At 42.5% G+C, this 53,368-nt stretch carries 44 protein-coding genes and 1 riboswitch; of the genes, 14 read left to right on the top strand and 30 right to left on the bottom strand.

What is annotated here, in order from left to right; translation table 11 throughout:
- Nucleotides 1–107 precede the first annotated feature (107 nt).
- Nucleotides 108–653 (bottom strand): oligoribonuclease, encoded by a 546-nt coding sequence (gene orn / locus CWB80_RS12450; RefSeq protein ID WP_054554138.1) that lies wholly within the window; start codon nt 651–653, stop codon nt 108–110.
- A gap of 122 nt (nt 654–775) precedes the next feature.
- On the opposite strand from orn, the gene rsgA reads away from it, so the two are divergent.
- A complete protein-coding gene (gene rsgA / locus CWB80_RS12445; RefSeq protein WP_058585944.1) occupies nt 776–1,834 on the top strand; it encodes a small ribosomal subunit biogenesis GTPase RsgA in 1,059 nt (352 codons plus the stop codon).
- Nucleotides 1,835–1,852: 18 nt separating this feature from the next.
- A complete protein-coding gene (gene asd, locus CWB80_RS12440) occupies nt 1,853–2,719 on the top strand; it encodes an archaetidylserine decarboxylase (RefSeq protein WP_171041526.1) in 867 nt (288 codons plus the stop codon).
- 64 nt (nt 2,720–2,783) lie between these two features.
- On the opposite strand, the gene CWB80_RS12435 is transcribed toward asd, so the two are convergent.
- The 8 genes from CWB80_RS12435 to CWB80_RS12400 form a co-directional block, all read right to left on the bottom strand.
- Nucleotides 2,784–3,539, bottom strand: coding sequence for a HesA/MoeB/ThiF family protein (locus CWB80_RS12435; protein ID WP_138601149.1), 756 nt, complete (start codon nt 3,537–3,539; stop codon nt 2,784–2,786).
- Nucleotide 3,540: 1 nt separating this feature from the next.
- The gene (gene thiE / locus CWB80_RS12430) at nt 3,541–5,064 is read right to left on the bottom strand and encodes a thiamine phosphate synthase (protein ID WP_138601152.1); all 1,524 of its coding nucleotides are present in this window, start codon (nt 5,062–5,064) and stop codon (nt 3,541–3,543) included.
- Between the two features lie 15 nt (nt 5,065–5,079).
- A complete protein-coding gene (locus CWB80_RS12425) occupies nt 5,080–5,862 on the bottom strand; it encodes a thiazole synthase (protein WP_138601155.1) in 783 nt (260 codons plus the stop codon).
- Nucleotide 5,863: 1 nt separating this feature from the next.
- Nucleotides 5,864–6,061: a sulfur carrier protein ThiS gene (gene thiS / locus CWB80_RS12420; protein ID WP_171041525.1), complete on the bottom strand. Its 198-nt coding sequence runs from the start codon at nt 6,059–6,061 to the stop codon at nt 5,864–5,866.
- Nucleotides 6,062–6,069: 8 nt separating this feature from the next.
- A complete protein-coding gene (locus tag CWB80_RS12415; RefSeq protein WP_138601158.1) occupies nt 6,070–7,074 on the bottom strand; it encodes an FAD-dependent oxidoreductase in 1,005 nt (334 codons plus the stop codon).
- 73 nt (nt 7,075–7,147) lie between these two features.
- Nucleotides 7,148–9,100 carry a phosphomethylpyrimidine synthase ThiC gene (thiC, locus tag CWB80_RS12410; RefSeq protein WP_054554131.1) on the bottom strand — a complete coding sequence of 651 codons (1,953 nt, stop codon included), beginning with the start codon at nt 9,098–9,100 and terminating at the stop codon, nt 7,148–7,150.
- A gap of 145 nt (nt 9,101–9,245) precedes the next feature.
- Nucleotides 9,246–9,347, bottom strand: a riboswitch (TPP riboswitch).
- Between the two features lie 63 nt (nt 9,348–9,410).
- Entirely contained in the window at nt 9,411–9,812 is a 402-nt protein-coding gene (locus tag CWB80_RS12405) for an META domain-containing protein (RefSeq protein WP_054554130.1), read from the bottom strand.
- Between the two features lie 124 nt (nt 9,813–9,936).
- Entirely contained in the window at nt 9,937–10,326 is a 390-nt protein-coding gene (locus CWB80_RS12400) for an acyl-CoA thioesterase (RefSeq protein WP_138601160.1), read from the bottom strand.
- Nucleotides 10,327–10,449: 123 nt separating this feature from the next.
- Here CWB80_RS12400 and CWB80_RS12395 point away from each other — a divergent pair, with 123 nt between their 5' ends.
- Nucleotides 10,450–12,549, top strand: a complete 2,100-nt coding sequence (locus CWB80_RS12395; protein ID WP_138601162.1) for a TonB-dependent receptor — start codon at nt 10,450–10,452, stop codon at nt 12,547–12,549.
- 95 nt (nt 12,550–12,644) lie between these two features.
- On the opposite strand, the gene epmA is transcribed toward CWB80_RS12395, so the two are convergent.
- Entirely contained in the window at nt 12,645–13,619 is a 975-nt protein-coding gene (gene epmA / locus CWB80_RS12390; RefSeq protein WP_138601165.1) for an elongation factor P--(R)-beta-lysine ligase, read from the bottom strand.
- A gap of 67 nt (nt 13,620–13,686) precedes the next feature.
- Nucleotides 13,687–14,253, bottom strand: coding sequence for an elongation factor P (efp, locus tag CWB80_RS12385; RefSeq protein WP_054554126.1), 567 nt, complete (start codon nt 14,251–14,253; stop codon nt 13,687–13,689).
- A 41-nt stretch (nt 14,254–14,294) separates the two neighbouring features.
- Between efp and epmB the strand changes: the two genes are divergently transcribed.
- Nucleotides 14,295–15,308: an EF-P beta-lysylation protein EpmB gene (epmB, locus tag CWB80_RS12380; protein WP_138601167.1), complete on the top strand. Its 1,014-nt coding sequence runs from the start codon at nt 14,295–14,297 to the stop codon at nt 15,306–15,308.
- Here epmB and CWB80_RS12375 read toward each other — a convergent pair whose 3' ends face one another.
- Nucleotides 15,309–15,521: a hypothetical protein gene (locus CWB80_RS12375; RefSeq protein ID WP_054554124.1), complete on the bottom strand. Its 213-nt coding sequence runs from the start codon at nt 15,519–15,521 to the stop codon at nt 15,309–15,311.
- A 72-nt stretch (nt 15,522–15,593) separates the two neighbouring features.
- On the opposite strand from CWB80_RS12375, the gene CWB80_RS12370 reads away from it, so the two are divergent.
- The 3 genes from CWB80_RS12370 (at nt 15,594) to CWB80_RS12360 (ending at nt 18,063) form a co-directional block, all read left to right on the top strand.
- A complete protein-coding gene (locus CWB80_RS12370) occupies nt 15,594–15,884 on the top strand; it encodes a hypothetical protein (protein WP_054554123.1) in 291 nt (96 codons plus the stop codon).
- A 177-nt stretch (nt 15,885–16,061) separates the two neighbouring features.
- Entirely contained in the window at nt 16,062–16,949 is an 888-nt protein-coding gene (locus CWB80_RS12365; protein WP_138601170.1) for an NTP transferase domain-containing protein, read from the top strand.
- 37 nt (nt 16,950–16,986) lie between these two features.
- Entirely contained in the window at nt 16,987–18,063 is a 1,077-nt protein-coding gene (locus CWB80_RS12360; protein WP_138601173.1) for a phosphotransferase enzyme family protein, read from the top strand.
- Nucleotides 18,064–18,205: 142 nt separating this feature from the next.
- Here the strand turns inward: CWB80_RS12360 and polA are convergent, their stop codons facing one another.
- Entirely contained in the window at nt 18,206–20,941 is a 2,736-nt protein-coding gene (gene polA, locus CWB80_RS12355; protein ID WP_138601175.1) for a DNA polymerase I, read from the bottom strand.
- A gap of 512 nt (nt 20,942–21,453) precedes the next feature.
- Between polA and elbB the strand changes: the two genes are divergently transcribed.
- The 3 genes from elbB (at nt 21,454) to CWB80_RS12340 (ending at nt 25,444) form a co-directional block, all read left to right on the top strand.
- Nucleotides 21,454–22,104: an isoprenoid biosynthesis glyoxalase ElbB gene (gene elbB, locus CWB80_RS12350; protein WP_054554119.1), complete on the top strand. Its 651-nt coding sequence runs from the start codon at nt 21,454–21,456 to the stop codon at nt 22,102–22,104.
- A gap of 184 nt (nt 22,105–22,288) precedes the next feature.
- Nucleotides 22,289–22,681, top strand: coding sequence for a c-type cytochrome (locus CWB80_RS12345; RefSeq protein WP_054554118.1), 393 nt, complete (start codon nt 22,289–22,291; stop codon nt 22,679–22,681).
- A 183-nt stretch (nt 22,682–22,864) separates the two neighbouring features.
- A complete protein-coding gene (locus CWB80_RS12340) occupies nt 22,865–25,444 on the top strand; it encodes a bifunctional diguanylate cyclase/phosphodiesterase (RefSeq protein ID WP_054554117.1) in 2,580 nt (859 codons plus the stop codon).
- On the opposite strand, the gene rep is transcribed toward CWB80_RS12340, so the two are convergent.
- The gene (gene rep, locus CWB80_RS12335) at nt 25,434–27,446 is read right to left on the bottom strand and encodes a DNA helicase Rep (RefSeq protein WP_054554116.1); all 2,013 of its coding nucleotides are present in this window, start codon (nt 27,444–27,446) and stop codon (nt 25,434–25,436) included. The genes CWB80_RS12340 and rep overlap by 11 nt on opposite strands.
- A gap of 111 nt (nt 27,447–27,557) precedes the next feature.
- Here rep and ubiK point away from each other — a divergent pair, with 111 nt between their 5' ends.
- Nucleotides 27,558–27,821: a ubiquinone biosynthesis accessory factor UbiK gene (gene ubiK / locus CWB80_RS12330; protein ID WP_138601178.1), complete on the top strand. Its 264-nt coding sequence runs from the start codon at nt 27,558–27,560 to the stop codon at nt 27,819–27,821.
- 50 nt (nt 27,822–27,871) lie between these two features.
- Here ubiK and can read toward each other — a convergent pair whose 3' ends face one another.
- The 7 genes from can to ilvG all read right to left on the bottom strand — a co-directional run bounded on the left by can (nt 27,872) and on the right by ilvG (nt 36,323).
- A complete protein-coding gene (gene can, locus CWB80_RS12325; RefSeq protein WP_054554114.1) occupies nt 27,872–28,534 on the bottom strand; it encodes a carbonate dehydratase in 663 nt (220 codons plus the stop codon).
- A gap of 18 nt (nt 28,535–28,552) precedes the next feature.
- Nucleotides 28,553–29,731: a methyltransferase gene (locus tag CWB80_RS12320; protein WP_138601181.1), complete on the bottom strand. Its 1,179-nt coding sequence runs from the start codon at nt 29,729–29,731 to the stop codon at nt 28,553–28,555.
- 50 nt (nt 29,732–29,781) lie between these two features.
- Complete coding sequence (locus tag CWB80_RS12315) at nt 29,782–30,777, bottom strand: ABC transporter substrate-binding protein (protein WP_228482690.1); 996 nt, start codon at nt 30,775–30,777, stop codon at nt 29,782–29,784.
- A 138-nt stretch (nt 30,778–30,915) separates the two neighbouring features.
- On the bottom strand, nt 30,916–32,469 hold the full coding sequence (gene ilvA / locus CWB80_RS12310; protein ID WP_138601184.1) for a threonine ammonia-lyase, biosynthetic: 1,554 nt from the start codon (nt 32,467–32,469) through the stop codon (nt 30,916–30,918).
- Between the two features lie 2 nt (nt 32,470–32,471).
- Nucleotides 32,472–34,328, bottom strand: a complete 1,857-nt coding sequence (gene ilvD, locus CWB80_RS12305; protein WP_054554111.1) for a dihydroxy-acid dehydratase — start codon at nt 34,326–34,328, stop codon at nt 32,472–32,474.
- Nucleotides 34,329–34,431: 103 nt separating this feature from the next.
- A complete protein-coding gene (gene ilvM / locus CWB80_RS12300) occupies nt 34,432–34,677 on the bottom strand; it encodes an acetolactate synthase 2 small subunit (RefSeq protein WP_054554110.1) in 246 nt (81 codons plus the stop codon).
- Nucleotides 34,674–36,323: an acetolactate synthase 2 catalytic subunit gene (ilvG, locus tag CWB80_RS12295; protein ID WP_138601186.1), complete on the bottom strand. Its 1,650-nt coding sequence runs from the start codon at nt 36,321–36,323 to the stop codon at nt 34,674–34,676. The genes ilvM and ilvG overlap by 4 nt, the downstream gene beginning before the upstream one ends.
- A gap of 537 nt (nt 36,324–36,860) precedes the next feature.
- Here ilvG and CWB80_RS12290 point away from each other — a divergent pair.
- Nucleotides 36,861–37,739, top strand: coding sequence for a TraB/GumN family protein (locus tag CWB80_RS12290; RefSeq protein ID WP_138601189.1), 879 nt, complete (start codon nt 36,861–36,863; stop codon nt 37,737–37,739).
- Between the two features lie 26 nt (nt 37,740–37,765).
- Here CWB80_RS12290 and modF read toward each other — a convergent pair whose 3' ends face one another.
- A complete protein-coding gene (gene modF, locus CWB80_RS12285; protein WP_138601192.1) occupies nt 37,766–39,223 on the bottom strand; it encodes a molybdate ABC transporter ATP-binding protein ModF in 1,458 nt (485 codons plus the stop codon).
- 129 nt (nt 39,224–39,352) lie between these two features.
- Between modF and CWB80_RS12280 the strand changes: the two genes are divergently transcribed.
- On the top strand, nt 39,353–39,976 hold the full coding sequence (locus CWB80_RS12280; protein ID WP_138601195.1) for a toast rack family protein: 624 nt from the start codon (nt 39,353–39,355) through the stop codon (nt 39,974–39,976).
- Nucleotides 39,977–39,989: 13 nt separating this feature from the next.
- Here CWB80_RS12280 and CWB80_RS12275 read toward each other — a convergent pair whose 3' ends face one another.
- The 5 genes from CWB80_RS12275 to CWB80_RS12255 all read right to left on the bottom strand — a co-directional run bounded on the left by CWB80_RS12275 (nt 39,990) and on the right by CWB80_RS12255 (nt 46,265).
- On the bottom strand, nt 39,990–41,741 hold the full coding sequence (locus tag CWB80_RS12275; RefSeq protein WP_054554105.1) for a hybrid sensor histidine kinase/response regulator: 1,752 nt from the start codon (nt 41,739–41,741) through the stop codon (nt 39,990–39,992).
- Nucleotides 41,742–41,839: 98 nt separating this feature from the next.
- A complete protein-coding gene (locus CWB80_RS12270) occupies nt 41,840–44,176 on the bottom strand; it encodes a fatty acid cis/trans isomerase (protein WP_138601197.1) in 2,337 nt (778 codons plus the stop codon).
- On the bottom strand, nt 44,173–44,553 hold the full coding sequence (locus tag CWB80_RS12265; protein WP_054554103.1) for a hypothetical protein: 381 nt from the start codon (nt 44,551–44,553) through the stop codon (nt 44,173–44,175). The genes CWB80_RS12270 and CWB80_RS12265 overlap by 4 nt, the downstream gene beginning before the upstream one ends.
- 138 nt (nt 44,554–44,691) lie before the next feature.
- Complete coding sequence (locus CWB80_RS12260) at nt 44,692–45,357, bottom strand: SDR family oxidoreductase (RefSeq protein ID WP_138601200.1); 666 nt, start codon at nt 45,355–45,357, stop codon at nt 44,692–44,694.
- A 113-nt stretch (nt 45,358–45,470) separates the two neighbouring features.
- Nucleotides 45,471–46,265 carry a VOC family protein gene (locus CWB80_RS12255; RefSeq protein ID WP_138601202.1) on the bottom strand — a complete coding sequence of 265 codons (795 nt, stop codon included), beginning with the start codon at nt 46,263–46,265 and terminating at the stop codon, nt 45,471–45,473.
- A 231-nt stretch (nt 46,266–46,496) separates the two neighbouring features.
- On the opposite strand from CWB80_RS12255, the gene CWB80_RS12250 reads away from it, so the two are divergent.
- Nucleotides 46,497–48,563: a TonB-dependent receptor gene (locus CWB80_RS12250; RefSeq protein ID WP_138601205.1), complete on the top strand. Its 2,067-nt coding sequence runs from the start codon at nt 46,497–46,499 to the stop codon at nt 48,561–48,563.
- A 53-nt stretch (nt 48,564–48,616) separates the two neighbouring features.
- Here CWB80_RS12250 and CWB80_RS12245 read toward each other — a convergent pair whose 3' ends face one another.
- The 3 genes from CWB80_RS12245 to CWB80_RS12235 all read right to left on the bottom strand — a co-directional run bounded on the left by CWB80_RS12245 (nt 48,617) and on the right by CWB80_RS12235 (nt 52,803).
- Nucleotides 48,617–49,333 carry a hypothetical protein gene (locus CWB80_RS12245; protein WP_138601207.1) on the bottom strand — a complete coding sequence of 239 codons (717 nt, stop codon included), beginning with the start codon at nt 49,331–49,333 and terminating at the stop codon, nt 48,617–48,619.
- Nucleotides 49,334–49,405: 72 nt separating this feature from the next.
- On the bottom strand, nt 49,406–51,202 hold the full coding sequence (locus tag CWB80_RS12240; protein ID WP_138601209.1) for an alkaline phosphatase family protein: 1,797 nt from the start codon (nt 51,200–51,202) through the stop codon (nt 49,406–49,408).
- 11 nt (nt 51,203–51,213) lie between these two features.
- Entirely contained in the window at nt 51,214–52,803 is a 1,590-nt protein-coding gene (locus tag CWB80_RS12235) for an alkaline phosphatase (RefSeq protein WP_054554097.1), read from the bottom strand.
- Nucleotides 52,804–53,368: the final 565 nt, after the last annotated feature.

The following is a 53,368-nucleotide window of genomic DNA, read 5'->3' as shown; positions in this document are numbered from 1 at the left end:
TGAGCTAGTGCCGCATTCAATTACTTAGAGACATGCCAACCCCGCGGGGGTTAACGTCTTAAGCGGGGCAGGATTCTACAATAATCCGATGTGTTTGCAAATGTTTTTTACAAATTAAAGAATTTTTCTTGGTAAACCTTTAATTCCATGATCGAATCTTTGATATCGTCGAGGGCTAGATGTGAACCTTTTTTGTTCACTTGCGCTAATACGTCAGGTTTCCAACGACGTGCAAGTTCTTTAACTGTACTCACATCAAGGTTACGGTAGTGAAAGTAGTCTTCCAATTCAGGCATGTACTTATTCATAAAACGGCGGTCTTGGCCGATAGAATTACCACACATAGGTGAAGCACCCGCAGGTACCCATTGCTTTAGAAATGCCAATGTTTGATCAATAGCATCTTGTTCAGTGAATGTGCTTGCTTTACAACGAGCTGTTAAACCAGATTGACCGTGCTGAGTTGTGCACCACTCGTCCATGCCATCAAGCAGTTCATCGCTTTGATGAATAGCAATAACAGGGCCTTCAGCCAAGATGTTTAAATCACTGTCGGTGACAACAGTGGCAATTTCGAGTATTTTATCTGTTGCTGGTTCGAGGCCTGTCATTTCTAGGTCGAGCCAGATAAGATTTGATTTATGAAAAGACATAGTTACCTTAGCGGTGCTTTCCTTTAGATCCAACGCATTTAGATATATCATATTAGTATCATCAGTCGACCTAAAGCTTTTTTTTCAAAAAGCCCGACATTTACTCAAGTTATAGGCCAAAAGTGGCAAAACAAAAGAAATTAAGTAAAGGCCAATCGCGTCGAATTAAGGCCAATCATCAAAAACGCCTCTCTAATGCAGACAAAAAGCAACAGAAAGGGGCAACTGTGCAATGGCAAAATGATAATTTAGGCCCTGCCGAAAATGCGGTTGTGATCAGTCGTTTTGGCCAACACGCCGATATCGAAACCGAATCAGGCGAAGTGCTACGCTGTAATATACGTAGAACAGTATCGAGCCTTGTATGTGGTGATGAAGTTATTTTTCGCCGTGCAAAAGTTAGCGAAGGCGACTTAGCAGGCGTTATTGAAGCAACCCATGAGCGTCGCTCACAATTAACGCGCCCTGATTTTTATGACGGGGTGAAAGTCGTCGCTGCCAATATCGACCAAATTTTAATGGTCTCTGCGGTATTGCCTGAGTTTACACCAAACATTATCGACCGCTATTTAGTTGCCTGTGAAGACATGGGGATTGAGCCTATTTTAGTGCTTAACAAAATAGATTTAATAGACGATGAAGGCCTTGCTTTTATTGATGAAATTCTCGATATCTATCGTGAGCTAGGTTATCAAGTACTGTTAGTCAGTAATAAAACCGGTCAAGGCATTGCTGAGCTTAAACAAAAACTAGTTGATAAAAACAGCATTTTTGTTGGTCAAAGCGGTGTGGGTAAATCAACCTTAGTGAACACTGTACTGCCAGATGCAGATATCTTAACCCAAGAAGTCTCTGAGAACAGCGGCCTTGGTCAACACACAACAACCGTATCGCGATTACACCATTTACCAAGTGGTGGTAACCTAATTGACTCACCGGGAATTCGTGAGTTTGGCTTATGGCATTTAGATGTTGAGCGCGTTACGTGGTGCTTTAAAGAGTTCCGTGACTTTATTGGTGGCTGTCGTTTTCGCGATTGTAAGCATTTAAACGATCCTGGCTGTATAATTCGCCAAGCTGTTGATGATGGTGAAATTTCAGAACTTCGTTTTGACAGTTACCACCGAATTTTAGAAACTATGGCCGACGGCCGTGCTGGTGCACGCGCTCCTCGCGTATAACTATTTAGGAAATAACAAGTGAGTTTAGATAAATTCAAAATTGCTATGCAATATGCCATGCCAAAACATTTCATTTCGCACATGGTTGGCAAGTTAGCAGCAGCAAAAGCGGGTGGCTTAACAACGGCCTTAATTAAATTGTTCATCAAACAATACAAAATTGATATGAGTGAGGCTAAATACCCAGATCCAGCTCATTACAAAACTTTTAATGAGTTTTTTACTCGCCCATTAAAAGAAGGTATTCGTCCACTTGCTGAAGATAGCGACATTATTGCTCACCCAGTTGATGGTGCAATTAGCCAATTAGGCGATGTAGTCGACGGTCAAATCATCCAAGCAAAAGGTCATGACTACAGCTTACAAGCACTCCTTGGTGGCAAAGAAGAAGACACAGCGCCGTTTTTAGGCGGTAAATTTGCGACTATTTATTTAGCGCCTAAAGATTACCACCGTATCCACATGCCAGTTGATGGCACGCTGAGCAAAATGATCTACGTACCGGGTGATTTATTTTCGGTAAACCCGTTAACAGCACAAAATGTACCTAACCTATTTGCTCGTAACGAGCGTGTTGTGGCTATCTTTGAAACTGAAATTGGCCCGCTAGCCATGGTACTTGTCGGTGCAACAATTGTTGCTAGCATCGAGACTATTTGGGCAGGCACAGTAACGCCACCAGCAGGTAAAGATGTATTTAGTTGGAATTACCCAACCACAGGTGACAACGCGATTACTCTGAAGAAAGGTGAAGAAATGGGTCGCTTTAAATTAGGCTCTACCGTTATTTTAGCTTGGGGTGCAAATCAAGCTGAGTTCTTATCAGATCAACACCCAGAAACAGTAACGCGCATGGGCACACCATTTGCGAAAATTAACGACTAATAAGTTCAATTTAGCAAACCACTTGAGCAAAAGTGGTTTGCTTAAAATTCTCTATAAATCGCGCCTATACCCCACGATTACACTCTGAGCACTCACTGTCTTTTTGAATATTAAAGCGCTGCTGTTTTAGTGTTAGCCCGTCAAATTGAATAAACTCGCTGCCCGTTTTATGGCCAAGCAATATATTGATAGCCAATAAACTTTGCATGCTGCCCATAACACCCAATAACGGGCTCAATACTCCAGCATTGTCACAATTAAGCGCTGTCTGCTCCTCCGTTTGCGGGAATATACAGCCATAGCAAGGGCTTTGTTCATCACGAAAATCAAAACTCATCACCTGCCCCTGTGTTGCAATAGCCGCAGCTGATACAAGTGGGATAGATTTAGCTAAACAATAGCGATTAACCAAATAACGGGTAGCAAAGTTATCACTGCAATCGAGGATGATGTCAGCGCCTTCAAGTAGCTCAGCACAGTTACTTTCATCAAGCTTTTGGCATAGAGGCTTAACCGTAATTTGATTATTTAAACTGCTTAACACCTTGGCAGCCGCCTGTGTTTTTGCCTGCCCCATGTGGTTTACTTTATAGAGTATTTGTCGCTGTAGATTTGAAAGCTCAACTTTATCGTCGTCAATCAAAGTGAGCGTTCCGACTCCTGCAGCCGCTAAATAAAACAGTGCTGGTGAGCCAAGCCCACCCGCTCCGACAACCACAATATGTGCAGACTTTAACTTATGCTGACCCGCATGCCCCACCTCTTTGAGTAGCAAATGGCGGCTATAACGAATTTGTTCTTTGTCGCTTAACGCGCTCATATTATGGCTGACCTTCGACCAGCTGTTTTAACGTGGCAATGGCTGCTTGGTAGTCTTCGGCTTCGGTAATCGCACGTACTACTGCAACACTGCCAACCCCCGTGCTCGCAACTTGCTCAGCACGAGATAAGTCAATCCCGCCAATCGCGACCGTTGGATAATCAGCCATTAACGGCACAAATTTTTCGAGCTTTTCTAAGCCTTGAATTTGCCCAGTCATGTCTTTGGTAGTGGTTGGATAAATAGCACCAAACGCCATATAACTTGGTCTGTAATTATGTGCACGCAGCATCTCATAAAAGCCATGAGTCGACACACCTAAGCGTAACCCCGCCTCTTTTATGGCAATTAAATTAGCGGTTTGTAAGTCTTCTTGCCCTAAATGCACACCATAAGCGCCGTGCTTAATCGCCAATTGCCAATAATCATTGATATACACCTGCGCATCGTACTTCTGCCCCAGCATAACCGCACTTGCAATCGACTCTTCAAGTGCTGCATCGTCTGCATTTTTCATTCTTAATTGAACGGTTTTAACTCCTTCGGCTAAACACTTCTCTAACCAATCAACCGTATCAACAACGGCATATAGCCCAAGATGTTTAGAGTCGCACTCGGCAAAACCTGCTGCCATGGTAAAATCAACCTGGCAATCAAAGTCGAGCTCATCACCCAGCCAACTTCCCGCTTCGATGACTTGTGGGTAATCAGCTAGATTTGTTGGAAAGCAAGTGTGTGCAACGGGGCCAATCCCTTCACCATATCGAATGGCTGCTTTTAATCCTTGGTTTATATAGGTTTTCGCTAAAATAAAGGCATCTTTGAGAGGATACTGTTTGGTTAAACACGCAGCAATCACAGAGGCCATACTGCATCCAGTACCGTGACTATGCGGAGTTTGAATTTTTTCGTTACCAAGCCAATATTCCTGCTCACCTTGCACGCAGTAATCAATGCAATAGCCACTTGGGTAATCCCAGTGACCCCCTTTGATGATCACCGCTTTTGCACCATAGCCTGTTAACTTCTTTGCGGCCTCTTTCACTGCGCTTGGGCCAATCAGGTAAACACCAGTTAATAGCTGTGTTTCGTGGGTGTTCGGTGTTACAACATCGACTAATGGCAATAAACACTCTTTGATAGCACTAACAGTATCTTCTTCTGTTAATAAATCACCACTTGAGGCAATGGCAACCGGATCATAAACAACCAAAGGCGGCTCTGCCCAAGTTGCTTTGTAATGTTTTAAATGCTCACTAATAAGCTGTATTTGCTGCACATTGGCAAGCATGCCAATTTTAATCACGCTGGCAGGCATATCACTGGCTAAGGCTAATAGTTGCGACTCAATCACTTCTGTTGAAATCGGGTTAAGTGCTTCTACACCTAAACTATTTTGTGCCGTTAAAGCAGTAATAACCGTACAGCCATGTACATTAAAACTTTGCATTGCTTTGATATCGGCTTGAATTCCTGCACCGCCGCCCGAATCTGAGCCAGCTATGGTCCATACAACCTGATTCATGTTATTCCTCACATTTTATTCTTGATGCCAAAATGGCATTCCAAGCGTCGGCGTTGATGGGCTTGCTACGTCTTTCTCTGGCATCGCTTTAGCCAAATAGCTATATCGCCCCGCTTCAACCGCACTCTTAAACGCTTTACTCATCGTTACTGGGCAACCTGCACCTGCAATTGCCGAGTTTAATAATACGGCATCATACCCTAATTCAAGCGCTTGGCAGGCATGAGATGGTAAACCTAAGCCCGCATCAACAATTAAAGTATGGTTTGGCAAGCGCTCACGGATCATTTTTAAGTTATAAGGATTCAGCAAGCCTTTACCCGTGCCAATCGGTGCGCCCCAAGGCATAAGTACTTCGCAGCCTAAATCAGCGAGGCGCTGGCACAGCACTAAATCATCTGTGCAATAAGGCAAAACTTTAAAGCCATCGGCCAATAAAATTTTAGTGGCTTCAAGCAATGCGATTGGATCGGGCTGTAAATTATATTCATCACCAATCAACTCTAACTTGATCCAATCAGTGGCAAACACTTCGCGGCACATTTGTGCCAAGGTCACCGCTTCTTTCACGCTATGACAACCCGCCGTATTTGGCAGCACCTTTAACCCGGTATTTTTTATCAATTGCCAAAAATCATCACCCGCAGCAGCGCTTTGCTGACGTCTTAATGAAACGGTGACAATTTCAGCCTGTGAGGCCACTATCGACTCTGTCATAACACTTGGCGAAGGGTACAGTGCTGAGCCAATCAGTAAACGACTCGTAAATTGCTCACCATAAACCGAAAAACTATCCATCTTAGCCCCCTTGAATTGGCGACAATAGCTCAATGCTGTCGCCTTCGTTGAGGGTTTTTGCATCGCATTGGCTGCGCGGTACAAAGTCACCATTAACGGCAACGGCAAATGGAGGTCTTGCGCCAAACTGGCTCAACGCCTGAGTGAGCGATGTATTGTCGTTCACTGTAACTGACTGACCATTAATTAAAATATTCATTTTTATCCTTAAGCAATTAAGCTCACTGCATCATCGACCACCTGAGGCGCAAGTAAATAGCCATGACGGTACAAGCCATTAATTTTGATCACTCGACCTTGTTTTGTGACTTTAGGGCGGTTGTCTGCAAACGCTGGACGAAGCCCTGATTGCAAGCTCTCGATACGCCCTTCAGCAAAGCCGCTATGCACGGTATAAGCAGCAGACAATAGCTCAAGCGCCGAGCGCACGGTGACTTTACCGCGGTCTTGCGATTCGATTTCAGTCGCACCAATCACAAATTGATGATTTGGCTTAGGAGCAATATAAATGGGGTAGCGCGGATGCATCAGCCGTATTGGTCTGGTTAGGTTCACCTCTGGTGCATATAAACGCGCCACCTCCCCTCTGACTCCGCGAAGTAAAGGTTCAGCCTGTTTTGCACCTAAGCCGCGGCAATCAAATACATAATCAAAGCTTTGGCCATTCACTTGATGGGCGTTCAATTCAACTTTACAGCCAAAGTTAAATTGCACTCCTTGCGAGGTAAGCTTTTTAAAACTAGCGCTATAAAATGCCTGATTATCGAGTTGCCCTTCACAAGGTAAATACACACCTTGATGGAAACGCCCAGCTAGTTCTGGTTCAAGATCAGCAATTTGAGTACCAACCAATGCCTGTGCCTGATAGCTTTCAAGCGGTTTTAAGCGGCTCACAAAACTTTGTAAATCGCCCTTATCTTGCTGATGAGCAACCACTAAACTGCCTGTTTGTTGAAAATACACAGCGTCATCGAGCTCACTTAAAATTTGCTGCCAACGAGTGATGCTATTAAGCCCTTGTAGAGCTAAATCCTGTTCACACAAGACTGATTCAGCAAGGGGGGCTAACATCGCTGCAGCAACGCTGCCAGCACTGTTGCTAGCATGTTCATCATCTTGCTCAAACACACTTAACTGATGCTCTTTAGCAAGTGCCAATGCAGTTAAACGGCCAGTTAAACCAAAGCCCAGTATCGCTATCTTTAAAGACATAAAATTTCTAGGCCCTAGGCTCTAGGCCCTAAGTAAAAACCCAGAGCCTATCGCTGATGCCTAGCTCCATCAATTAAACGGCTTTGTGGTAAATCTCAGAGCCTGTTTTTTTGAACTCGTCTGATTTCGCTTTCATTTCGGCTTCAACATCGACCATTTTGATTTCGATAGCATCGCCTACGTTATTTGGATCAATGCCTCTTGCTTCAAGATCTTTGGCGTAATCACGTACTTCTTGAGTGATCTTCATCGAGCAGAACTTAGGGCCACACATAGAGCAGAAGTGTGCAATCTTGCCTGATTCTTGTGGCAGTGTTTCATCGTGATATTCGCGGGCGCGTTCTGGGTCTAAACCTAGGTTAAATTGGTCGTGCCAACGGAACTCAAAGCGTGCTTTTGATAATGCATTGTCACGCTCTTGCGCACCCGGGTGACCTTTTGCCAAATCGGCAGCATGAGCAGCAATTTTGTAGGTGATTAAACCTTCTTTAACGTCTTCTTTGTTTGGTAAACCTAAATGCTCTTTAGGAGTTACATAACAAAGCATAGCGCAGCCGTACCAAGCAATTTGCGCAGCGCCAATACCTGATGTGAAATGATCGTACCCCGGTGCAATATCCGTGGTTAATGGACCAAGAGTATAAAACGGTGCTTCTTCACAGTGTTTTAGCTGCTCTTCCATGTTCTCTTTGATCATATGCATTGGCACATGACCTGGGCCTTCGATAAACACTTGCACATCATGTTTCCAAGCAAGTTTTGTCAGCTCACCTAAAGTACGTAATTCGCTGAACTGGGCTTCGTCATTAGCATCAGCAATAGAGCCCGGGCGCAAGCCATCACCTAATGAAAAACACACATCATACTGTTTTAAAATTTCACAGATTTCTTCAAAGTGCGTGTATAAGAAGTTTTCTTTATGGTGCGCTAAACACCATTTCGCCATGATTGAGCCACCACGGGAAACAATACCGGTAACACGCTTTGCCGTCATTGGCACGTAACGCAGCAATACCCCAGCATGAATAGTAAAGTAATCAACACCTTGTTCTGCTTGTTCAATCAAGGTATCGCGGAAAATCTCCCACGTTAGGTCTTCAGCCACACCGTTTACTTTTTCAAGCGCTTGATAGATTGGTACGGTACCAATTGGTACTGGCGAATTACGTACCACCCACTCACGGGTTTCGTGAATATAACGACCCGTTGATAAGTCCATTACCGTGTCGGCGCCCCAACGAGTCGACCACACCATTTTTTCTACTTCTTCTTCGATTGATGAAGTCACCGACGAATTACCAATATTCGCGTTCACCTTAACTAAGAAGTTTCGGCCAATGATCATCGGCTCAGTTTCCGGGTGGTTGATGTTGTTAGGAAGCACTGCGCGGCCACGGGCAATTTCATCACGCACAAATTCAGGGGTAATAAAATCAGGAATACTAGCGCCAAACGATTCGCCTTTGTGCTGGGCCGCAAGCAACTCTTCACGAATTTTAGCGCGTCCCATGTTTTCACGAATTGCCACATATTCCATTTCAGGCGTCACAATACCTTGTCGCGCATAATGCATTTGCGTTACGTTTTTGCCTGCTTTTGCACGGCGGATCTTTGGTAGATGCTCAAAGCGGATATGATCTAACCCTTCATCTGCCATTCGTTGTTGAGAAAATTGCGAAGTCACTGAGTCTAAAATTTCAGTGTCGCCGCGGCTTTCAATCCACTTTTCACGGTATTTCTCAAGGCCCTTGCGCACATCAAGTTTAAAATCTGGGTCAGTGTATGGGCCCGAGGTATCGTAAACACGAATTGGTGCGTTAGATTCAAATACAGGGTTCTCTTCAGTGCCTCCGATGAAGGTATCGCTGAGAGTGATTTCACGCATCCCTACTCGTACATTGTCTTGTGTACCTTCTACATAAACTTTATGAGAATTAGGAAAGGGTTGACCCGTTAAGTTATAAATATAATCTGATGCTGCCGCACGAACTTCGCGGCGAGATGGTTTAGTTGTTGTGTTTGACATGACTTACCTCATTGCTTTAAGGGTTGTCTTGTCAGATATTGCAAATGCAATAGAGAGTGGCAAACGCCATTGGATCGTTAATAAGCTAAATGCTTACTAGTGCAGCCTGCGCCGCTTATACCCCATAAATTTGGCGCACAAGCGCCCAGTGAGGCAGCTTGTTCCCTACGCAGGTGTTAGCCTGATCAGGTTCACGGATCCCGCTTTCGCGATCTCAGCCTTGTTAAAGGCACTCCGACAAGTATAAATTCGTTTCTTTAAAACGCCCTGAGTGTACGCCAGTTAAAAAATTGCTGCAAGCTAAGCCACTTTAGTTTTTTGCAATGAAGGTAAAGTGATGCTCGCCTTGCAGAGTTAGTTTCTCACCTGTTAGCGTAATTGCCGCACCTTCTTTTAGCGCTGACAATAATTGCTGCTCAAGCTCATTAACTTGCTCGCCACATGATTTACGAGTCATACCTAACTTATTTACCGTTAGCGTATCTTCGCTGAGCGCACCTTCACCAAAAAATTTATTACAGCCAGCAAAGCCGTTAACCTGCATCGCTTCGATAAAGCGTATAGAGGCTTTTTGAGATACAGGAATAGCTAAACCATTCACTTTTGATAATTGCCACTGTGTATATTTTAATTGCTCACTAGTGACTGTCCCTGTCGATGAGCAGCCCATGCAAAATAATACAAAAAGAAGAGGCAAGGCTACTAACTTCATATTTTTTAACTATTCAAATTTCAATGTAGTAATAATAACAACATTTAACGCAATTGATCGTTAAAAAAACATGTTTTATCTGTAAAAAATTGTTCTAAGTTAGCTTATCAAAGAACAACGCAGACTATTTGAATAAGTTATCGACTTCTTCTGGTAAAAAAGGACGACCTTTTTCATTTACTGACGTGCCAATCACCAAAGCTTGCAACATCACTTTATGATCATGTTTGCGATACACTGTTTGCCTAAAAGCAAACTTTAATCGGCTGATACGCTCAGGCTCAACGGCAACGTAAAATTCATCACCCGGCATAAGTGATGCCTTGTAATCCATTTCGCTACGCAGTACGACAAGGTTTACTTTTTCTCTTGCGAGCTTTGCAAAATCGATACCTTGGGCATGTAAAAACTCATGGCGTGCATGTTCTAAATAATTAAAATAAACACTGTTGTTTACAATTCCTTGTAAATCACACTCATAATCACGCACTTTAAAGTCTACTTTAAAGGTCATAGTCGTATTCCTAATCAATTTACGTATAATTGCCTGCGTTTATATCATAAAAATTGATTTTATAGCCATTTGGCTAGCTAGGTTGCTAGAATAGCAGTCCCGAAAATGGAGTTAAGAATCCGCATGAAACGACGTTTATCATTATTATCTGCTGCCATCCTGCCTTTATTCGCAGCATCTTCGATTGCTTACGCTGAAGACGGTGAGCTTGAAAAAATTGAAGTTACCGGTGATTTCAAAAGAGAAAGCATTCAAACCCTTAGTGCCAGCGCAAGCTTGTTTTCAGATCATGAAATCAATCAACGCGGTGCAAAGTTTTTAGATGAGATGCTTGCTAGTGCAGCGAATGTAAACTTTACCTCAGGGGCATCTCGTGGTCGTTTCGTGCAAATTCGTGGTGTCGGTTTACGCTCACAGTTTGTTGACCCTATTAATCCTTCGGTTGGCTTAGTGATCGACGGTATTAACTACTCTGGTTTAGGCGGCAGTTCACTGTTATTTGATATCGACCAAGTTGAAATTTATCGCGGCCCACAAGGAACTCGCTTTGGTGCTGATGCCTTAGCTGGCATGATTCAAATGGAATCTGCAACCCCCACTCTTGACCCAAGTGTGAAAATACAATTAGGTGCGGGCAACTACAACAGCTATGAAGCAGGTATTGCCGCAGGTACGGGTATTACCGACGACACAGCAGTACGCGCTAGTATTTATCAACGTGAGTCTGATGGGTATGTAGAAAACCGTTATTTAGGCAAAGATACCCAGCAACAAGACGAGCTTGTCTCTCGCTTTAAATTACACAGTCAATTGACCGAGCATTTACGTACTGAACTGAATGTACATTACATCGATATTAATAACGGCTATGACGCCTTCACATTGGATAATAGCCGTTATAGTGTTGCTGATGAACCAGGCCAAGACAACCAAGAAAGCATTGCGGTTGGCCTAGCAAATATTTATACCGGTTTTGACTTATTTGATATCAGCTTAAACCTATCTGGTATCGACAGCGAGCTGTTATACAGTTACGACGAAGACTGGGTGTGTAATGATGAAGCTCAACCTGAATTATGTGCAGCAGGTCTACATGAATGGGGCTATAGCTCAACAGATGCTTACTTTCGCGATCGCCAAGATCAAGCGGCTGAGCTGCAATTTAGTGGTAAATCTGGCGAGTGGGTCGCAGGCATTTACTATCAAGGCCGCGAAGTTGACTTAGAACGTCAATACACTTGGCTGGCACAACCATTTGCATCTAATTATGAAACCAGCAATATTGCTGCGTATGGCCAACTAGCAACAGCTATTGGTCCAAAAACAACCTTAATTACGGGTCTGCGTGTTGAGCAGTATCAAGGCGACTACATCGACAATAACGGTTTTATTGAAGAAACGGATGATGTCATGGTGGGCGGTAAGCTTGCACTTGAATACCAAGTGATTGATCGCACCATGATCTACACTAGCATTACTCGTGGCTATAAAGCTGGCGGTATTAACTCTGAAGCTTTAGCAAAAGCAAAAGACGAAGGCTTAAACCTAGATGCTGATTTCTTTGCTAATCACACATCATTTGCCCCTGAATACCTATGGAGCGGTGAGTTTGGTGTTAAAGGCAGCTCTTTGGACGATAAGTTTGTGTTACGTCTTGCCGCTTTCTACATGTACCGTGAAGATATGCAGCTAAAATCGTGGCAAGTTGAAGGCCAAAAATTCACAGGCTATATCGATAACGCCAGCTCTGGTGAAAACTACGGTTTAGAAATTGAAGGCAGCTTCCAAGCAACTGACAATTTACTACTAACAGGTAGTGCTGGTTATCTAAATACAGAAATCAATGACTTTGTTGCGCAATCAGGCCTAGATCAAGATGGTCGAGATCAAGCACAAGCACCTAAATACCAATACGCATTCACTGCGCGTTATAACTTTACGCCAGCACTTTATGCATCAATTGGAGTAGAAGGCAAAGACGATTACTACTTCTCTGATAGCCATAACTCAAAAGCACCTAGCAGCAACTTAGTGAATGCTTCATTTGGTTATGAAAGTGATAATTGGAGCATTAATGCGTGGGCACGTAACTTATTTGATGAAGACGTACCAACCCGTGGTTTTGAGTTTGGTAACGACCCATTAGATGGTTACACCACTCATACATACACACAACTTGGCGAACCTATGGTTGCCGGTGTGACATTTATTTACGAGCTATAAGCAATTAGGTGCTAGGTTTTCACCTAGCACCCAAACACCTAGAGCCTAGAGCCTAGAGCCTAGAGCCTAGAGCCTAGAGCCTAGAGCCAAATAAGTTAAGCCCTTTCAATATCAAAGGCGAGTACGTCTTTAATCTTTTGCTTATTCGTTGCCAGCATAATGAGTCGATCTATACCCAGTGCGACACCCGCACATTGTGGTAAGCCATGCTCTAGTGCAGCTATTAAACGCTCATCCATTGGCACTTGCTTTAAGCCATTTGCTTCACGGTACTGATTATCTTCACTAAAACGAGCTGCTTGCTCTTTGCCATTGGTCAGTTCATTAAAGCCGTTTGCCAGTTCCATATTTTTAAAATATAACTCAAAGCGACCAGCTACTCGCTCATCGTGCTGACAAATTTGGGCAAGCGCTGCTTGCGAAGCTGGAAAATGATAAACGAAACAAGGCTTTTCTTGGCCAATCGTTGGTTCAACCTTCATACAAAATAATAGCTGTAACAAGGTATCGCGATGCGTTTCATTCGCGGCAATATCGGCAAAGCCCTGCTCCTTTGCTAGTTGCTGTAATGTGCTGATATCAGCAGTTAAAGGGTCTACACCTAAGGCGTTCATAAAGGCTTGCTGATAAGTGAGTCGCTCAGCGCTTTCTACGCCAAGCACCAATTGCATAAGCTCATCCATTTCATCCATAAGCGCAAATTCATCAAAACCCGGACGATACCACTCAAGCATTGTAAATTCAGGATTATGATGACTACCCGCCTCTTCATTACGAAAAGCTTTGCATAGCTGGAAAATAGCCCCAGAGCCTGCAGCAAGTAAACGCTTCATGGCAAACTCAGGTGACGTTTGCAAATAAAGTGGTAAGCCACCAGCATGACCTGGGCCAACAAACTCGGTACTAAATGTCGCTAAATGCACATCGGTTACACTGGCCGCGCTTAAGCTTGGCGTTTCAACCTCCATAACATCACGTGCATAAAAGAACTCGCGAATACGACGGATGATAGCGGCACGCTCTCGTAAAGTTTCAATATCGGCGCTTGGTTGCCAAAGGCCATTAGACATAAAGTGTTTCCCAAAAAAAATCCCAGCAGAAGCTGGGATTTTATAATAAATTGCTTAACAATGCCTATTACTTAACACGGCTCACGTATTCACCGCTACGAGTATCAACTTTGATCACTTCGCCGATTTGTACGAATAGAGGAACACGAACAACAGCACCTGTGCTTAATGTTGCTGGTTTACCGCCAGTACCCGCTGTATCACCTTTTAGACCTGGATCTGTTTCAGTGATTTCTAATTCAACGAAGTTTGGTGGAGTCACGGCGATTGGGCTACCGTTCCAAAGCGTGATAGTACAAACGTCATTTTCAACTAACCATTTTGCATTGTCGCCAAGCGCTTTTTCGTCAGCAGCGATTTGCTCAAATGTTTCGTTGTTCATGAAGTGCCAGAACTCACCGTCAGTGTATAGATACGCTAAATCTGTATCCATTACGTCTGCACCTTCAACTGATTCACCTGACTTGAATGTTTTTTCTAGTACTTTACCTGTGATAAGTTTACGAATACGAACACGGTTAAACGCCTGGCCTTTACCTGGTTTTACCATTTCATTTTCTAAGATGCTGCAAGGTTCGCCGTCTAACATAATTTTTAGGCCGCCCTTGAACTCATTGGTGCTATAATTCGCCATCGTTTCCTCTGTCTAAATAATTTCGAGTAATCTACGTGTCAATGATACAAAGAAATGAAGTAAATTTGCATAAAAACTGGCAAAAAGAATTGGCAAATGTTGTCACTTGTCCTGAACGCTTGCTAGAAATGCTAGGATTATCAAGCAAAGTAGACGAAAAAGACCTCAAAGCACGCAGTCTTTTTCCTGTCCGCGTGCCGCTGCCTTTTATCAAAAAAATGCGTTATGGCGACATAAACGACCCTCTTTTGCTGCAAGTGATGCCCAGGCACCAAGAGTTTTTAGCAAAAACAGGTTACGACAAAGACCCTCTAAAAGAGCAAGATAACAACCAACCTGGCTTGTTACACAAGTATCGCTCTCGGGTTTTAGTGATGTTTAAAACTGGCTGTGCCGTAAATTGCCGTTATTGCTTTAGACGCCATTTTCCTTATCAAGAAAACCAATTAAACAAACGCAGTTTAATTGATGCACTGGCTTACATTAAAGCCGACAGCAACATCAACGAAGTCATTTTAAGTGGTGGCGATCCATTGATGGCCAAAGACGATGCTGTTAGTTGGTTTATGGATGAGTTAGAGCAGCTTCCGCAAATTAAACGCATGCGTATTCACAGCCGCTTACCTGTGGTGATCCCTGCAAGAATTACCGATGAGCTATGTGCACGCTTTGCTGCATCGCCCTTAAAGGTGGTGTTTATAAATCATATCAATCACGCTAACGAAATTGATGATGACTTTAAAACGGCCATGCAAAAGTTAAAAGCTGCAGGGGTGACGTTACTAAATCAGGCGGTGTTACTAAAAGATGTGAATGATTCTGTCGAGTCGCAAGTTGCACTTAGTGAGGCTCTGTTTGAGGCAGATATACTTCCTTACTACTTACATCTACTAGATAAAGTTGAGGGTGCTAGCCATTTTGATATAGCTGAGAGTCAGGCACGAGAAATCGTAACGGCTATGCTGGCAGCATTGCCGGGTTTTTTGGTTCCTAAGCTGGTGCGTGAGATCGGCGGCGAAAAAAGTAAAACGCCTATCGATCTCAATATACTGTAGTTAAACGTATACGTTTACGTTGTTACCTAGTGTCGCAGTTACCGACTTAGCAGGTGTTTGTGCAGCACTGGTATTCATTGCTGCGCCTTCGATAAGTGCAAGTGCCGCAGCACCATCAGCCTTTTGCTGTTTTTTAGCAAGTGATGCGCTGTAAACTTCTGCGCTTTCGCCACCGCCACTCATCGCTGGTAAGCTTGATCCTGATATATTCATAGTTCATTACCTGACTTTTTATGACAATCCACGTACTATATCGGCATTGCAGTCTAAAGCTTTAGGAAAAAAATGGATTCAATTATTGAACAACTCAATGCTAACCTAAAAATCGTTTATCGTCAGGCACTTGATGCTGATAAAAAATTAGATGATTTACAGCAGCAAGGCCATGGCAAATTCAAAGCCTTATTTGCAAAAGATGCTGGCTTTGATTTTGAAGCGAAACGCTTTAAACCTTACGTTCTCGATGTTGCAGCTGATGTAGAAAGCTTAAGCAACGACGGTATGGACGAAGAAAAGCTGAAAAAAACCGTTATTAAACTGCAACAGTTATTACAGTTGCTAGCAACCTTCAAATAAACACTTAATCACTACAACGTGCTGATGATTTTTGAGGAGCACTGAGCTCTACTTTGTGCCCTCTTAAATCTCTCTTAACATAGTGCTTTTTAACACTTACAATCCTTATTAACAGCCGTTGCTCGAATATCAAAGGTTCTGGTACACTTTTCCTTTGTTCATCTTATTACTCGCGCAATGACTCATCATTCTCTAACCTTAACCGTATTAGCTGGCGGACTCGGTAGTCGCTTTGGTGGAAACAAACAAATTGCTGATATTCAAGGTCTTAACAGTACTATTATGGAACTAAGTATTCGAGATGCTGTTCAAGTAGGTGTAACTCAAGCTGTTATCATCATAAATGCTAATATTCGAGCCGAATTTGAAGCAAGAATTTTACCCCGTTTGCCTAAATCACTTGAAGTTATCTTAGTTAATCAAGAAATCACTGCAATTCCAGAAAAGTATCTTTCTTTAGCTAAAGAGCGGCAAAAGCCTTGGGGAACAGGCCACGCTCTTTTATGTGCAAAACCCTATGTAAAGAACCCTGCAATTGTAATTACAGCCGATGATTATTATGGGGCCTCTTCGTTTAAAATTATCGCCGAACATTTTAAGCGTAGTAATGATTGGGCTATGGTTGGTTACCCTATAGTTGATACTTTATCGACTCAAGGAGGGGTCAATCGCGGAGTGTGTAGCATCGATGAGCAACAACATTTAATCGATGTTGTCGAATATCTTGATATCAAGCTAGAGCAAGGTATTTTGTTAGGTAATAACTCTCTAGGTGAGCGTCAGAGTATTGCTAAGGAAGCTCTTGGTTCAATGAGTTTTTGGGGGATTACAGATGATTTATTCATGGTTCTAGAAAAGGGCTTTGTACAGTTTTTAGAAAATACTGACAACGGTGTCACGAAAGAGTATTATTTACCAAATCAGATACAACTTGCGATTAAAGATTACAATCAAACTGTCGCCGTTTATACCGCACAAGAGCCATGGTACGGCGTAACCTACAAAGCTGAATTGGATGCAATAGCAAGTACATTACGTCAGTTACGCCTCGGGCTTAATGAATAAATCTACACCTCTTCTTACAAAAAGTAATGGAAAATTAATGAAGTCGAATCCTGTTGCAACTTATCTTTCTGAGCATTTTGGCTTAAGTTCAGATCACGTGACACTGAAACCTATTGGCAACGGCCATATAAACACAACGATGCTTCTTAAGTCACAAGATAATGCTGTCGTTGTGCAAAAACTAAATACTGATGTATTTCCTAACCCTGAGCAGCTTGTAGAGAATGCAAGGCTTATCGAAAAGCACCTAAACGACAAACATGTGAAAGGAGAATATAGTCTCGAGATTATTCGTCATGTACCGACAATAAAAAATGATTTTTTGGTGGAATATGACCAAGGCGTGTGGCGTGCACTCGAATTTATTGGCGGCAGTTACAGTGAGGATGTTGTAGCAAACATCTCTCAAGCACAAACTGCGGCCAATGCATTTGGTCAATTTGCGCTTGCTTTACAAGACTTTCAGGCTGAGCAACTACATCATGTTATCCCAGATTTTCATAATTTAGCAATGCGTTTTGATGCTTTCAGAAAAGCAATCGAAAATGACCCTGTAAATCGTATCGAGCTTTGCCAACCAGATATCGAGTTCTGTTTAAATCAGCAATCGCTAATTGATGAACTACAGAAACTGGAAGGTAAGATCCCATTAAGACCCTGTCATAATGATACAAAAATCAATAACATGCTTTTTTGTAAAGATTCTGATGATGCAAAAGCAGTTATCGATTTAGATACCTGTATGCCTGGCTATTGGTTATTTGATTTTGGTGACATGGTGCGCACTTTCTGTTCACCTGAGCAAGAGGATTCAACTAACCTGAAAAATGTAACAGTTCGCGAAGAAATTTTTGCAGCTATTGTTAAGGGCTATGTAGAACCATTAAAAAATGTAATCACTGATGCAGAAAAAGAGAGCTTTTGGCTTGGCACAAAAGTAATGACATTTATGATTGGCTTGCGCTTTCTTACTGATTTTATTGATGGTGACAATTACTTTGCGACTAAACATGCTCACCATAATCTCGAACGAGCCCGAAACCAGTTCGCACTGTATCGCGATATTCTTGAAAAAGAGAATACCCTAAAAGCTATTTTAGAAATAAATAAGTAACGAGCTTACAATTAAAGTTTGGGGTTAAACTTTTGGAGCAATTTCACATCAAGCTATGGGGATGATAGGAGCTACCGACCACTCCTTAACTAATCAGACCGAGCCACTCGAATTGTTATATCGGTGGCTCTTAGTTTAGATATTAGTGAGCTTGTTGCCAGTTGTCACCGCTGTCGGCTTCAACAATCAGAGGCACATCAAGAGTAGCGGCTTCTGACATTAACTTACAAATTTCAGCTTTATAGTCGTCCACAGATTCTTCTTTAATTTCGAACACTAATTCATCGTGCACTTGCATGAGCAGCTTAACTGAGCCTGCAGCTTGTGCGTTCACCCATTGATGAACTTTTAGCATCGCTTTTTTGATGATATCTGCAGCAGTCCCTTGCATTGGTGCGTTGATAGCAGCACGCTCAGCGGCTTTACGACGAGCACCGTTACGGGCATTGATTTCAGGTAAATGTAAGCGGCGGCCAAAAATTGTTTCTACATACCCTTTATCAGCTGCTTTTTCACGGGTTGTTTCCATGTACTCAAGTACGCCAGGGAAACGCTCGAAGTATTTATCAATATAATGCTGTGCTTCATGACGTGGTACATCTAATTGACGTGATAAACCAAACGCCGACATGCCATAAATTAAACCGAAGTTAACCGCTTTAGCTTTACGGCGCATATCGCTGGTAACCTCTTCAAGGCTAACCCCGAAGACTTCTGCCGCTGTTGCACTGTGAACATCTAAACCATTCGCAAAGGCAGTTAATAGGCCTTTATCTTGAGATAAATGCGCCATGATACGTAATTCAATTTGGCTGTAATCGGCAGCCACAATTTTATGGCCTGGTGCAGCAACAAAGGCTTCACGAATTCGACGGCCTTCTTCTGAACGAATTGGAATATTCTGTAAGTTAGGATCCGTTGAACTTAAACGTCCTGTTGCTGTTACAGCTTGATGGTAAGAGGTATGCACTCGCTTAGTGCGCTCATCAACCATTAGCGGAAGTTTATCTGTGTAGGTTGATTTAAGTTTAGATAAACCACGGTGCTCAATAATCACTTTTGGTAATGGATAATCATGAGCTAGTTCTTGTAACACCTCTTCTGCTGTCGAAGGTGCACCCTTAGGTGTTTTCTTGATAACAGGCAGCTCAAGTTTTTCAAACAAAATAGCTTGCAGTTGCTTAGGTGAGCCTAAGTTAAATTTTTCACCCGCAATATCATAAGCTTCTTGCTCAAGCTCTAACAGGCGTTCACCTAAACGTTGGCTATGAGCTGCTAGCATGTTGCTATCAATTGCAACACCAGTACGCTCAATATCAGAAAGCACTGTGACAAGTGGTAACTCAATCTCTTCGAATACCGATTTTAAGTGGCTATCAGCATCAATTTTTGGCCATAATACTTGATGAAGACGTAGCGTTATATCGGCATCTTCAGCAGCATAAGGCGCCGCTTTTTCTAGCTCAATTTGATTAAACGTTAACTGCTTCTTACCTTTACCGGCAATATCTTCAAAGCTGATATTTTTGTGACCAAGGTATTTCAGTGCCAACGAGTCCATATCATGGCGGCTGCCTACACTATTAAATACATACGACTCCAGCATGGTGTCGTATTTAATGCCTTTTAATTCAAAACCTGCGTTAGCTAACACGCTTTTATCGTACTTAAGGTTTTGCCCCACTTTCGCTTTGTTTTCGTCAGCTAAGATTGGGCCAATTTTTGCCATTACGGTTTCTAAGCTTAATTGCTCAGGCGCATCTGGGTAATCGTGACCAACCGGAAGGTAAGCCGCTTCACCGGCTTTAACCGCAAAGCTCATACCAACCAATTGCGCTTGCATATAATCAAGGCTGGTTGTTTCAGTATCAAAAGCAAACAATTCGGCGTCATTTAACTGCGCCACTAAGGTATCAAGTTGCTCTTCAGTTAAGATTGTTTCGTAGTGTGCATCAGCAACTTTTGGTAGTTCGTTAGCTTCAGTTGGCACATCTAAATGCGTGTCAGCGTCTTTAGGGTTATCAAGTAGCTCAGCTAACCAACGGCGGAACTCACACTCACCATAAAGTGCAATCAATTCGTCACGATTAGGCTCTTGCAGCTTAAAGCTTTCAAGATCTGACTCAACCTCAACATCACACTTAATTGTTGCTAACTCATAGCTAAGTGGCAAATGATCAAGTGCTGTAGCAAGCTTTTCACCAATCTTGCCTTTTATTTCACCTGCATGATCAATGACACCTTGTAATGATCCATATTTTTGCAGCCACTTCACCGCTGTTTTTGGACCACAGCCATCAACACCTGGGATGTTATCGACTTTGTCACCCATTAGGGCAAGGTAATCAATGATCAATTCAGGACCAACGCCAAACTTCTCAACCACGGTTTCTGGATCTGAAATGCTATCTGTCATGGTATTGATCAGCGTAACATGCTCATTAACAAGCTGAGCCATATCTTTATCGCCAGTCGAGATCAGCACATGACGCTGCTGCTCTGAGGCTATTCGCGCAAACGTACCGATAACATCGTCAGCTTCAACACCTTCAATACTAATCAGTGGAAAACCCATTGCTTTAATAATGTTATGCAGTGGTGCGATCTGTGTGCGTAAATCATCCGGCATTGGCGGACGATTCGCTTTATATTCGCTGTACATATCATTTCTGAAGGTTTTACCCTTGGCATCAAATACCACCACCATGTGCGATGGATCATATTGCTTGATCAAACTCTTAAGCATATTAACTACGCCATAGATTGCGCCTGTCGCTTCACCTTTTGAGTTAGTAAGGTGCGGTGGCGAATGGTATGCACGGAATAAATAAGAAGAACCATCTACAAGAATAAGTGGATTTTCAGGGATCTGAGCCATGGTGAAATTGGATCCTAATTGAATAACATTAAATTGTTTGTAAGCATGCCATAAGGTCATGAAGAAAACGACTGTGAATTATTAACCAATAAAGCTTTATGACAGAGCAAGCTGTGGATAACTTTGTAGATAACAGACACAGTTAATTCTCCCAAAATGAAAAAACATTTAGGAGAATTAGATAAGCTTATGTTTTTATTTAAAAAAGATATTACGGCGTTCTTTTTTTATTATTTTTGTCCGATGTGGAAAACGGTTTTAGTAGCGATAACCTTTTGCTTATTCGATACCGAATTAACATCCCTTTTCATAACCGGAGGAGTATTCTAGCATAATGGATCAAAGATCATAGCGATCCTTTATACTTTTTTTTTCGTTAGTAATTTATAAAAAGGCATAAACAGCTATTCATCATGCTTTGCGAGTTATCAAGCGACGAAAATTTTTTATTTTGTCGCCATGCTCGTATCCTTGTTAAACTTAAGCTAGTCGCATTAAGGAGAGTTCAAAAAATGAAAAAAGTTGCTGTAATTTTAGCTGGTTGCGGTGTTTACGACGGCGCAGAAATCAATGAAGCCGTGTTAACCTTATTACATATCGCTAAAGCAGGCGCGAGCTATGAATGCTTCGCACCCGATATCGAACAAATGCACACCGTTAATCACCTAACAGGTGAAGAAATGACACCTAATCGTAATGTGCTAGTTGAAGCTGCACGTATTGCCCGCGGTGAAATAAAAGCGCTCACTGAGCTAAATGTAGATGAGTTCGATGCCTTGATCGTACCGGGTGGTTTTGGTGCCGCGAAAAACCTATCCGACTTTGCTGTGAAAGGTGCTGATGCACAAGTTCAAGGTGATGTACTGACAACAGCGAAGGCTTTTGTCGATGCCAACAAAGCAGCTGGTTATATATGTATTGCGCCTGCCATGCTGCCGCTTATTTATGGTAAAGGTGTAAAAACAACCATTGGGAGCGATGCAGAGACCGCCGCAGCTATAGAACAACTTGGTGGAGCACACCAAAGCTGTGCTGTGAACGATATCGTTGTTGATCAACAACATAAAGTGGTCACTACCCCAGCCTATATGTTGGCCCAAAGTATTTTAGATGCAGATGCGGGTATCGAAAAATTAGTTAACAAAGTATTAGAGCTTGCTTAAGCATCAAGCTAAGAGCCAGTATTTTATGCTGGCTTTTCTTGCGCTAACGCAAAAAAATGACGGTTTTTCTCAAGAAAAAGCCTTTTAGATCATTTTATAAATTGTGGCTTAGCGTTATAATCGTTCTAATTTCCGTCATATATATCGTGATTGATCACGTTCAAATCGAAGTGAGCAAGGCAAAATGAAAAAACTATCAGCTGCATTATTACTGCTAGCAACAACGGCATATGCACAAGCGTATGACAACTCTTTGACTGAAGATGCTATCAAAAAGCGTCTAGCGCCAATTGGTTCTGTCTATCTAGAAGGTGATAAAGCTGCAGTCGCTGCTGAACCTACAGGCCCTCGTTCTGGTGAACAAGTTTACCAAGCAGCATGCTTTGCTTGTCACGGCACTGGTGCACTAGGCGCACCTAAATCAGCTGATGATTGGGCTCCTCGTATTGCTAAAGGCATGGACACTTTACTTGACCATGCAATCAATGGTTTCAACGCGATGCCTCCTAAAGGTACGTGTATGGACTGTTCTGATGAAGAGATCAGCGCTGCTATCGATTTCATGACTAGCAAGTAACAGTTTCAAATCTAATACTAAGGGCTTATTTTTATAAGCCCTTTTTTTATGCCTTTATCAGGGCGCGAGGCTAGCTCTGTAGCCAAATATGACCATAATAAATTACTATTTTGTTAACAGCTGTTACTTGACGATCTAATAAAAAAGTGGAACTATTAAGGACGATATTTAAACAATAATAAAATGAGTTCTAAATCATTGGAAGATTCAGCAACACACTTTGATAAGCTTGCACGTAAAAATGTTCGCTTAAAATCGCTTTTACAAAAGTATAAGCAATCACATCACTTGCAACATGCTCTTTTACAATTATCAGAGCAAGCGAGTACTGTTGCCGAATTAACCTTGCTTTACCCTGCTATCCACAACATCCTGCAAGACTATATTCCAAGTAAAAACTTCTTCGTGGTTTTGCATAACCCTGTTTACGATAACCTTGAGTTATCTTATTTTGCCGACGAAAAAGATGGCCTCTCTGTGCCATTGAAGTATGAACAGTACTTTAAAGAAGGCCTGACAGGTTACGTATTTAAGCAAGGTAAAACCAGCTACTTTACCAAACAACAAACAGAGCTAGCGGTTGAACAAGGCTTACTCAAATGCTTTGGCACACCTGCCGAGCATTGGGTTGGAGTTCCTGTATACCGCGATAAGTCAATAATTGGAGTGATGGTCGCGCAAAGCTATGAAAAAGACCTGAGTTATTCTGAGCAACAAATTGAGTTGCTAGAAGTAATGTCACTTTATTTGGCAACGGCCATCGAACGAGTTAAGAAACGTGAACTGCTCGAATCAGAAGTTAAAATTCGTACTCGTGCACTGACACAAAGTAATCAAGCTCTCAATGAAGAAATACAGCAACGTAAAAAAGCGTTAGAGCGTCAACAGATCCTTTTTAAAATATCAGAGCTGGCAACCTTAAGTGAAAATCTTGACGACGTTTATAAACATGTTCACGAAATTATTAAAACCATTACCTATGCAGACAATCTATATATTGCCCTTTATGATGAGCAAACTCACTGGTTAAGTTTTCCGTACTGTGTCGATGAATACAATGACACAGGCAGGCCGAGACCTTTTGCAAAAGGTTTTAGTGAACTTGTTTTAAGCTCCGAAGAATGCCAAGTCATCGATATTGATAAAGCAAATAATCTAATTAAGTTAGGCGTTGTTGAAAGGCCCGTAGACGTCCCGGCTGAACGAACAGCAACTAGCTGGTTAGGTGCACCACTTAAAACATCGCAAGGTGTCATTGGTCTAATAGTTTGCCAAGCGTATAATAATAAACACGAATTCACGCAAGATGACTGTGAGTTAATTACCTTTGTATCGCATCAAATAGCCAACGTCATTCAAACCCATTTAGCAAATCAAGAGTTAAAGCTAAATCATCAAAAGCTGGAAAACAGAGTTGCAGAGAAAACGAAAGAGTTACGCCAAGCAAACCTTCACTTACAGATGCAAATTGAAGAGCGTAAAAAAATAGAACAACAGCTGTACCACGATGCACATCATGACTCATTAACCAGTTTACCTAATCGCAGTTTATTCCTAACACAGTTAGAAAAAACATTGCAGCATTATCAGCGCTATCCAGAGCAGCAGTTTGCAGTGTTATTTATTGACCTTGATAAATTTAAAGACATCAACGATCACCTTGGTCACCAAGCAGGCGATCAATTTTTAATTGGTGTTGCTGAATCTTTCTCGCATTGTATCCGTGAGCATGATTTACTTGCACGTTTAGGTGGTGATGAGTTTGTGGTATTGCTCACTCACTTAACTGAGCAACAGCAAGCTCAAGATGTTGCCAAACGTATCATCGAAATAATGAGAAAACCTTTCTGTATGAAGGGTCAATGCATTCAAAGTGGTGCCAGTATTGGTATTACTTACTCAAAACCAAGCTACAAGCACACCGATGAAATTATACGTGATGCCGACGCCGCCATGTATTACGCTAAAAATGCAGGCCGTAATCGCTTTGAATGTTTCCATCCGCTGCTTAATGCCAGTAATGTGCAACATGATGCTGACAATATGCATCACTTAGATGACTTGCCTATGCACTTTAGAAGTGCCGAAATCATTACCTTGGATGAGCAAACTCGCGCAGAGTCTTTACTCGAAGCATTTGGTGAACACCCAGTACTTGGCAGCACCAGCTTTGAAGTACTTAAGAAGTTTGCGACCGATAGAGTACAGCACTTTGAGGTTGAACTTAACTTACTAAAACAAGCATTCAGCTTAGTAAGTGACAGTAAGAAAGAAAAAGTATTGTTCCCTTGCTCTGGCTTAGTCCTTGAACGTATTAATTTTCAAGCACTATGTAAGCTATTAAAAGCCCACGATGCGAATAGAATGTGTCTGTTATTCAACGAACAAGAAATTCGTTACGCATCAGCGGTACAAATTGAAAATTTAAAAAACTTGGTCGCACAAGGATTTTCGATTGGGTTGAATGAATTTGCTAAAGATCGCTGTGAGTTAAACTTACTGACTGAGTTTCAATTCGATTACTTGTTATTAAGTTCAACATTTAGCAAGCGCGTATTACAGCAAGAAAACTATCACTTACAACTGCAAGGTGTACTGGCGATTACTAAGCTGCAAAATATCAAAGTAATCGCGAAAGGACCGTCGATTTTTAACTACCGCACGTTACTCGATAAGCACGGGTTGTCGTTGTTTATTGGTAAACAGCATGCGCTGGCGCCCTTCGAATACGAAACACCAAGCGCACAAATAATTACTTCTTAAGCATCGCTCTTAGATTAGCTACACGGGCTTGGCCTTTTTCCATACGCTCAGCTTGTGAAGACGGTGGCTTTTTCGCTTCAAAGGCTAAGTCATCTTGTGGTAACTCCTGCACAAATCGACTGAGCTCAGTATCTGACGTTTCACCAAATTGACGACGTAACTTAGCATAAGTCATTACCAACTCTTGTTGAGCACGGGTTATACCTACATAAGCAAGACGACGCTCTTCTTCAACGTTATCTTCATCGATACTTACTTGGTGTGGTAGTAACCCCTCTTCCATGCCAACCATGAACACATACGGATACTCCAAACCTTTTGAAGCATGCAGTGTCAGTAATTGTACCGCATCAGATTCGTCTTCTTCTTCGTTACGTTCAAGCATGTCACGTAAAGTCAGTTTACTAACCACCTCAGCAAGGTTCAGCGGCGGGTTGTCTGCGTCCCCTGTTAGCATGTCGGTGATCCAACGATAAAGCTCTGAAACGTTCTTCATGCGCATTTCAGCGGCTTTTGCACTCGGTGATGACTCATAAAGGTATGCTTCGTAGTTAATTTGCCTAACTAACTCTTTCACAGCTTCAAGGGTATCGCCGCGTACCGCATTATCAGAAAGCTCAACCACCCAGCGGGCAAAACCAGCTAAGGCATTAAAACCACGGCCTTTTAAGCGGTGTGCAAGTTCAGGTTCAAAACAGGCTGCAAATAAGCTGATATGCTTTTCATTAGCAAGGGTGCCAAGTTTTTCGAGTGTGACCGTACCAATCTCACGGCGTGGCGTATTTACAATACGTAAAAAGGCATTGTCATCATCTTGGTTCACCAATAAGCGTAAATACGCCATGATATCTTTAATTTCTGAACGCGAGAAAAACGACATGCCGCCACTGATCTTATAGGGAATGCGGTTGCTCATAAGTGCTTTTTCAAACACGCGCGCTTGATGGTTACCACGGTATAAAATCGCGTAATCTTTGTAGCTGGTGCGTTTCATGAATTTATGAGAAATGATCTCTGCCACCACTCGCTCTGATTCATGCTCTTCATCACGACAACCAATCACTTTGATTGGCTCACCATAACCAAGTTCACTGAATAGCTTTTTATCAAACTCATGAGGGTTATTGGCGATCAAAATATTCGCCGCTTTTAGAATTCGCCCTGCGCTTCGGTAGTTTTGTTCAAGCTTAATTAAACGTAAGCCCGGAAAATCTTTACTCAATAGTACAAGGTTTTGAGGCTTAGCACCGCGCCATGAGTAAATTGATTGGTCATCATCGCCTACCACTGTAAAACGAGCTCGTTCACCCACCAATAACTTAACCAACTGATACTGACTGGTGTTGGTATCTTGATACTCATCCACCAGTAGGTAACGAAAACGCTGCTGCCAACGCTCACGCGCAGTAGCATTTTGGCCTAACAATAAAGTAGGGATCATGATCAGATCATCAAAATCAAGGGCATTATAAGCACGTAGTTGATTTTGATAACGCGCATACAGCTGAGCAAATAAGGCTTTTTGTGGCTCACGGGCTTCGCGAACAGCACGCTCTGGCAGAATCAATTCGTTCTTCCAGTTACCTATTTGCATTTTTAGTAGGTTGAGTAAGTCTTTGTCTTTTTTTAGTTCTTCTTCGGTCAGCTCGGCTAGTAACTGGTTCGTATCTTGATCATCAAACAACGAAAAACCGGGTTTAAACCCTAGCGTCGTTAACTCTTTTTTGATGATCTCAAGCCCAAGGGTATGAAACGTTGAAACCCATAAGCCTTTCGACTCTTGTTTACCCAGTGTTTGCGTTACACGCTCGCGCATTTCTTTTGCCGCTTTATTGGTAAAAGTTACCGCCGCAATATTGCGCGCTTGATACTCACACTTTTGCACCAAGTAAGCGATTTTATTAGTAATAACACGCGTTTTACCAGAGCCCGCACCGGCTAATACCAGACACGGTCCACTGATATACTTTACCGCTTCATCTTGTTTTGGGTTGAGTTTCATAAGCCCCTAAAGAAATTATCCAAAGACAGGACGGGCAATTTTACCGTAATCACTACACTACGCCTAGCCAATAAGGTAAGATTGTTTTTTTACGTGACTCAAGGGACGAAGATGATCAACCCAGCAAAACTTGAAGAAATCGCTAAGCAAATTACTGACAACATGCCGCAAGGCGTGAAAAACCTTGCCGAAACAGTTGAAGGCAAAACAAAGCAAGCTATTCAAAACAAACTTGCTGAGATGGACTTTGTAAGCCGTGATGAGTTTGATATTCAAAGCCAAGTACTTATTCGTACTCGTGAAAAACTCACTGAGCTTGAAGAGAAAGTTGCATTACTCGAGCAGCAACTTGCTAGCAAACAAGAAGAACAATAAAAAAGGAGAGCGAATTAGCTCTCCTTTTTTGTACCTAACTAGTTTAGGTTTTAGCTTTTTTCTGCCACGCGTTCGAATACACGCTTAACGGCGATACCGTAGGTATCACTAGCTTCTTCAGCACAGGTCACAACCGACTCAAGATCATTAAGGTGACCATTCGCTAAGCCATACACCCAACCATGAATTGTTAAATCTTGGCCTTTCGCCCAAGCATCTTGCACAATGTTAGTACGGCACACGTTACGTACTTGTTCGATAACGTTTAGTTCAATTAAGCTATTTAAACGCTCTTGCTCAGGTAATGCATTGAGTTGTTCGATGTGTTTTTCTTTTACATCACCTACATGGCGTAGCCAGTTATCAATTAAGCCAAAACGCGCTTCGTTTAATACTGCTTGAACACCACCACAGCCATAGTGACCAACGACCATGATGTGCTTCACTTTCAGCACTTCAACAGCGTATTGCATTACCGAAAGACAGTTATGGTCAGTATGCACAACGACATTTGCTACGTTACGGTGAACAAATAGCTCACCCGGTAATAAGTCTACAATTTCGTTTGCAGGTACACGCGAGTCAGAACAACCGATCCACAAATACTCTGGATTTTGCTGCATTGATAGAATTTTAAAAAACTCAGGATCATTTTCACTCGTACGCGCTGCCCAACGTCTATTATTTTCGAATAAATTTTTTAACTTTCTCATTGCGCCTCTTTACGGTTTTTAATAATTAGCTTGGATCAAGATATTCCTTGGTGTCAGCTGCTTTTCGCAAAACGTACTAACTGTTACTTGATACCCTTGTTGTTGCAAATATAAAGCACGATCGAGCACGAGCCAAACTTCAATTGCCCTTCTGAACACATGTCGGACGAGTTCAACTCGCTCGGTGACCCTTTTGCGCTTTTTACCTATCTCTAAAAACTTATTGTAATCAATGCCTTCAGGTAAATGTAATGATTTTTTCTCAGCAGCCCATAAACAAAATGAGTTAAAAGAATCAGAGAAGATCGCTTTGTTCACTGACGGTACACTCACATAGTGCATTTCACCGGTCAGTGATTTACGTAACGCATCAAATCCAAGACGCCATTCAACCTCTGTTTTTCTGACCTTATCAACTCGGCTCGGTGCTGTTACTGTTTCTTGTAGTGCCAATTTTAAATCACGATGAGTAAGCGCAAGTTGGCTTTTTTTTGCGGGCTCGCTCATTGCTTGATAAGCGTTATCAGTGAATAAATGATAACAGCACGGTGAAAAACTAATTTGCTGGGTTTTCGCTTTACTTGCTTGCTGCATAAATGTTTGATGCAAACGACCACAGGCATGCAATGCAACTGCATGCTGCTGGCTTTCAAAAAAGCCATCTGTGTCATCGGTTAATACATCAGCCTGTGAAAACTGCATCGCCAATTGCTGTTGCTTAGCACTGTGTTGACCTTGATCGCACAAGTGTTGTTGTAGCTCAATGCTATGGACACGTGGTGCCCCATTAAATGCCAACATACGACCTAAATGCCCTTTACCAGCACACCATTCTAAAACAGGCTGGTTTAATGACTGCTGACTAATGGCCGCGACAAAGTCTTGTAGTTGTTCAAACTTACGGCCCTTAATGCCATTACTTATCCAAAATGGAAATTCATTACGGGCAGCACTTATAGCAGGCAAATTACACAACTCAGTCAACTGGTCGATACCCTCTATTGCCTCAGCAAAATAACGATATAAAGCTTGCTCATCGGCATCAAGTTCACTCACTTGTTGGTCATCAAGCGCCCATAATAAGTTGGCTAATTCAGGCCAAGGAAGATCATCAAAATCAAATGCGGTACATTGCCAGTATTGGCGGGTTGAAAATAGCAGTGCATCTAAAGCTGCAAAGTGCTCGGCAAGTGTCATAACTACTTAGCGACAAGAAATAAAGAGCAGTATAACAGCTTTTATCTTATTTAACGTCGGTTACTGCTGATCAAGCGACTGTACAATGGCACACACGCAATACTTAAAATGATGGCGAGGATCAACATCCACGACAGCTCAATAGCTTCAGCTTGCTGCTGATCATACATAAAGCCATCAAAAGCCTGATCAAAATCAGCTTGCTCGATGCCATATAGATCTGCAATTAAACGCCATTTTGCCATCGACATATTGCCTAACTTAATCCCTGGAGGTTGAATATAGCTTGCCAAAACATGTGCTTCATAAGCCAGCTCCTGTACGCTTTTATGTTTAGCATAGTGCTGCTTGGTCACATCGATGCTTTCTTCTAAGTGCAATAAAGCATACCGCCACCCTTTTAGGCTCGCGCGGTAAAAACGCTCTACAACCTCAGGCTTCTTCGCTAAAAACTGCTCAGAGGTATATAAAATATCACCATACACATTCAAGCCGAACTTTTGCGGGCAAATGAGTCGATAGCCAACCCCTCTAAGAGTCATGCTGTAAGGCTCATTGGTGACATACACTTGCACCGCATCTAAATCACCGGCAAGCCACTCTTTAACGCCGCCTTCATGGCTAGCTGCCATCAAGCTTTCTTGGCTCAATCCAGCACGCTGTAACATGACCAAGAGTTCTGCATTTTCTAGTGAGCTAACTTTGCTGAGTTTCTTTCCAACAAAGTCTCTGGGCTGAAAAATATCTGAGTTATTCTTTACCATCCAGCAGTAAGGCGAAAACTGCAGAATGGCTCCAAGGGCAACAACCGATGCGCCTTGCTGGCGTTTTTGTAATATGCCTGAGTGAGTAATGGCAAAGTCGGCTTGGCCGTTTAACACTTTAGGAAAGGTATCAGGGTCATTTGGGTCGGCAGGTATAATAGCAACATTAAGGCCCGCTTCCTTGTAAAAGCCTTTTTCTGCAGCCATATAATAACCTGCAAATTGAAACTGGTGAGTCCATTTTAATTGTAAGCTAACGTTATCAACGCTCTGTGCGCTCATAGAGAGCATTAGACAGATTAACCCTAGTAGACTTTTCATTCCTTGCACGCATCATCCTTGATTGAGAACCGTGCAATAACTATAGGAAAAATAGACAAAAAAACAAGGCTACTAATTAGCAGCCTTGATTATACTAAGCTACTGATTTGCCGCTTTAACCTCACTTAATTCTTGACCTTGGCTAGTTAAGAACTGGGTGAAACATGGATTGTTCGTTTCATCTTGAACGTTGTATCCCAAACGGTTCAAATGCTCATTGAATACCTCATAATCACTCGGTTCAATAGCAAAGGCCGCCAGCACATTACCAATCGCTCCACCATGATTACGATAATGGAATAAAGTGATATTCCAATTACTACCAAGGGTATCTAAGAATCGCGCCAGTGCGCCTGGGTATTCAGGAAACTCAAAGCGTAGTAAACGCTCATGAAGTTGAGCAGGCGCTTTACCACCCACCATATAACGAATATGCAATTTAGCCAGCTCGTTATCTGATAGATCGCAAAACGTGTAGTCGTTTTCTGTCAGTGCCGCTTTTAATTCATCAAGCTCTTGCTGCCCTTGCCTTAATGCAATACCAACAAAAATTTGTGCTTCGCCGGGGCCTGCGTAACGGTAATTAAACTCGGTGATAGCTCTGCCACCTAGTGAGTTACAAAACTGCTTAAAGCTACCCTTTTCTTCTTTTATGGTCACAGCAAGCAGCGCTTCGTTCTTTTCACCAAGAGCCGTTCGCTCTGCAACATAACGTAAGCGGTCAAAGTTTAAGTTTGCACCCGATAAAATTGCAGCAACGTTTAAGCCTTTAACACCATTTTGTTGGCACCATTTTTTCAGCCCTGCTGTTGATAGCGCCCCTGAAGGTTCTGCTATCGCACGAGTCGAAACAAAGATATCTTGCATTGCGGCGCAGATTTCATCGCCCGTTACAGTGACCACTTCATCACAAAACTTTTGCGCTAAACGAAATGTTTCTGTGCCGATGACTTTTACGGCTACACCATCTGCAAAGCTGCCAACACGGTCAAGCTCAACGGGCTTGCCCGCTTCAAGCGCTGCTTTTAGGCAAGCACTCTCGTCAGCTTCAACACCAATGACTTTGATATCAGGACGTAACGACTTAATGTACACCGCCATGCCTGCAAGTAAACCACCACCGCCAACAGGAATAAAAACAGCATCGAGGTCGTTCAATTGCTGCATTAATTCACGGGCAACGGTACCTTGGCCAACAATCACATCAGGATCATCAAACGGTGGCACAAACACCCCGTTACGCTGCTCTGTCAGTTCTAAAGCATGGGCTTTTGCCGCATCAAAATGATGGCCGTGTAATACCACTTCACCACCGAGTGAACGTACTGCATTCACTTTAATTTCTGGTGTTGTAACTGGCATCACAATCGTTGCGTTATGCCCTAAAAATGAGGCACTGAGTGCAACCCCTTGCGCATGGTTACCCGCTGAGGCTGTGATCACATCAGAACCTTTTGGCAACTTGCTCAGTTTATGAAATGCACCACGAAGCTTAAATGAATAAACCGGTTGTTGGTCTTCACGCTTTAACCACACATGGTTGCCTAACCGAGCACTAAGATCAGCCATTTCGCTGACCTCAGTGACTTTTGCAAGCGGCTCCATGTTCGCTTGGATGATAGCGCGAAAATAATCGAGCTCTTGAGAAACCATAATTAACTAAGCTCCTCAAGTTTTGCTAAATCGCGAACAGCTCCTTTGTCTGCACTGGTTGCAAGTAATGCATAGGCTTTAAGTGCAGATGAAACATAGCGGTCACGATCAAGTGGTTTATAAGCATCTTTACCGCGTGCTAGTTGCTTTTGTTTACGTGCTTCAAGCTCTTCATCAGACAACGCCAAAGTGATTTCACGGGTTGCGATATCAATTACTATTTTATCGCCATTTTCAACATAAGCGATTGCACCACCGCTTGCTGCTTCTGGTGAAACGTGACCAATTGATAAACCTGATGTACCACCCGAGAAACGACCATCGGTGATAAGCGCACACTTTTCGCCTAAGCCCATTGATTTTAAGTAACTCGTTGGATACAGCATTTCTTGCATGCCTGGGCCGCCTTTTGGTCCTTCGTAACGAATTACAACAACGTCACCGGCTTTCACTTCGCCGTTAAGAATACCCTCTACCGAATCATCTTGTGATTCGTATACAACCGCAGGGCCTTCAAAATGCAGCATTTCTTCAACTACGCCGGCACTTTTAACAATACAGCCATCAAGGGCTAAGTTACCTGATAGTACAGCTAAGCCACCATCTTGACGAAAGGCATTTTCAACACTGCGGATACAGCCGTTTTCACGGTCATTATCAAGTTCTGGCCAGCGACATTCTTGGCTCATTGCTTTTGTAGTACGGATACCCGCAGGACCTGCTTTATAGAATTTTTGCGCTACTTCATTATTAGGATCGGTGGCATCCCATTTAGCCACCATTTCAGCCATACTGTGGCCTGCAACGTGATCAACAGATAAATCAACAAGGCCTGCTTTACCTAACTCACGGATAATTGCCATCATGCCACCAGCGCGGTGCACATCTTCAATGTGATATTTATTGGTTGCGGGTGCCACTTTACAAAGGAAAGGAGTTTTACGGGAAAGCTCATCGATGTGCGACATATCAAAATCAACACCCGCTTCTTGCGCGGCAGCTAATAAGTGTAAAACCGTATTTGATGAACCACCCATGGCAATATCAACTACCATTGCATTCATAAAGGCTGTGCGATTAGCAATCGCACGAGGTAATACTGCTGCATTATCTTTTTGATAATACTCACGGCATAAATCAACAATGCGCGCACCTGCTTCAACGTAAAGTTGTTTACGGTCTTTATGCGTAGCAAGTGTGGTACCGTTACCCGGCAGCGCTAAACCAATCGCTTCTAATAAGCAGTTCATTGAGTTGGCAGTAAACATACCCGAACACGAACCACAAGTAGGACACGCAGAGCGCTCTACTTTTTCAGAGTCTTCATCGCTTACTGTGGTATCAGCGCCTTTCACCATGGCATCCACTAAATCAAGTTTAATGTCGATATCAGCAAGGCGTGTTTTACCCGCTTCCATTGGACCACCTGATACGAAAATAACCGGAATATTTAAACGCAGTGCAGCTAGCATCATCCCTGGGGTGATTTTGTCGCAGTTAGAAATACAGATCATGGCATCAGCACAGTGTGCATTAACCATGTATTCCACTGAGTCAGCAATTAAGTCACGCGATGGTAGTGAATACAGCATGCCGCCGTGACCCATTGCGATACCATCGTCGATTGCAATAGTATTAAATTCTTTTGGTACACCACCGGCTTCGGTGATGGTTTCAGCCATCAGCTCACTAAGTTGGTTAAGGTGAACATGACCCGGTACAAACTGAGTATATGAGTTAACAACAGCGATAATTGGCTTACCGAAGTCTTTATCTGTCATCCCTGTTGCACGCCACAAAGCACGCGCCCCTGCACGTTTGCGACCTTCTGTTGTTGTTGCACTTCTTAATTTAGCCATAATTACCTCAGTTGTTGCAGTGGCATGCCACTGACTTCCTCATTCCTAATTTATTTCTCACTAAAGCATCAATCTGATTACTCTAGTTACCTGTTGATTTTTACTAGATTGCTTGTTGTTGAAATTGGTTTTCAACATTAACGTGTTTCACATCAACCAATTTATTCAATTGTGATGTTAGTAGATAAATTGGCTTATCGCTGTCTACCGTCATGGTGACGTGAAACGCTTCATCAGCCATTTCTAAATTCATGGTTGTTAGGTCAAAGCCGCGATGACGTGCAACGCGTAAAAAGCGCTCTACAGCGACACTTTGATTCTTTAGTGCAATCGTTAGGGTGTGTTTCATTTTACTGTCTCCGTCATCATTTCATCATTAGCTGCACCCGGTGGTACAAGCGGCCATACATTTTCTTTATCATCAATACAGGCATGAAGAATGTATGGACCTTCACTATTAACTAACGCATCAACCGCAGCATCGACTTCATCTGCTTTAGTGATGGTTTGACCTGGAATGCCAAACACCGCTGCTAACTGCACGAAATCAGGATTATCTGAAAGGTTTGTTTCAGAATAACGACCTTCAAAAAATAGCTGCTGCCATTGACGTACCATGCCTAAGCGCTGGTTATCTAAGATTAGAATTTTAACTGGCAGATTGTTACGGCGAATTGTAGCCAGTTCTTGAATGTTCATCATGATTGAGCCATCACCCGACACCGTGATCACAAAATCATTTGGACGAGCAACTTGAGCGCCGATAGCGGCCGGTAAACCAAAGCCCATGGTACCTGCACCACCACTACTTAAATGATTGCTTGGGTGGCTAAACTTCATGTGCTGCGCCACCCACATTTGGTGCTGACCCACATCACAGCACACAACACCCGTTGCTGGCATTTTTTGGCTTAGTTGGTTTAATAAATATGGGGCAAATACTTTCTCGCCTGGATAGTCATAACGCCATGCATGCTCTTTCATCATGCTTTCAATATGCGTTAACCATTCATCAGGCGTTACAAAACAATCAAGTTGCGGTAATGACGTTTTTAAATCTGCGACTAATGACGCTTTTGCAGGCTTACGCTTACCAACCTCTGCTGCGTCGATATCAAGGTGTATCACTTTTGCTTTTGCGGCAAACTTGCTTAAATTGCCAGTAACACGGTCGTCAAAACGGGCACCGATACAAACCAAAACATCACACTCTTGCACTGCTAAGTTAGCTGCTTTACCGCCATGCATACCTAGCATACCCAAATCATATTCATAATCAGGTAATACACTGCCTAACGCTTTCAACGTTGATACCGCAGGCATATGTGTTTTTTCTAAAAACTGCATAAGCTCGTTTTGTGCATCAGCAGCTTGTACACCACCACCGATATACGCCACAGGGCGCTGCGCTTCACTTAAGATTTGATTAGCTATTGCAACTTGGTTCGGGTCTAATTTTGGTAAATGATCTTCGGCGGCTAACCAAGGGTGGAATGGCACTTGTGCCATTTGGATGTCTTTCGGGATATCAACTAACACAGGACCTGGGCGGCCGCTTTGCGCTAAGTGGATGGCTTCTTGTAGGATTTCGGCTAAATCTTCAGCTCTTTCAACCATGTAACTATGTTTAGTACATGATAACGACATACCTAACACGTCCACTTCCTGAAAGGCGTCGGAGCCTATTGCGGCGGTAGGTACTTGCCCTGTGATGGCAAGTAACGGCACTGAATCCATCATTGCATCAGCAAGAGCGGTTATTAAGTTGGTTGCTCCAGGGCCTGATGTTGCAAAACACACACCTAACTTACCTGTGCTGCGGGCAAACCCTACTGCTGCAAAACCCGCTCCTTGCTCATGACGCGTCAAATAATGTTTGACTGGCGCACCGTACAAGGCGTCGTAAATAGGCATGATGGCACCGCCTGGGTAACCAAAAACATCCTTAACGTCATGTTTGGCTAATAAATCGATTGTTAACTCTGCGCCTGTCATCGTAAATCCTCATTCCTCAGTGACATTGTGTATTTGCTGCGACTCAAACCTTAAAACAAAAAAGCCCCCCGGACTGTTAAGTGCGGGGGGCTTTTTAAATGCTTCACTTTTCTCTAAGCACTAACTAGCCCCCGCGGTAATAATAATCACCACGACGTTAATTAGAATTAGAGAAAGTTTGTTTGTAAGCATTTATCTGTAACCAAATTCTGTTCATTTGTAGCGGAAATCTAGCCATCCCGCTGTCTTTTTCTATTAGTACCGCGCTGGGGGCGTTAAGTCAACATAAAATTCAATTCAAAAAACAAGCAAAAAAACGACTTTATAGAAATAAATATCTAAACTTCACCATTAATAAGATTTATTTTTCGCCATTTGCTAAATATTGAAATTTCATACCTCTTTATCTGCCATTCTATGATTGATTAATTTTTGGCAATTAAATGTATTTTTTTCTGCTTAAAGCCGATTTAATTTAACGCATCAAAGAAGAATTAGTTTAGTATTGAAAATAACCACGTAATGAAAAGGAAAGTTATGAAATTCGTCCAACGTATAAATGCCCTGTTTTTTATGGTGCTACTGCTTGGTTTTAGCCAACATGCACTTGCCGAGCCGGGAATATGGAAAGTAGAAAAGAACGGCGTTGCTTCATATTTATTTGGTACCGTACATGTTGGCGATGACAGCATGAAAGGCTTACCGAGCAAGGTAAAAAAAGCACTCGATAACTCAGATAAAGTCATTGTTGAGGTGGATATCAGCGCTATTTCACCGATGGAAATGCAGCGTCGCTCATTACCATTTATGATGCTGAAAAATGGCAAAACCTTACAATCAGAATTATCACCAGAAAACTATGCAAAACTGCAAAAGTACTTTGCGGATAAATCAATTGATATTGCGATGTTTAAGAACTTAGCACCGTGGGCGGTGATGGTCACCATGATGCAAATGGAGTTCCAAAGCGTTGGTTTTTCAGATCAATACGGCATAGACAAGCAAGTACTTGCTTATGCTCAAGAACATAAAATTTCTGTTGGTGAGCTAGAAACTCTTGAACGACAAATGGAAATGTTTGAGCACTTAGCAATCATGAATGACAAAATGATCGAAGAAACGTTCGACCAACTTGCAGATGTAGACACCTACTTTTTTGGCCTCATCAAGGCTTGGAAATCAGGTGACATGAAAACACTTACACAGTTTTATAACGAAAGCTTTGATGACTCTCAGTATGGTCAGCTAAGCGAGCAAGTGATGTTGATAGACCGTAACAACGATTGGGTTAATCAACTATCTACTCGCATCGGTAAAGAAAAGCTGTTCATTGCAGTGGGCGCTTTGCACTTACCAGAGCAACACGGCTTATTGAAGCAATTAACAGATAAGGGTTTTACCGTTACCCGTATTTAAATGATTTCAATCGTTTAAAAAGCGCCTTATGGCGCTTTTTTTGTGAAATCAGCCATCTCTAAATAATTGTTGATACCGACTATTTTGTCACTCGCGTGGTGATTAACATACACCACGGTGCTGGTGCCTGCAGCACAGATTTTTTCTATTAGTAATAACACGCGCTGCCTATTCGCTTCATCAAGACCTAAGCAAGGCTCATCAAGAATCAATAAGTTAGGGTGTTTAACCATAGCCCGAGCAATCAACAATAAGCGCTGATCACCAAAAGACAGTTGGCTAAATGAACTGCTTTGTTTATCACTTAAACCTAATAACGCTAACCACTTTTTGGCAATGGCAAGTTGCTTATCAGTGGCTTTTTGGTAAAGACCAATGCTGTCATAAAAGCCCGAAACAACCGTATTGAGTGCGGTGATACTCACTCGATAATCCATATGCAGCGCGTTAGAAATATAACCAATGTGCTGTTTAATTTGCCAAATACTCTCACCACTTCCGCGCTGGTAGCCAAACACCTTGATATCGTTGTTGTAACACTGCGGGTTATCGCCCGTGATAAGGTTCAGCAAACAGGTTTTACCTGAGCCATTTTTACCTGTTAACTGCCAATGTTCGCCTTGGTTAATTTGCCAGTTGAGTTTTTCAAAAATAGCCTCGCCGCCATAACTGACTGATGCGTTGTTTAATCTTACCAGCATAGAGTCTGTGAGCGGAGGCGCTTGATGGTCAATATCTGCCTCAGGTATTTGTAGCTGAGTATGAGTAAGGTGCAATAGCTTAAGTAAATCATCGCGCTGCTCGGCTGTAGGCTTTGCTAATTGCTGAGCCACATGACCCTCTTTAACGTAGGCGTAATGATCCACAAAGTCAGGGATCTCAGTTAAGCGATTAAGCACAAAAATAAGGGTCGTCGTTTTACTAAGCTCAGCGAGTAACTGATTCAACCCAGCCATTGCCTTGACATCTAAGCCATCAAAAGGCTCATCAAGCACAAGTAAATCTGGCCGACCTATTATGGCTTTAATCAGCATCAATTTGCGGGTTTCACCGGTCGATAAATCGCGAAATGCCTTGCTGAGTTTGTCACTAAAATCAAATAGGCTTATTAGTTGCTGTAGCAAATCACTATCAAGCTGTTGCTCGTCTCGGCCTGCAATAATCAGCTCATAAACCGTACTTGAAAGCGTAACGCCATCAATAATGTCATCTTGATCTTTTGTTAACTCGGCCGCGAGGAGCTGCTTTTGACTGTCTGGCGATACCAATGCTATACGCTCAAAGCTATTCTCATACTGGCCTTGCTCTATTTTCGCAAAACCAGTAATGGCAGCTGCCACAGCCGATTTACCCGCCCCATTGGCGCCAAGTAATACCCATTGCTGCAATGGCGATACATTGATATTGAGCTCATCTAAATAATAAACGTCATTGCCTTGGCCCTTCAGGCTGGCTCGAACATTAACCAACTGCACTTGTTGCACTTTGAATCCTCATTCTAAGTTACCGTTAGCTTGACGTTACCGCATTCGATAAAAAATTAAAAATCGTTTAAACCTTTTTTGAACACGGCTGCGACTAAGGTATAAAAGGTCATTAACAGGAATCAGACAATGAAAAAATTACTTTGTGTAGCAGCAATAGGCCTAGCACTTACAACAACATACGCAATGGCAAAAGACTCACGTGAGCTAAATCATAACTTTACAGTGAATGGCGCAAGCCAGCTTGATATTGATTTTCCGGTGGGCAGCTTAGAAGTCGAAAGTTATGACGGCAGTGAAGTCGTGGTTACGGTTCGCATTGAACCAAAAAATGACAATAGCTGGTTCAGCTCTGATGTTGACTTATCTGATATCGAATTAAGCCACTCGCAAAGTGCCAGCTCACTTAGCTTAAAATTAGATAACGATGACATTCAACAAAACTGGTATGTAAAAATGCCTAAATCAATGGCAATTGATGTTGAGCTAGGTGTAGGTGATATTGAAATTAACGACGCAAGTAATTCAGTTGAGATTGAGCTTGGTGTGGGCGCAGTAAGAATTGATAGTGCGCTTGACGATTACAGACGCATTGAACTGGATACCGGTGTGGGCGACACCAAGATTCGCGGCTTGAAAAAAGAGGCTAACACCAGCCGCAAAGTCGTTAGCTCTCACTCAAGCTACCGAGGCAATGGGCTGCATGATATTGACGTTGAGGTAGGTGTTGGCGACATCAAAGTAACAAACTAATTTAACGCTTTGGTTATCCCTGTGAGCTCTCGGTAAATAAAATACTGAGAGCTTTTTGCACTGAATCTAGCGAGATCGGTTTGTATACATGTAGGTTAGCCCCAAGTTCATACACACGTTGTAAATCATCATTTGATGTATTGGCCGTCACCACCAAAATTGGCACCTGTTGCCCCTGCTCATTACGAATAATATCAATCGCTTTAAAGCCATCCATAACTGGCATATTCAAATCCATAAAGATTAAATCATACTGCTTATCTGACGCTTTATCTGTGGCGATTAAGCCATTTTCAGCGATATCAAAGCTGTAATTTAACTGCCCTAAAATACGACCTAATATAGTGGCATTCAACTGATTATCTTCCACAATTAAGCAGTGTAACTTATTGGGTAATAAAACCTCAGCGTCATCACCAGCGGCATTACTTAACTCTAAGCTGAGCACTACTTTAACACCTTGCGGTTGAGCACTTAAAAACTCAATATTCCCCTGCAAAGCTTTAACAATATGCACCACCCTCAACAAACCAGTTTTAAGGCCTTGAAAATGTTGCTCGCTATCATTTTCCAAGCTGAGTATATCGGTCGGTGGCTTTTCAAACCCTTTGCCGTTATCTTGCACTTCAATAATATAGTTTTGTTCGCCTTGGCTTCTTGCTGTGATCGCAATTCGACCTTGTTCAGCAGTAAACTTTACTGCATTGTTGATGAGTTCAGCCAAAACTTGCTGTAAACGAGCATGATCAGTGAGTACATCTTTGTTAAGAGATTCTGGAATATCGATACTAAGCAGAATATTCTTTTCGTCGCAAACATATTCAAATGGGGTGATCGCGTGTTTTAGAGTCGACTTTAAATTTCCACGACTCGGGTTTAATTGCCAATTTCCTGTTGTGAGCTGTTGCAAATCAACAAGTTCATCTAACATTGCGACTAATCTATTCACACAATAAACAGCTTGTTTTTTAGTTGCGAGCTGTTGTTCATTGATATCAAGCGCTTCAATAGAGGCTGTAAGGCCTTGTATTGGTGTTCGAAATTCATGACTTGCGCGAGCTATAAAGCGCTCTTTATTTTTGCTTATTTGCTCCGCATATTCTTTTTGAGTTTGATACTTATTAATTGTTTTAGCGATTAATGATTCCATTGGCTTAAAGACAAAAAATAGTTCAATCAATAACAACAGCAAAGCCGTTAACCAAAATATTAATTCAACTGTTGCAATAAATGTGACTTTTTTTACAGACTCTTGCTCAAGCAACTCAACAGCTACATCTAATTCATTTAATAAGACTTCAACTTGTTGAGTTTCGAAAACAGGCCCGTCAAAATCAGTGTAGTCGTCACGGCTATTTAATAGCTTCTGTGCTTTGCTTACATAGCGCTTAACACGCGCATCAAGCTTATTTGGAGCAGCAAAGTAATGTGCCTCTAACTCCTGATTTAAATGACGAAACGTATTTGGACCATCGCGAGCAACCAAAAACTGGTGACCTGCAATAAACTGCTCAACGGTGTCTTGTAGCAGCTTGCGATGCTGTTGCTTTACAGGCAGAGACTTGTCATAAATTAATGCGTTACCATGCAAAGCAATCTTTTGAGAGAGCATTCGTTGCTTGCCGGCAATATTGATCACCTCGGCATCACCCTTTTGGATATACAACAAAGATTGAATCAAGGCCGCTGAAAAGGATATTAGAAGCGCTATCGCTAATAACCCCCAGCGATATCTTTTACGGATATCAATAACTAGGTTTAACATGCATTTCTCTGATCTTTTTTATTTTATTCTAGTCTAAATTAAGCAGTAAAGCCCACTATTAAGTGGGCTTTATCAACAAACAAAGCTGTACTTAAAGACTACCTATTTTCGAGGCGGTTATAATCAAATAACCCAAATTCGACACCTCGGTATTCTTTAGCTACACGATGCAAAATATCGCTGTATTGCCAAAACTGAGGATGCGTTCGACGAATCGCAAATTCGCTTTTCAGGTCTCTATATGCCGTCTCATCAGTCACTTTAGCAAGCCCAGCTGCAAATGCAGCAACCTGTTGTTCGTTATGTAGATACCAAATTGCTTCTGGGTAATCACCAATAAACCCCGGTACAATTGTTACAGTATCTTCGTCATAAGCTCGTTGCCCTTCTTCATTCAATAAACTCGAAATATTGTAATGAGCATTGTGATGAATAAGAGTATAGGCTTTGTGCTGTTCATCGCCCTCTTTGACTAACACAAACGAAATTTGCGGCAGTAGATTAATTGCTTTGACAGGCAAATCATTTATTTGTGCAAGCGGTTCTGGCACTTTGGTGTAGTCATAACGAGAACTCAAAATTGGTTTAAGCTTCTCTTTAAGCATCTTATACAACTCAGACTGTTGATCTGCTGTTTTGAATTCAATGCCAGTAGGTTGACTAAATGACAGTTCATCTTCAAAGAAACTGGTTAAACTAGGTGGTGATTTACGATACCACTGAGCTTTAACTTCTTTACGTTTAGCTTCTGGTAATAACGCCAGATAATTTGCTTCGCCTTCTAAGCGTAAAAAGTCCATATACAAACGAGTTAAAAGCTGGTGACCTATATTGCCGTACACATCAAACCCCGCCACCAGCAGGTAATGAATACGCTCAAATAAGGCATAATCGAGTATCCAAGCAGTCTTTGGTTGCTGGCCTATCCAACCTTTTACAACCGTTGCACTATCGAAATGACGGAACACCGTCAGCGCTGCATTTTGGTTATGACCATCACCTTGCCAAAGTAAATCGGTGGTAAGGTGCTGACCGTTCTCAAACATCTTATTTGCCAGTGCAACTTTTGCTGATAAGTATTTGTTTTGGCGTTTTGAGTACTTTACCCAACTAGAAATCGGTAAAGCGTTACTTTCTTCTTCTGCAGGTAAAGCTAGCGCATCTTCATGTTGTAACAACATTTCACCGACTTTAGGTGTCGCCGCCATTTCAGGCTTAGCAAAACCAACCCAAAACTGATCGTTAATCACGTTTAACGCGATTTGACCACGACAAACAGGACCTTTAATAAAGCCCATGATTATCAGCTCTGCTTCATCAAGCATAAATTGATAACGCGAGTTTACTGGAATTGCTGCAAAAGCTTTAAACGGATTTGATGCTACTTCAGGCTTATAGCTTGGCAATTTATTTACTTGATAATCAGCTTCAATAAATTGCGAATGTAAGCGGGCAAGTTTTTCATCATTTAATGCTAAAGGTAAATGTGTTTTAGCTAAAATAGTCGAGCGGTCATGCATTAAACGATAGTAAACTCGTTCAACTTTAGGGTCTTCATAAGGGCGACGCGTGCTAATATGCTTGATCTCTTCTCCCGGCGGAGTCGAAGAGCGAACTAGTTTAAAGTAGCTGTGTTTATCGCCATGCTCAGGAAAATAAATATGCGCTAAGTACCAGTGCTCGTAAATATAACGAGCAGCTAGTTGATGCTTTAAACCATCTTGATTTAAGAAAGCTTCCCAGCGCTCCACTTGCTTAAGTACGCCTTTTTCAGGGGGCTCAATATGAGCAAGATATCCGCCTTTTCTGAGCCATTTAGCAAGGTGCTGAAACTCTTCGCTTGAGATCCCCGGTAAACCATATGGCATACCACTGTGTGGATTATCTTTAGCAAATGAATCAAACTCATTCATTGTGGTGCATGTTTGTTCACGATCGAGTGAAAAATCAAACTCATCACCTAAAATAGCTTGCTTAGGCAGAGGGCTGCTTTGCTTAAGCACCAAAGAGTTATAAAGCACGCTACCCGCTAGGTTCGCTTCTTCGGTTTGTACTCGCTCGTTAAGCACTGGCGTAAAGCCTTTTTCACGCCACTGAGCTGTGGTTGTAGCATCAAATAGTAAACGACTTGGCTCTTGTGCAAGCAAACGTGTGCCATCATAGACACGCTCTTTACTTAAACCTCGGTCAATTCCTTCCACAGAAGATAACTTAAGCTGACAAGGTGCATCATAACAGCCGTGACAAACCACACAACGAGTGTCAAGAATAGGTTTTACGTCACTTAAAAACTCGGCGCCTTCAAGTGTTGATGCAGCAACAACACGCTCTCTAGGTTGCTCTTCACCAAACAATTCATCGTAATGAGCAGCGCCTAAATATGCACAGCCACTTAAAAGAATAAGGCCGAATACGGTCGTGAGGGTTTTTCTCATCCTTCCTCCTCGATATCTTCAACGTCATCACCTAAATCGAAGGTTGGCATCATATCTACTTGCGGCGACACAAAAGTTTGATCATTGTCACAGCTAAGCATTGCGCTCAATAATGGCCCGCGAACTAAAGTTAACTGCGCGTCGTGCTCACTATTAATCAATACTTGATAATCATCATTTAACGCTTCAAGACGATATTCATTAATAGCAATAGCGACACTGCTATCAGCAGCTGGGTTTTGACAAAGCTGCGCGAGTAACTCTTCGCTTAACGTTACATGTAATAATAGATCTGGAGATTCAATATCGCGGCTATGAAGGTTTTCATCGAAATAAAAAAGAGGAAGGGTTAATTCGCTATTTTGCTCTAATTCCATGTGCTGTTCTCTACATCAAAATGACTTTTAATTGTACGAGTATAGCAAACTATAAGTTCAAAAATTAGCGAAACTTATCAGCAGTTAGCAGCTTTTTAGCTACTAACTAACCGAGTTATAAAAACAGTGAAAAAAGTATTACCAAGGTAGCGTTTCACCATTTGAATGCCAAAACCCACCTGTGTTGCTAAGGTTTAGTTCATCAATACGTTTGATGAGACGCTCTGCTGCAGTTTCAGGGCTGATATCGCCAGCAAAATTAACCATTTGCGTTTGTACAAAGCCTGGGTGAAATAAGCCAACAGCAATTTTTTTATCTTTTAACTCATAGGCTAAACTAACACTCGCAGCATTAAGGGCCGCCTTTGACATGCGATAACCAATGTAACCGCCCGAGCCGTTATCAGCAATTGAGCCCATGCGCGATGTGATCATCGCCACTTTAGCATCAACGCCTAAACTTTGCTGTAATGCATGCGTAATACGAATAGGCGCGATACTGTTCACGCTAATTTGCTTTTCGATGGCAGCAAAGTCCATATCAGCGAATGTTTCGTTGTGAAAAATACCGGCGTTATTAACCAAAATATCAATTTTGTCGCCGTGTAAGTAATTGGCAAGTGTTGCAACATCATCGGCTTTAGATACATCAATGTCGCTAATAATCTTCACATCGAGTGCTTGAAGTTCTTCGCTTGGGGTGCGAACCACCGCGGTAACACGGTAACCTTTGGCTGAATATTGTTTACATAAATTAAGACCAATACCTTTATTGGCCCCTGTAACCACCACATGCTTAGTCATCAATCTGCTCCTTAGTTGGGGGATTTATACCTAAACCACCTCAAGGTGCGAGTTTCTGCATCTTGATGAGGCTTAGGTGTATACTTTGGGACAGATTGGCAAAAACCAAGAGCTTAAGTTAATTCATCAATGGTTGACTTAAGAATAGAAAAAACGGCCCCTTGTGGGTCGGTAATCACACTAAAACGTCCAACATCTGGAATGTCTGTTGCTGGTACACAAATAGCGCCATTAAGCTGCGTTGCTTTGGCAACCGCCTGATCGCAATCTGCTACCGCAAAATACGGCATCCAATGCGGTGGAATATCATCTGGCCATTCATCGGTCATTTCGAGCATGCCTGCTATCGGTTGCTCATCAATAGTGAATAAGGTGTAGTCCATACCTTCCATGGGTTTCACCTCAAACTGCCATCCGAATAACTGACAATAAAAGTCGCGACTTTTTTGCATGTCTTTCGACACAAGCTCAAACCAATAAGGTAGGTTAAGCTCTTGCACTCTTTTAGCCCCGATATGCTCACCCGCTTGCCACAAGGCAAATGTTGCGCCGCCAGGTTCTTGCAGCATCACCATGCGACCCGCTGTCATGACATCATGTGGCCCTGCCAAAACCGTTGCCCCCAATGATTTTGCCAGCTCAGTGCTTTGGTCAACGTCATCAACAGCAATATATAATAACCAATGGGTTGGCATCTCACTCATACTTGCTGGCAGTTGATACATAGCGGCAATATCATCACCTTGCTTTTGCAGCATGGTGTAATACATGTCTTCACCTATTGGCTGATCATCAAAACCCCAGTCAAAAAGTTGCGTGTAAAATTGCTTTGCAGCTTGCCAGTCTTTTGCGCATAACTCGGCCCAACAGAAAGTACCCGCAGGGTGTTTTGTATTTATTTTTGTCATGGCTGTTCCTCCTTCATTAACGGTAATCAACAAGCGGCTTTTTTACCAATTATTTTTTAAATTAATTAAATAACCGTTTAGAAAAATTAAATAATCATTATCAGTCACTTACAGAAAAACCAAAGTAAACCAAGTTTTTATAGCCTTTACACAATATTGATTGCAGCAATAAACACATGTATAAATACGAACAATTTTTAATAACAATTATATAGCGATTTAACGATGTCAATGAAATTTGCGCTTCCTTTTTTACTTACTCCTATCGCTGCGTTAGCAAATCAGGCTCAAGATATTGAGCGTATTACTGTTTCTACAACGCGTAGTACGGCACCTGTTAGTACTGTACCTGCAACTATCAGCGTTATTACCAGTGAAGACATTGCTGAGCAACTTGCTCACACTCAAGATCTATCGCAAATTTTAGGTAATTTATTACCGAGTTTTTCACCAAGCCGTCAAAAGATGACTAGCGCAGGTGAAACACTACGTGGCCGTGAACCGCTATACATGATTGATGGTGTACCTCAGTCGAACCCGTTGCGTAATGGTTCTCGTGACGGCAATACAATTGATCCTGCCATGATCGAACGCATCGAAGTGATCAGTGGTGCTAATGCAATCCAAGGCATGGGCGCAAGCGGCGGTATTATTAATATCATCACAAAATCAGCAGGCGATTTTAATCACCAAATGAGCGCGGGGTTTAGCACTCCGACAGACGGTGGCAGCGACAGCCAAAGCTATAAAGCCAGCTACTTATTCAGCCAACAGCTAGATGATATTAGCTTTATTGGTGGTGTATCGGCTCGTAGTACAGGTATGTATCGCGATGGTAACGGAGACTTTGTTGGGTTAGATGGCACACAAGGTGATACGCAAGACTCAACCAGCCTAGACCTATTTTTAAAAGTTAAATATCAGCTTGATAATGAACAAAGTATTCAAGCGATGCTGAACCACTACAAAATTGAGGGTAATGGAGATTTTGTTGCTATTAATGGTGACCCAACAACAGGCCTTGCCACATCAGCTGAAAAAGGCGATATAGAAGGTGATGCACCACGCAACCGTGTAACAACTTTCACCCTTGATTACAACCACACTAATATCGCTGGCGGCAACCTTGCAGTTCAGTTATTCACGCAAGATTTTGCGGCAATGTATGGCGGCGGTACATTTGGTACTTTCCAAGATCCTGAATTTGGTGAAAACCTTTACGACCAATCTCAAAACAAGTCACAAAAGTTTGGAAGTCGCGTTACTTATAATAAAGATAACCTATTAAGCAGCCAGTTTGATATTGCGACCGGTATCGATTTACTTTCTGACGAAACATACCAAGAGCTTGCGCAAACAGGTCGACATTGGGTGCCAAAAACCAAGTTTAATAACATCGCACCATTCGCTCAGCTACGTTATGACGGCTTAGAAGATTGGACTTTCAATGCCGGTGTTCGTTACGAGTACGGCAAATTAAAAGTAGATGACTTTACTACCCTAGCATCTTACAACAGCAGCTTTGTAGAAGGCGGTGAGCCAAGCTTTAACGAATTATTAGAGAACTTAGGTGTTGTCTACCAAGTGACTGATGACCTTCGTTTCTACGCAAGCTACAGCGAAGGCTTTAGCATGGCCGATGTGGGGCGTGTACTGCGTGGTATAAACCAAACTGGCTTATCGGTTGAAAGTTTCTTAAACCTAGAACCTGTGATTTCTGATAACCGCGAATTAGGTTTTGAATATGCAAGCGATAGCTTCAATATTAAAGCCAGCTACTTTGAATCTGACTCAGACTTAGGCTCTCGTTTACAAGCTGATGCTGATGGTATTTACAGTGTAAAACGTGAACGCACTGAGATCTCAGGTTTTGAAGCCAATGCACAGTATTACCTAACTAACAGCACAACATTCGGTGCAAGTTACGCTGATACAGAAGGCCAATATGACGGTGATGGCGACAATAAAGTAGAGAGCGACTTAGGCGGCAGCAATATTTCACCGACACGGTTAAACCTTTACTGGCAGCAACAATGGCCAGCAAGTTTGTCTAGCCGCTTACAAGTTAATAAAGTGTTTGATCGCGACTTTAATACTGGTGAAGAATTTGACGGCTACACAACCGTTGATTTATCAGTGCAATATCAAAGTGCTGAGTATGGTGCATTTAGCCTAGGTATCGATAACCTGCTAGATAAGTACTACATCACTTATTATGGGCAAACAAACCCATCGGCAACTCGCTATTTTGCAGGCACTGGCCGTACTGTAAATCTAACTTGGAACTATGCATTTTAGATTTAAGCTAAAGTAATTAAACAACAAAAAAGGCACCAAGGTGCCTTTTTTAATTAGTGATGATGACCGTGCTCACCTTTGAGCTGATTACCTTGCGCATCATAAAATCCACTTGCACCATGCTCAACAAACCCTAAGTTGATCATTTTAGCTAAAAATGGATCGCTTTCATTATCACCGATATCTGCGTAATCGGTCGTTTGATAGTTATCCCATTTCGCAAATTCTGCCTGAATCTTTTGCTGGTTGTAATGACTGGCTGTTAAAGCAATTTCACGGCTATAAGTTGGTGTTGAAATACGAATTGCTTTGAGTAACTTTTGATTGGCAAGCCAGCTTAGCTCTATTTTGCTCTCACCCTGCTGCTGTGTGTAATACTCTGTTAACTCACAGCCTTCACCGGTGCTTTTCTGGTGCGTCATTGAGGCTAAAAACTTATCGCTTACTAGCTGATATTTGCTACTCCAATCTTGTTCACCTTGCACTTCCGATGGTTGATACTCAATACCACGCTGGGCATGCTGAAAATAACGAATTGGGCGAATTTGTTGATTACGCAACTGTTGCCATAATTCAATAAATTGTGGATTCTGCTTAGCCACCTGGTGAGGCGTACGCCAAAGGGTAAAAGTGTTTTCAGTATGCTGCTTATTAGCAACGATTTCTGTGGTGACTTTATAGTCTGCTTGCGTAAAACCGGTGCTCATATCGCATTGCCCTGCAACAGCAAGTGGACTAAGTAATGAGGCAAGTAAGATGGCTGCTTTCACGGGATTCTCTTTTGTCTTGGTTTACTTTATAACTAATTGAGTAAGGGAGGCATGGAGCCTCCCAAACACTCATTATTGTGCTAATTTAGCATCGGCTTGTTTAACAAGGTCAGCGGCATAATCCATAACATGGAAGATAAGGCTTTGCTCATTAGTGCCTGTTACTAAATGTGCACCTGGACCTACTGCATACACACCCACATCTTCTGCTGCATGTGTTTCAGAGCCTAGTGGTACAACAGCTTCTTGGTGGAAACCTGGCGTTGTTGTGTCAACATCTGTTAAATCAACACGACCCGTTACCGGTGCAAAGTTATAACCTGCATCAGCATCAGTCTCATCACCTAAGTCGCGGAAACCGCCACCATTGGTATAACCAACCGTTGTGTATGGCATGTTATCTGCTGCAAGTGATGGTTCATCACTACCCACAGGTACCACTTTACCTAAGATTGGGTTACCACGTTTTGGGTAGCCTGCAATGGTAAATACGTGGCTGTGGTCAGCTGTTACTATGATTAACGTGTCTTCGATGCTGGTTTTATCAAGAGCAACTTGGACTGCTTTTGAAAGCTCAACTGTGTCGCTTAGTGCATTGTAAGCATTACCAGCGTGGTGACCGTGGTCAATACGACCGGCTTCAACTGTTAGCATGAAACCATTGGCGTTGTTATCTAACACATCAATTGCTTTTGCTGTCATTTCAGCAAGTGAAGGCTCGCCTGCTACATCGTTTGCACGGTCTGCTTCGTATTGCATATGTGATTCATTGAATAAACCAAATACGCGCTCAGTTGACTCTGCATCAATTGCATCAAAACCAGCTTGGTCCATCACATATTGACCTGCAGGATATTTAGCTTTCCACTCAGCTGTTAGGTCACGACCATCTGTACGGTCGCCTTCTACCGAGCTCACAGCATCAGCAGAGTTAAATGCTGCGTCTTTCGGTAAGAAATGACGACGACCGCCGCCCATGACAACTTCTAAACCATCAACATCTAAGCCTTCGTAGCGTGCCTCTAGGTTTGCTTCAAAGTTAACTAACTGCGATGCAATATCTTCACAGCCAGCGGTAACTGCCGCTTCTGGCATATCTGATACGTCTTCCCAGTTACGGTCAGCCGATTTTGCATACGTTGCTGCAGGCGTTGCGTGAGTGATACGGGCTGTCGAAACAATACCCGTCGACTTACCGGCAATCTCAGCAAGCTCAGTGGCTGTAACTAGTTCATTACCTGCAACCGTTGCACAGTTACCACGTTCGATGTCTTCATCAACACCGATAACGCCAGCATCCGTTTTTACGCCCGATGCCATTGCCGTCATCGTACCCGCAGAATCAGGTGTTTGCGCATCAACGTTATAGGTTTTAGCAAACCCTGAGAATGGTAGTGTTTCAAAGCTTAGTTGATGCTCTTCTCCTAGCTTACCCTCTAGTTGACCGGCCATAATACGTGCTGCTGTGACAGTTGAAATACCCATGCCGTCACCAACAAACAGAATCACGTTTTTCGCTTTACCTGACTCTTTTACAACGGCAGCAATGTTTTCTTCGCTACTAGCGACTTTAACTTGTGCTGACTTGAACCATTCATTATCAGTCAATGGCGCTAATTGCGATGCCGTTAACGACGTTGCTGGTGCATTACATGCAACGCTTGTATCCGTTACTTCTGCTGAGTCTAGCTCACCGTTATCGTTACTATCTTCACCGGTAAGGGTTTCTGTACCACCGTTTACGCACTGCTCAGAGCCAACAGCTAATGTATTTTCAATGGTTAATGTTTTTGGTGAGTTGTCATCGTCATCAGAACAACCCGCTAATGCCACTACTACAGCAAGAGAAATTAAATTTAGTTTTTTCATCGTCGTCGCCATTATTCTTCAATTAGTTCTAGAGCTTGGTTAATGATGTGGAAAATTACGTTTTGCTCCACAACGCCTTGTGCTAGTTGCGCACCTGGACCTTTTGCATGCAGTGAAATATCTTCACCTGCATGAGTCTCTGAACTTAGTGGCACAGTGGCTTCTTGGTGATAACCAGGAGTAGTCGTATCAACACCCGTTAAATCAACACGGCCTGCAAATGCCGCTTCGCTATAAGATGCATCAGCGTCGGTTTCATCGCCTAAATCGCGAAAACCTAAACCATTAGCATAACCAACTGTGGTGTAAGGCATACCATCTGCCGCAAGGCTTGGCTCTTCGCTACCAATAGCAACTACTTGACCTAAGATTGGATTACCACGCTTTGGGTAGCCCGCGATAGTGAATACGTGGCTGTGGTCGGCAGTAACAAGAATAAGAGTTTCTTCTGGGTTGGTGTTCTCAACTGCTGTTTGCACTGCTTTGGCAAATTCAACGGTATCGTTTAACGCGTTATAAGCATTGCCCGCATGGTGGCCATGGTCGATACGGCCTGATTCAACCGTTAAGAAAAAGCCTTTTTCATTGCTCTTTAAGATATCAATTGCTTTACCTGTCATTTCAGATAATGACGGTTCACCCGCTACATCGTTAGCGCGATCTGCTTCGTATTGCATGTGTGATTCGTTAAATAATGCAAATACACGTTTGCTGTCAGCATTTAGTGTATCGAAGCCTGCTTGGTCCATGACGTACTTACCATCAGGGTACATTTCTTGCCACTCAGCCGTTAGGTCACGCTCATCCGTACGGTCACCTTCTACTTCGCTCACTGCATCAGTTGAGTTAAACGTTGCGTCTTTTGGTAAGAAGTGACGACGACCACCGCCCATCACAACTTCAAGACCATCTACGTCAGTCCCTACGAAGCGTGCTTCTAGGTTTTTCTCAAAATTTACAAGTTGTGAGGCAATATCTTCACAACCGGCTTCTACAGCATCAGCCGGCATATCTGATACGTCTTCCCAGTTACGGTCAGCTGATTTTGCATAGGTTGCAGCCGGTGTTGCGTGAGTAATACGCGCCGTAGAGATAACACCTGTTGCTAAACCTTTAATTTCTGCCAGTTCTGTTGCGGTAATTAACTCGTTACCAGCAACAGTTGCACACTCGCCACGCTCGATATTTTCGTTTACACCAATTACACCTACATCGGTTTTAACACCTGAAATAATTGCTGTCATCGTGCCTGCAGAGTCAGGGGTTTGCGCATCAACGTTATAGGTTTTGATTTGCGCTGAGTATGGAAATTCCTCAAAGCTTAGTAAGCCTTCTTCGCCTGACTTGCCTTCCATTTGTCCCGCCATAATACGAGATGCAGTCAGCGTTGAGATACCCATACCATCGCCAACAAATAAAATGACATTTTTAGCTTTAAACGTTTGCTCAGCCTGAGCCGCCGCTTCTTTTTCTGTTAATTTTGTTTCAGCAGCACTATACCAATCATTTTGTTTTTGACTGTCTGGTAACACACCTGCATTGGCCGTCGCTGACAATGCCAACGTTAAACCAATTGCAGTAGCAATTTTATTAATTTTCATCGTTACGTTCCGTTAGTACGTTATTTTAAGAATTTGAGTGCTAACTAAACTGCACTTGGATAATTAGCGCAGCCATACTAAGAAGGCATTGTTACTAAAAAAGTGGTTTTTCATGACGAAATGATGAAACCAAAAACAACTTTAGCTATAGGTAAGTAATTAGTTTTAGTAAAAATAACAGAGTTGGTTGCTAGGTGTGAGTTGCGAGGGTAAAAGTTCTAGCTTCTAGGTCAAGCATAACCTTGGGAGTGCTTTAATGTGGTTTGGCTTTACCAAAGAAAAGGTTTACATGGATTGTGTTGGGTTTCGCTGCGCTCAAACCAACCTACCCGAAGAATGAATAGGGCAAATGCTGAGCTAAACACCACACTAAACAACCCCACCGATCGAATCTGACGTCTGAAAGCTGACAGCTTTTCTACAGACATTAAAAAAGGCCGCCTAGGCGTAATGCCAGTCAGTTAAGAGCTGACTGGCATTTTCTTTTATAGGGATATTTATTAGGTTTCCTTCTTACCACCCTTGGATAATGCCTGTCTGGTAGCCTATCGGGTAAGCTTCTCAC

The sequence above is a fragment of the Pseudoalteromonas sp. S1650 genome, assembly GCF_005887195.1.
In the GTDB taxonomy this organism is placed as follows: Bacteria; Pseudomonadota; Gammaproteobacteria; order Enterobacterales; family Alteromonadaceae; genus Pseudoalteromonas; species Pseudoalteromonas simplex.
The sequence above is the reverse complement of the archived record's forward strand: the minus strand, read 5'-3'. Positions and strand labels throughout refer to the sequence as shown.

What these genes read in the sequence shown, in the direction of transcription:
- rep (WP_054554116.1), bottom strand. Translation starts at nt 27,446, where the DNA reads ATGAAACTCAACCCAAAACAAGATGAAGCGGTAAAGTATATCAGTGGA.
- CWB80_RS12400 (WP_138601160.1), bottom strand. Translation starts at nt 10,326, where the DNA reads ATGACCTTTAAAGTAGACTTTAAAGTGCGTGATTATGAGTGTGATTTA.
- CWB80_RS12370 (WP_054554123.1), top strand. Translation starts at nt 15,594, where the DNA reads ATGGATTCAATTATTGAACAACTCAATGCTAACCTAAAAATCGTTTAT.
- CWB80_RS12290 (WP_138601189.1), top strand. Translation starts at nt 36,861, where the DNA reads ATGAAATTCGTCCAACGTATAAATGCCCTGTTTTTTATGGTGCTACTG.
- ilvM (WP_054554110.1), bottom strand. Translation starts at nt 34,677, where the DNA reads ATGAAACACACCCTAACGATTGCACTAAAGAATCAAAGTGTCGCTGTA.
- orn (WP_054554138.1), bottom strand. Translation starts at nt 653, where the DNA reads ATGTCTTTTCATAAATCAAATCTTATCTGGCTCGACCTAGAAATGACA.
- CWB80_RS12315 (WP_228482690.1), bottom strand. Translation starts at nt 30,777, where the DNA reads ATGAGCGCACAGAGCGTTGATAACGTTAGCTTACAATTAAAATGGACT.
- CWB80_RS12280 (WP_138601195.1), top strand. Translation starts at nt 39,353, where the DNA reads ATGAAAAAATTACTTTGTGTAGCAGCAATAGGCCTAGCACTTACAACA.
- CWB80_RS12360 (WP_138601173.1), top strand. Translation starts at nt 16,987, where the DNA reads ATGAAGTCGAATCCTGTTGCAACTTATCTTTCTGAGCATTTTGGCTTA.
- CWB80_RS12375 (WP_054554124.1), bottom strand. Translation starts at nt 15,521, where the DNA reads ATGAATATATCAGGATCAAGCTTACCAGCGATGAGTGGCGGTGGCGAA.
- CWB80_RS12250 (WP_138601205.1), top strand. Translation starts at nt 46,497, where the DNA reads ATGAAATTTGCGCTTCCTTTTTTACTTACTCCTATCGCTGCGTTAGCA.
- thiS (WP_171041525.1), bottom strand. Translation starts at nt 6,061, where the DNA reads ATGAATATTTTAATTAATGGTCAGTCAGTTACAGTGAACGACAATACA.
- ubiK (WP_138601178.1), top strand. Translation starts at nt 27,558, where the DNA reads ATGATCAACCCAGCAAAACTTGAAGAAATCGCTAAGCAAATTACTGAC.
- CWB80_RS12425 (WP_138601155.1), bottom strand. Translation starts at nt 5,862, where the DNA reads ATGGATAGTTTTTCGGTTTATGGTGAGCAATTTACGAGTCGTTTACTG.
- CWB80_RS12265 (WP_054554103.1), bottom strand. Translation starts at nt 44,553, where the DNA reads ATGGAATTAGAGCAAAATAGCGAATTAACCCTTCCTCTTTTTTATTTC.
- CWB80_RS12365 (WP_138601170.1), top strand. Translation starts at nt 16,062, where the DNA reads ATGACTCATCATTCTCTAACCTTAACCGTATTAGCTGGCGGACTCGGT.
- CWB80_RS12435 (WP_138601149.1), bottom strand. Translation starts at nt 3,539, where the DNA reads ATGAGCGCGTTAAGCGACAAAGAACAAATTCGTTATAGCCGCCATTTG.
- thiE (WP_138601152.1), bottom strand. Translation starts at nt 5,064, where the DNA reads ATGAATCAGGTTGTATGGACCATAGCTGGCTCAGATTCGGGCGGCGGT.
- CWB80_RS12255 (WP_138601202.1), bottom strand. Translation starts at nt 46,265, where the DNA reads ATGACAAAAATAAATACAAAACACCCTGCGGGTACTTTCTGTTGGGCC.
- thiC (WP_054554131.1), bottom strand. Translation starts at nt 9,100, where the DNA reads ATGTCAAACACAACAACTAAACCATCTCGCCGCGAAGTTCGTGCGGCA.
- ilvA (WP_138601184.1), bottom strand. Translation starts at nt 32,469, where the DNA reads ATGGTTTCTCAAGAGCTCGATTATTTTCGCGCTATCATCCAAGCGAAC.
- ilvG (WP_138601186.1), bottom strand. Translation starts at nt 36,323, where the DNA reads ATGACAGGCGCAGAGTTAACAATCGATTTATTAGCCAAACATGACGTT.
- CWB80_RS12395 (WP_138601162.1), top strand. Translation starts at nt 10,450, where the DNA reads ATGAAACGACGTTTATCATTATTATCTGCTGCCATCCTGCCTTTATTC.
- CWB80_RS12345 (WP_054554118.1), top strand. Translation starts at nt 22,289, where the DNA reads ATGAAAAAACTATCAGCTGCATTATTACTGCTAGCAACAACGGCATAT.
- efp (WP_054554126.1), bottom strand. Translation starts at nt 14,253, where the DNA reads ATGGCGAATTATAGCACCAATGAGTTCAAGGGCGGCCTAAAAATTATG.
- polA (WP_138601175.1), bottom strand. Translation starts at nt 20,941, where the DNA reads ATGGCTCAGATCCCTGAAAATCCACTTATTCTTGTAGATGGTTCTTCT.
- CWB80_RS12320 (WP_138601181.1), bottom strand. Translation starts at nt 29,731, where the DNA reads ATGACACTTGCCGAGCACTTTGCAGCTTTAGATGCACTGCTATTTTCA.
- elbB (WP_054554119.1), top strand. Translation starts at nt 21,454, where the DNA reads ATGAAAAAAGTTGCTGTAATTTTAGCTGGTTGCGGTGTTTACGACGGC.
- CWB80_RS12260 (WP_138601200.1), bottom strand. Translation starts at nt 45,357, where the DNA reads ATGACTAAGCATGTGGTGGTTACAGGGGCCAATAAAGGTATTGGTCTT.
- CWB80_RS12275 (WP_054554105.1), bottom strand. Translation starts at nt 41,741, where the DNA reads ATGTTAAACCTAGTTATTGATATCCGTAAAAGATATCGCTGGGGGTTA.
- CWB80_RS12405 (WP_054554130.1), bottom strand. Translation starts at nt 9,812, where the DNA reads ATGAAGTTAGTAGCCTTGCCTCTTCTTTTTGTATTATTTTGCATGGGC.
- ilvD (WP_054554111.1), bottom strand. Translation starts at nt 34,328, where the DNA reads ATGGCTAAATTAAGAAGTGCAACAACAACAGAAGGTCGCAAACGTGCA.
- epmB (WP_138601167.1), top strand. Translation starts at nt 14,295, where the DNA reads ATGATACAAAGAAATGAAGTAAATTTGCATAAAAACTGGCAAAAAGAA.
- CWB80_RS12270 (WP_138601197.1), bottom strand. Translation starts at nt 44,176, where the DNA reads ATGAGAAAAACCCTCACGACCGTATTCGGCCTTATTCTTTTAAGTGGC.
- CWB80_RS12235 (WP_054554097.1), bottom strand. Translation starts at nt 52,803, where the DNA reads ATGAAAATTAATAAAATTGCTACTGCAATTGGTTTAACGTTGGCATTG.
- can (WP_054554114.1), bottom strand. Translation starts at nt 28,534, where the DNA reads ATGAGAAAGTTAAAAAATTTATTCGAAAATAATAGACGTTGGGCAGCG.
- CWB80_RS12415 (WP_138601158.1), bottom strand. Translation starts at nt 7,074, where the DNA reads ATGTCTTTAAAGATAGCGATACTGGGCTTTGGTTTAACTGGCCGTTTA.
- CWB80_RS12340 (WP_054554117.1), top strand. Translation starts at nt 22,865, where the DNA reads ATGAGTTCTAAATCATTGGAAGATTCAGCAACACACTTTGATAAGCTT.
- epmA (WP_138601165.1), bottom strand. Translation starts at nt 13,619, where the DNA reads ATGTCTAATGGCCTTTGGCAACCAAGCGCCGATATTGAAACTTTACGA.
- CWB80_RS12240 (WP_138601209.1), bottom strand. Translation starts at nt 51,202, where the DNA reads ATGAAAAAACTAAATTTAATTTCTCTTGCTGTAGTAGTGGCATTAGCG.